We start from the raw sequence: 56,702 nt of genomic DNA, 5'->3' as shown, positions 1-56,702 counted from the left end.
GCTCACTCTTAAGGTGCTTGGAGGAGGTTAGATGCAAATCTGCTTGTCATAGACGGGCGGTCCATAGAGATTGCCGACGCCAACAGGGTGTACGAGCCATGAACACTTTCGCGAACATGAATGGCCCTTCGGCGGGTGCCGCTCCGGTCCTCGACATCGCTTCGTCCGCCACCATCTCGACCCTGCCGGTGTTCGGCCGCACGGGCGCCTGGCGCCCGGTCGGCATCGCGCTCGCCTTCGCGGAGGACGATTCGGACGCCTGCGGCGAGGATCGCTTCGACCTCCTGCTCGTCGATGCCGCCGATGCGGTGGTCTCCCGGCTCGGGCCGTTCTGCGAGGAGGAGGTGGTCGCCCTGTGGCGGGATTGCGCGGCCAAGTCCGGGCTGCCCCGGATGATCGTCAAGGAGGACGGGGCTTTGGCGGTGGTCTCGGCGCAGCTCGGCCCGGTGGCCCTCGGCCGCACCCGCATGCGCCGCCGGGTTGGCCTGCTCAACGGCCGTCGTCCGCGCTTCCTCGTGCGCCGCAAGACCGGCGCGCTGCCGGTGCGCCCACTGATCCACCGCGAGAGCGAGATCATCTCCGGCGCCCGCTGCTGAGGGCGAGGCCTCAGCCGGAGACGAGGTGGCGGATCAGCGCGTCCGCCGCGAGACCCAGGAACAGGATCAGGCCCGCATCCCGGTTGGAGCGGAACAGGCCGAGCGCTCCGCGCCCGTCGCGCGTGTCGAGCCGCAGCACCTGTCTCGCGAGATGTCCGGCGAACAGCCCCACCCCGACGAGTCCGGCGAGGCCGGTGCCGGCCAGGATCGCGGCCGCTCCGATCAGCGCGGCACTGGCCCCGTAGCAGAGACCGATCGCCCCCCGCATCCGGCGCCCGAAGAAGCGGGCCGAGGAGCGGATGCCCGCGATCTCGTCGTCCTCGATGTCCTGCACCGCGTAGATCGTGTCGTAACCGACCACCCACGCGATGGTGCCGCCGTAGAGCAGCAGGGCCGGCGCATCGAGGCGCCCGAACACCGCGACCCAGCCCATCAGCGCGCCCCACGCGAAGGCGAGGCCGAGAACCGCCTGTGGCACCGGCATCACCCGCTTCATGAAGGGGTAGATCGCCACCGGCACCAGCGACGCGATGCCGACCAGGATGGCGGTGCGGTTGAACTGCAGCAGCACCGCGAGGCCGACCAGCGCCTGCGCCACCAGGAACAGCGCGGCCTGTCGCGTCCGCACCTGTCCCGAGGGCAGGGGACGCGAGCGGGTGCGCTCCACCTGCGCGTCGAGGTCGCGGTCGGCGATGTCGTTGTAGGTCGAGCCCGCACCCCGCATGGCCACCGCGCCGATGAAGAACAGCGCGAGGTGGGCCGGGTCGGGATAGGCCGCGCCGGAGGCGATGGCGGCGAGGGCCGCGGACCACCAGCACGGCAGCAGCAACAGCCACCAGCCGATCGGCCGGTCGATCCGCGCCAGCCGCAGGTAGGGACGCACGGCGCGCGGGGCGCGGCGATCGACCCAGTGTCCCCGCACCGCATCGGCGACGCGGTGCTCGGCGTCCGGCGCAGTCACGCCGTCCACGAGCGGGATGCCGGGCGCGGTCTTGTCACGAGCTGGAGCGTCGGGTGACGAGTTCGCACCGGATCAGAGTGCGCCCTGGGGCATCTTCAGGCTGCCGGTGAGGCCCGGACCGCCGAGCAGGCCGCCGCCGCCGCCATTCTGCGCCTGGGCCTTGGCCTGCGCCTCCATCTTCGAGGCCTGGGCGGCGATGCCGCAGATCTTGGTGCGGATGCCCGAGACCTTGTTGTGATCGGCCTTGAAGCCCTCGGCGAAGGAATCCGGGATCGAGCACCATTCCTTGTTGGCGGCGATCCACTTCATGCCGGAGGTGCCGTTGGCCTGCAGCTTGCCGAACAGGGCGCAGGCCTCGGCCGGCGTCATCTTCTTCTTCGAGCCCGAGGCGGCGTTCGCCTTGGCGACGAGATCCTTGCGCTCCTGGAGCGTCTGCTGGATGGCGCCGCACTCGGCGTTCTGCGCGAAGGCCTGGCCGCTGAAGAGGCCCGCGCCGACGACGGCCAGGGCCGCGATGGTCTTGAACGACATGCCTTGAGATCCTTTCTCCCCCAATCCACGCCCCCGGCGGGTTCGAGCCCGGACCGGTTGCGGAATTGCCTGATTCGCGTCGGGATGCGCTCGAAGATCCCGCGCGACCCGTCCCTGTTGCCGTTTCGGCATAGGAATGTGGCGTCTTTCGAGCCGCAAACCCCGTGGCGCGATCGGGCGTGGATTCCCGGCGCAATGTTGCGGCGTGTTGCGCTTTCGCATCAGCCCGCCGCCAGGGCCGCATCCGCGTTGACAGGGCCCGAGCGGCACGCGACCACGCGCAGCATGGCCGCCTACGATTTCACCGCTCCCCGCCTCCACGTGGAGGCCGACCTCGTCGCGGGCGCGACGCTCCCCCTCGATCGAGCCCAGGCGAATTACCTCCTCAACGTGTTGCGGCGCGGCCCGGACGATCCCGTGCTGCTGTTCAACGGCCGCGACGGCGAGTGGCGGGCGGAGATCGCGCCGACCGGCCGCAAGAGCGCCGACCTGATCGTGCGGGAGCGCACACGCCGGCAGCCGCCCCGGCCCGACCTCCACTACCTGTTCGCTCCTCTCAAGACCGCGCGGCTGGATTACATGGCGCAGAAGGCCGTGGAGATGGGCGCGGGCACCCTGGTGCCCGTCTTCACCCGATACACGCAAGGCGAGCGGCTCAACGCCGACCGGATCCGGGCCAACGCCGTCGAGGCGGCCGAGCAATGCGGCATCCTCAGCCTGCCCGAACTGGCCGAGGCGGTGAAGCTCCCGGCGGCGCTGGCGGCGCTCAACCCGTTGCGCCTGCTGGTGTTCTGCGACGAGGACGCGGCCGTCTCCGACCCCGTCCTGGCCCTGCGGCAGGCGGCTGACCCGGCCTCGCCGCCCCCGCTCGCCGTGCTGGTCGGACCGGAGGGCGGCTTCGCGCCGGAGGAGCGCGCGCTGATCCTGGCGCGTCCCAACACCGTGGCCCTGTCGCTGGGCCCGCGCATCCTGCGGGCCGACACGGCGGCCGTTTCCGTGCTCGCCCTGGTCCAGGCGGTGCTGGGCGACGCACGCTGAGGCTGCGGGACGCCGCGTTGTTCGCGCCCGTCCGCTGGCCTATGGAGCAGGGTATCCCGACAGGGGCCACGCCGCTGCGGTCCGGTGCGCCTCTCCTCTGAACGACCTTCGATACGAGGCAGCGCATGGCGCGCGATACGTCCGACACGACGCCCCTGACCACGCGGGACGAACTCATCGCGTGGTTCGCCGAGGGCGAGAAGCCGCGCGAACGCTTCGCGATCGGCACCGAGCACGAGAAGGTGCCGTTCTACCGCGACGGGAACCGGCCGGTGCCCTATGCCGGCGAGACCGGCATCCGGGCGCTGCTCGAGGGCCTGGGGCGCGAGACCGGCTGGGAGGCCATCGAGGATGCGGGCCACCTCATCGGCCTCGCGGGTGCCGAGGGTGGGGCGATCTCCCTGGAGCCCGGCGGGCAGTTCGAGCTCTCGGGCGCGCCGCTGCCCGACGTGCACGCCACGGCGGCGGAGCTGCGCGCGCATCTCGAGGCCACGGCGCGGGTCGCCGATCCCCTCGGCATCGGTTTCCTCGATCTCGGCATGAGCCCGAAATGGACTCAGGGTGAAACGCCCGTGATGCCGAAGAGCCGCTACCGGATCATGGCGGGCTACATGCCCAAGGTCGGCAACCTCGGCCTCGACATGATGCTGCGCACCGCCACCGTCCAGGTGAATCTCGACTTCGCCTCGGAGGCCGACATGGTCGCCAAGATGCGCGTCGCCCTGGCGCTGCAGCCGGTGGCGACCGCCCTCTTCGCCAACTCGCCCTTCACCGACGGCCGCCCGAACGGCTTCCTCTCCCGACGCTCCGAGATCTGGCGGGATACGGACGCGCAGCGCACCGGCATGCTGCCCCGCGCCTTCGAGCCCGGCTTCGGTTACGAATCCTACGTCGACTGGTTGCTCGACATGCCGATGTATTTCGTGAAGCGCGGCGAGACCTATCACGACGTCTCCGGCGCCTCGTTCCGCGACCTGATGGCCGGGCGCCTCGCCGCCCTGCCGGGCGAGCGTGCCACGGTCTCGGACTGGGCCAACCACGCCTCGACCGCCTTCCCCGAAGTCCGGCTCAAGCGCTTCATCGAGATGCGCGGCGCCGATGTCGGCGGTCCGGCCATGATCGCCGCGCAGGCCGCCTTCTGGGTCGGGCTCCTCTACGACGAGACCGCCCTCGCCGCCGCCTGGGACATCGCCAAGGGCTGGAACGCCTGCGACCGCGAGAGCCTGCGCGCCACCGTGCCGCGCCTCGGCCTCGCCGCGCGCATCGCGGGGCGTCCCCTCGGCGCCGTCGCGGCCGAAGTGCTCGCCATCGCCCGCGCGGGGCTCTCAGCCCGCGCGCGCCGGGATGCGCAGGGGCGGGACGAGACCCGGTACCTTCAGCCCCTGGAGGCCATCGTGGCCGCCGGCCGCTCCCTCGCCGAGGAGCGCCTCGCCGATTACGAGGGCCCCTGGCAGCGCTCCGTGGAACCGGCTTTCACCGCCTGCGTGTTCTGAGGAGGCGACGCGGTCGCCGCATCGCCGTCCGGATGGCGCGGGAGGATAGCGTCGCGCGCGGCATCGTCGTCCCGGGCGGGGAGAACGCGCGGCCGCCCCGCGAATGTGCTTGAACGCACCCGGTTTCGAAGCTTGACTGTGGCGATTCTGGAACGGATCGCCAACTTTGCCGTTTCCAGGCTAACTTCACCCTGAGACGGAGAACGCTCGCATGTCGCGAATTTTGTCCCTCGCCCTCGCCGGCACCACCGCCATCGGTCTGTCGGCCGGCTCCTTCACCGCGGCGCAGGCCGCGCCGCTGCCGGCCCTGAATGCCGGACAGGTCGCCGGCGGTAACGCGAGCGTCGAGAACGTCCGTTATCGCGGCTACGGCGGTTACGGTCGCTACGGCGGCGGTTACGGCCGTGGCTATTACGGCGGCTATCGTCGCGGCCCCGGCGTCGGCGGCGCCCTCGCGGCCGGTGCGGCCCTCGGCATCATCGGCGGCGCCATCGCCGCCAGCCAGGCGCCCCGCTACGGCTACTACGACGGTGGCTACGCCGGTGTCGGCTACGGCGGCGGCTACGGCTACCGTGCCCCCGCCTACGGCTATTACAGCGCCCCCGCCTACGGATACGGTGCGCCGGCCTATGGCTATGGCTACCCGGCCTACGGTTACGGTTACTGAGTGCTCGACCTTCCGGGTGCCCTGGCACCCGGGCGGCCCTCGCGTGAATCCCGTTTCCGGCTGCCGCCGGGGGCGGGATTTTTCTGTCGAAGCCGGTCGTGTCCTGCTCTAGGTCTCCCGCGTGAGGGGCTGCGGGGCGAGGCGGGTGCATGAATACGGACGAGGCCGGCGGACCGACGCACCTCGATCTCAGCGGCCTGAAATGCCCGCTGCCGACCCTGCGCACCCGCAAGGCGCTGCGCCTCCTTCCGCCCGGCGGCGTGCTCACCGTGATCTGCACCGATCCCATGGCGGCCATCGACATTCCGAACCTCGTGCGCGAGGCCGGCGATGCGTTGCTGAGCCAGGAGCGGAGCGCGACGCACCTGTCCTTCACAATCCGCAAGGCCGTGGCCGAAATCCCGCAGGTCCCGCCTCATTGATGCGACAACCCGCTGCTAGGTCCCCCTCGTCTTGGCCGCTTCTCGGAAGGCGGTTCGCTGAGGGGAGAACAGCATGGCGCCGATCATCCGCGGCACCCGGATCGTGCACGATGGCTGGAGCCGGTTCCTCGTCGCCGAGGTGACGATGCCGGACGGGACCCGCCTCGCGCGCGAGATCGAGGATCACGGACGCGCCGTCGCGGTCCTTCCCTACGATCCGACCCGCAGGGTGGCGCTCCTCGTCGAGCAGTTCCGCACGCCGGCCTTCTATGCCGCCGGCATCGCCAGCATCCTCGAAGCACCGGCCGGCCTGCTCGACGAATCGGAGCCGGAGGAGGGCGCCCGCCGCGAGGCCTACGAGGAGACCGGGGTGCGCCTCGGCGCGCTCGAACCGGTCACCTGCGGCTGGAGCATGCCGGGAATCTCCACCGAGCAGATGGACCTGTACCTGGCCGCCTACGAAGCGTCCGACCGGACGGGCCGCGGCGGCGGCGTCGCCGGCGAGCACGAGGACATCACCGTCCACGAGATCCCGCTGGCCGAACTCGCCGCGCGCAGCGACCGGGGCGAACTGACGGACCTGAAGACCCTGGCGCTCGTGCTCACCCTGCGGCTGAGGCGGCCGGAGCTGTTCGCGGTCGGGTGAGGGACCGGCGCGTCATGCCGAATCCGGTCGCTCCCCTCGGGACGGCGGATTCGGGCTTCGCTCAGGCGCCGCGCGGGCTGAGCGAGACCGTCTCGGCTTCGAACGGGCGGAGCCGGTCTCAATAGGATTTCGGCGTGCGGTGCGCCGATGCGGCGGCCGGTTCGAGCTCCTTGCGCCGGCCGTTGCGAAGCGTCCGGATCCCGATCCCGAGCAGGCGCCACGAGCGCACGAAGTAGCGCCGGAACAGGCGTCGCGGCGCGTGCAGGAAGCGGAAGAACCATTCCAGCCCCGCCCGCTGCATGAAGACGGGCGCGCGTGGCACCAGGCCGGCCGCGACGTTGAGGGCCTCGCCGACGGCGAGCACCACGGGCGTCCCCAGGGCCATCCCCTGGCGGGTGACCCAGATCTCGGAATGCGGGGCCCCGACGCCGAGGACGAGCAGGGTGGTCCGGTGCGCGCGGATGGCCCCGGTGAGCCGCCGGCCATAGGCCTCGTCGTTCTCGAAGCCGTAGGGCGGCACGGTGACGGCGATGCCCGTGCGCTCGGCGCCCGCCGCCACGAGGCGCTCGGTCAGGTGCTCGCCGACGGCCGCCGTGGCGCAGATGAGATAGATCCGCCGACCGGCGGGCCAGGGCTCGGCGAAGGCGGCCGCCACGAGGTCGTGGCCGGTGACCCGCCGCGCGCCGCGCGCCCCGCGCAGGCGCGCGAGCCAGACCAGGGGCATTCCGTCGAGGGTGCGGGCGACCGCGCCCTCGTAGGCGTCCCGGAACGCCGCGTTCTCCGCCAGCGTCACGACGTGGTCTAGGTTGGCGGTGACGACGAGGCGCGGCCGCGTCGCGGGCTGGGCGGCGGCCACGCCGAGGATGTCGGCGGCGTTGCCCGGCGTGAAGGTGATGTCGAACAGGCGAACGGTCATGCTGTCCTCGCTCGCGGGTCGCCCACGGCCGTGATCGTCATCCGATGCCATTCCGATCTCATGACGATCCTGGTGCGAAGCGGTTTCGGTGCGGGTCGATCCTGTCGCCGGGAGCGGCTCGCACGATGGGGCGGGGCCTCGTCCACCTCGGGACGCGGCCGGGAGGCGGCCGCGATCCGAGGAGAATCGTGGCGATGCCGGCTACGCATCGACGGCGCGGAAGCTTCGCGCGCCCTTGACGGGAGCAGGCGGGGGGCGCCGGTCGTGGTGCCGGTCGCGGCGGGAGCCGCGCAGCAGGGCGAACCCGGCGCCGAGGCCGAGCCCGGCCAGAAGCGCGACGGGCAGGACGACCTTGGGCGAGGGCGGCCAGGTCCGCAGGCGCGGGGGGGTCGCCGACGAGATAACCCGCACGTTGGAGCTGTTCAGGCGCTCCTGCTCGTTGGTCTCGCGCGAGCGGCGCAGGAAGGGCTCGTAGACCGCGCGGCGGGATTCGAGCTCACGCTCGAGCTCGCGCAGGCCCACATTGGCGCGGTCGTTTCCGGCGGTCTCGGCCTTGGCCCGGTCGAGGCTGCGGCGAACCGCGGCCTCGCTCGCCACCGCGCGGTCGTAGTCCTTCTGCGAGGTGTCGATGATGCGCTCCTTCTCGCGCTGGATCAGGCGCTGGAGGTCGCGCTGCTGGGCATATTGCTCGGCCATGGCGGGGTGGCGGTCGCCGAGCCGCGTGGCGAGTTCGGCGGTGTTGCGCGAGAGCGTGGCGTATTGCTGACGCAGGTTCTGCATCTCCAGGGATTGCAGCATCTCGGGCAGGGCGGTGCCGGCCTCGCCGGTCCGCATGTGCCGGGCCTGGTCGAGGCGGGCCTTGGCCTCGGAGGTGCGCAGGTTGGCACCGACGAGCTGCTGGTTCAGGTCGCTCAGCTGCTGGTCGCTGAGAAGCCGGCCGCTCGTCGTCACGAGCTTGTTCGCCTCGCGGTACTGAAGGACCTTGCGCTCCGCCTCCTCGACGCCCTGGCGGAGGCTGGCGAGGCGGCCCGTGAGGGCGTCCGAGGCGCGCCGGGCCGCCTCGGTCCGGGCCCCCGCCTCCTCGGCGAAGTAGGCGTCGGCGATCGCGTTGGCGATCCGGGCGGATTTCTCGGGGTCCCAGGTCTGGACGTAGACGTCGATGACGAAGGTGCGCTCCGCCCGCCGCACGCCGAGCTTGAGCCGCAGGGTATCGAGGGCGATGTTGACGGGATCGCGGCTGCCCTGCGGCGTCTCCATGCCCAGCAGCGCCTTGAGGCGGACGACCAGCGGATTGGTCGAGGGGGGCAGGACGAATTCCTCGTCCCGCGTCAGGTCGAGGCGCTCGACCACCCGGCGCAGGACGTTGTCGGACTGGATCACCCGCGCCTGGCTCTCGGCGATCGACACGCCGCTATCGGCCTGCGGCTGGCGGTTGCTGAGGTCGTTGGCGATCACCGGAAGGTCCGCCGGATCGACCAGGATCTGCGTGTTGGCCGTGTAGGTCGGGCGGGCGAGGTTCAGCACCGCCACGGCGAGGATGACCGCGCCGAGGCCGCCGAGCACGATGTACCAGCCGCCGCGCCAGAGGCGCCGCAGGATCTCGCGCGCGTCGGGGCCGGTTGCGCGCGGCGTCTCCATGGTCACCGGCTCGCCACTGATCGGGCTTCCGAAGTCGAACATCTGTCCCGTCTCCTGACGTGTCCTTCGCCTTCAGCGATGGCCAAGCGCCCTCCTGAATGCACCTGTCCCATCCCGCCCGCATTCCGTGTCAGATCGGGACACGAAGTCATTGGAATGTTACCGGTTTCTTAATTGTCGCAGTCCTCGTGCCAAGGCGTCGTGCGGTTCTAAAGCTGCCGTGGGTGCGTGCCCCGGCCTCGGGATGATGCCGCCGGATCGCGGGGCGGCGCCACGCGGCGAATGGCGCAGGCCGATCTCGCGGCGGGGATGGGTCGGGGCGGCGTCCATCCCGTCAGCCCACGACCGCGTCCGGCGCATCCGCGTAGGCCGATGCACCCACACGCAGATACCGCGCGAAGCGCGCGGCATCGGCCGCCGCCAGTTCGTTCCAGCGCCGGACATTCGCCCGCGAGGCATCGGGCACGAGCGCGAAGGACGGGGCGAAGACCCAATCCCGGATCGCCGCCGCCGCGACCTCGGGCTCGCCCGGATCGATGAACAGGCCGGACGCGCCGAGCACTTCCGAGAAGACCGGTCCGTGGGGCGCGACGATCGGCAGGCCGCCGTGCTGGACCTCGAGCAGGGGCAGGCCGAGCCCTTCCGCCTTCGAGGTGGAGAGAAGGAGGTGGCAGCTTTCGGCGAGCCGGCGCAGGGCCGCGTCGTCGCGGTAGCCGTGCAGGGTCAGGAACGGGGGCGGGGCCGCGAGGAAATCGTGGCGTCCCCAGCCGACCCGGCCGACGACGTGCAATTCCGTGTTCACCCCGGCGGCGTTGAGGGCCGCCGCGATGGCGATGGCGGCCGGGTAGTCCTTGCGCGGCTCGATGGTGCCGATCGCCAGGAGGCGGAGCGGTTCGCCCGCCCTCGGCCCCGGGGCGGGGACCATGCCGGCCAAGCCGAACACGTCGCGGACCGCCGGGCGGAGCAGGGCGACCAGGGCCTCTGCCCGGCAGAAGGCGCGCACGGCGATCCCGGTGGTCCGGGAATTGACGAGGAAGCAGCGCCCGAACCGCAGCGCGACGGCAAAGCTCGGGGCCATGTAGAGCCGGCTCTTCCAGCTCAGGTCCTGCGGGCGGGTGAGCAGGAAGGTGTCGTGGATGTAGGCGATGCCGCGCCGGCCCAGCAGCAGCGTCGCGAGGGGGCCGGGCGGAAATCCGGGAAAGATCACGCGCGCGTGCCGATCGCGGAGCGCCCGCAGGGGGAGGCCGATCTGCTGGGCCAGGATCATCCGCGCGACGCCCGTCGCGCGGACCGGCACCACCGGGTGCGGCCGCAGCGTCCCGGCGCCGAACAGGTCGATCGCGATCCGCTCGATGCCGGTGACATGGCTGCGCAGGTGGGTGTGGTCGACGTAGATCCGATCCGGGGCCGTCGCCCGTGCGGGCGCGCTCGAGATCCGTTCCGCCGCGCCTCTCCCCGCGCCGAGGCCCGACCGCGCCCAGGCCCTCACGCGGACCCCCGCATAGAGTCCCCGGCGCAGCCAGAGCGGCAGGCCGCGCCCGAGCACGGCCTGCTTCAGCCGTCGCGCGGCGCGGATGGCCGGGCCGGAGGCGGCCGGCACGGTGCCGCTGCGGCCGGGGGCCCGATCCCGCGCCATGGCGAAGTGCGCGAGCATCGCGGGCGCGAAGCGGATGCGCCCGTGGCCGGCGTCGGCGGGCAGGATGCCCCGCGCCACCAGGACCGCTTCGAACCGCATCGCGGCCGCCGCGTGGCTGTTGCGGCCCTCGACGGCGAGGCGGCCGAGGGCGCCGAGGCGCCCGCGCGCGGGCGCGTCGGCGATCAGGGCCCGCAGGGCGGCTTCGAGGGCCTCGGGCTCCGGCTCGGTGAGGTGGCCGGACACGCCGTCGATCACCGCCGTGGTCAGGCCCGTCGACCGGTAGGCCACGGTCGGCGTGCCGCAGAGGGCCGCCTCCACGGGCGTCTGGCCCAGCGTCTCGTTGCGGCTCGCGGTGATGTAGATGTCGCAGGCGCCGTACCAGCGCGCCAGGCTGTCCTCGTCGCCGATCGGCCCCGCCGCCACGAGGTTCGGCAACCCGAACGCGGCCGGATCGTCGAGCCGTCCCACCGCGACGAAGCCGATGCCCGGCCCGGCGACCCGGCGCAGGATCGCGGCGAGTTCGGCCGCGCCCTTGCCCGGCGCGTCGGCGATGACGGCGGCGAACATCACCAGGACGTCGCCGGCCGGCAGGCCGAGTTCGCGGCGCAGGGCCGCACGGTCGCCCGGCCTGAACACCCCGGTGGGGAAGCCGAGGCCGATGCGATCGATGCGCGTGCCGGCCGGCGCGAGCCGGCGCGCGATGGTCTCGGTCCAGTCGGAATTGGCGAGCAGGAGCGGCGCCCGGGGGCCGGTGAGCCGCAAGCGCTTGTCCGCGAAGGCGGCCGCGATCCGGTTCGGTGCCAGTTGCGGGTAGGCGGTGGGGGAGGGGCAGCGCGCGTCGCAGCCCTCCGCGATGACCGTGCAATCGCCCGGAAAGGCACAGCGCCCGGTCAGCGGGAACAGGTCGTGCAGGATGGCGGCGACGGGGACGTGGCCTGCGAGCCGCTCCAGGATTCCGAGGCTCCGGGTGGCGCCATGGAGGTTTCCGGCCAGAACCAGATCGAACCCCCCCTCCCCGATGCGTGCCTCGGCCCGCGGGAAGCGCTCCGTCCATTCCGCCGCCGCCGGGGGCGACTCGTCCGCCAGCACGACGTCCGTGATGCGGTGGCCCGCCAGGGTCAGGGCCTCGGCCAACCGCCGGTGGCCGATGCCGGCACCCCCACCGTAGCCGCGGTCGGTCAGGACCGCGATGGACAGGCCGGGCGGCAGCGGCGCGATGCGATCCGCCAGGGCGCGCTGGAGGAGCACGGGCCGGCCGATGCGCGCGAGCCGGGCGCCGGTTCCGGCGAGGCGCGGCCACAACGCGGCGACCGGATGGATCGCGTCGCGGTCGAAACCACCGGCCCGCGCCACCAGGGCGCGCGACAGCAGCATCTCGCCGCCGGTGAAGGGCGCCAGCGGGCCCTCGGGGGCGGCCCCGTCGCTGAGCGGACCCTCCATCGCGGGGGCGTCGAGGCCCAGCGGCCGCGAGCCGAAGACCAGCCGCAGGCCGGCGACGATCTCGGCGCCGTCGAGGGCGGCCGCGAGGCACAGGGCCGCGATCGCATCCGGCGCCAGCATGTCGCCCGGCCGCAGCAGCAGCAGAGCATCGAAGGCCGGGTCGGACACCGCCTCGGCGAGGCGTGCCGCCGCCGCGCCGTCCCTCGGGACGACGTCGTGCCGCAGACCCGTATAGGCCTGACCCCGAACGGAGGCGCGGGTCGCGTCGAGCCCGGGCGTCTCCGGTTCGGCGAGGGTCAGGATGCGGACGCGGGGCCAGGGTCGGCCATCCGGCAAGGCATGGGCCTGCCAAGGCTGCGCCGGTCCGGCGCCGAAGGGCCAGTCGGCGATGCCGTGGGCGTCCGGGCCGAAGGCCGCGGCCTCCGGGGCCGGGTCCCTTCTCCCTGAGGCTGGCTCGAGCCGGTTCGTCACGCTGCGCCGATCATCTGCCGTTCCCGACCCTGCGCGGCACTTTCCGTGTCCGGGCGGGGCCAGCATGCCGCGCCAGGACTGAATCTTCCGTGAGTCGGTTGACGCGAATGCGCACCGCGCGGGCTCAACCGGAGCGCGAAGGCCGGAGGCTCGGCCTGTGCCTTCTCAATAGCCGAGGGCGAGACCGTCCTTGCGCGGGTCGGAACCGGCCGCGCGCATTCCGGTGGCGGGGTCGATCCAGATGATCTGCCCGCCGCCGATCGGGACGGGGGCCGGCACCGTGACGTGGCCGCGCGCGGCCAGGTCCTCGGCGAGGCCCGGCTGGAAGCCGCCCTCCAGCTCGATGCCGCCGCCATAGGCGAAGCTGCGCGGCGCATCCAGCGCCTCCTGCACGTCGAGGCCCCGGTCGATGATGCCGGTGAGGAGTTCCACGTGGCCCATGGCCTGGTAGTGCCCGCCCATGACGCCGAAGGGGGCGACCGCGGCGCCGTCGCGCATCAGCATGCCGGGGATGATGGTGTGCATCGGGCGCTTGCGCGGCCCGATGGTGTTGGGATGCCCCGGCTCGACCCGGAAGGAGAAGCCGCGATTGTGCAGGAGCACGCCGCTCTCCGGCGCGGTGATGCCGCTGCCGAACCCCTGGAAGATCGAGTTGATCAGCGAGATCGCGTTGCCGTCCCGGTCGACCACGCAGAGATAGACCGTGTCGGTGTGGCGGATCTCCGGCCACAGCACGGGCTCCTGCGCGCGCGCCATGTCGATGGCCCCGTGCGCCCGCGCCTGCCAGGCCTGCGAGAGCAGGTGTTCCACCGGCACCGCGTTCACGACCGGATCGGCGAAGAGGGCGTCCCGGTGGTGATAGGCCTGCTTGCAGGCCTCCGCGAAGAGGTGGACCCGGTCACGCTCCGAGAGCGCGCCGACATCGTATTGCGAGAGCACGTTCAGCATCATCAGGGCGGCGAGGCCCTGGCCGCTGGGCGGGCATTCGTAGACGTCGTAGCCGCGATAGCGCGTCGAGATCGGCGTCACGTATTCGGGCGCGGCCCCCGCGAAATCCTCCAGCGTGTGCAGGCCGCCGAGTTGCGCCAACCGGGAGACCATGTCCTCGGCCACCGGGCCCTCGTAGAAGCCCGGCGCGCCGCGCTCGGCGATGCGCCGCAGGGTGGCGGCGAGCTTGGGGTGGCGCATCGTCGTGCCGACCCGGGGTGCCTCGCCGTCGACGAGGTAGGCGGCGGCCGAGCCCGGATCGGCGCGCAGCTTGTCGCGGTTGCGGGCCCAGTCGTAGGCCACGCGCGGCTGCACCGGGTAGCCCTCCTCCGCGTAGCGGATGGCGGGTTGCAACAGGTCGCCGAGGCTGCGGGTGCCGTGGTCGGCGAGCAGCCGCGCCCAGGCCGCGACGGCGCCCGGCACGGTCACCGCATGCGGCGAGGTCGCCTCGATGGCAACACCGTTCTCCAGGTACCAGGCGTCCCGCGCGGCGGCCGGGCTGCGGCCCGAGCCGTTCAGGGTGACGGGCACCGCCGCGCCCTTCGGGGCGTAGAGCGCGAAGCAGTCGCCGCCGATGCCCGTCATGGCGGGCTCGACCACGCCCTGCACCGCCACCGCCGCGATGGCGGCATCGACCGCGTTGCCGCCGGAGCGCAGCACCTCGATGCCCGCGAGGGTCGCCAGGGGATGCGAGGTCGCGATGGCGGCGTTGGCGGCGTAGACGGGCGAGCGCCCCGGCTTCGAGAAGTCTCTCACGGCAGCGTGTCCTCGGAGGTTCAGGAGTGGTGGCCGCCCGCGACCCAGTGGCCGGGGGCGACCTCGACCAGGGCGCCCCAGGCATCCGGGTCGGCGGGGGGCATCAGGGCGGCGCCCGCGAGCCGGGCGCGCTCCGCGACGGGGTTCGGCACCGGCACGGCGGCGAGCAGGCGACGGGTATAGGGGTGGCGCGGATCGTCGTAGAGGGCGTCGGCCTCGGCCATCTCGACGATGCGGCCGTGCCAGAGCACGGCGACGCGCTGGCACAGGTAGCGCACCATGCGCAGGTCGTGGGAGATGAACAGGTACGAGATCCCGAGTTCGTCCTGCAGGTCCTGCAGCAGGTTCACGACCTGGGCCTGGATCGAGACGTCGAGGGCGGCGATCGGTTCGTCGGCGACGATGAAGCTGGGCTTCAGCGCGATCGCGCGGGCGATGCAGATGCGCTGGCGCTGGCCGCCCGAGAACTGGTGCGGGTAGCGCCGGGCGAAGCGCGGATCGAGCCCGACCCGGGCGAGCAGACCCTCGACCTCGTCGCGGCGCTCGAACCGCGCCATGCCGGGGCGATGCAGCCGGAACGGCTCGGCCACGTAGTCGCCGATGCTCATGCGCGGGTTCAGGGCGGCGTAGGGGTCCTGGAACACCATCTGGATGCGGGCGCGCATCCGGCGCATCTCCGGGCCGGTGAGCTTGGCCAGATCGGCGCCCTCGAAGGCGACGGTGCCGGCGCTCGGCGGATTCAGCATCGTCACCGCCCGGCCGATGGTGGATTTGCCGGACCCCGATTCGCCGACGAGGCCCAGGGTCTCGCCGGGCCGGATGTCGAAGCTGACATCCCGCACCGCCTTGAACACCGCGCCCTTCCCGCCCCACCACGTGCGCAGCGGGTAATGCTTGCTGAGGTTGCGCACCGAGAGCAGCGGATAGCGGTCGGCGGGTTCCGGTCTCATCGCGAAACACCCTCGGCCGCGAGCCGCGCCGGCAGGTCGTACCAGGCGGCGACGAGGTGGCCCGGCGCGGCCCCCGGCGCCTGGGCGAGGGGCGGCCGCTCGGCGAGGCAGCGCGGGGTGGCGTAGGCGTTGCGCACCGCGAAGGGGTCGCCCGGAGGCGGATGGCGCATGTCGGGCGGGGCGCCCTCGATCTGGTGCAGGCGCCGGCGCCCGGCCCGGCCCCGGCTGAGATCGGGCAGCGAGCGCAGAAGGCCGAGCGTGTAGGCGCTGCGCGGATCGCGGAAGACGTCGTCCACCGGGCCGCGTTCCAGGATGCGCCCGGCATACATCACCTGCACGGTGTCGGCGATGCCCGCCACCACCCCGAGGTCGTGGGTGATCCAGATGATCGCCATGCCGATCTCGCGCTTCAACTCCTGCACCAGACCGATGATCTCGGCCTGCACCGTGACGTCGAGGGCGGTGGTCGCCTCGTCCGCGATGAGGAGCTTCGGGCGGCAGGACAGGCCGATGGCGATCATCACGCGCTGGCGCTGCCCGCCGGAGAACTCGTGCGGGTACTGGTCGAGGCGCGCGGCCGCGTTCGGGATGCGCACGAGGTCGAGGAGGTCCTTGGCGCGGGCGCGGGCCGCGCGTCCGTCGAGGCCGAGATGGATGCGCAAGGGTTCGATGATCTGCGCAGCCACCGTCATGCCGGGGTTGAGCGAACTCATCGGGTCCTGGAACACGAAACCGATCTGCCCGCCCCGCACCTTCCGCAATGCGCGTTCCGGCAGGGCCAGGAGGTCGCGGCCCGCGAACAGGACCTCGCCGCCGGTGACGCGGCCGGGCGGGCGCGGGATCAGGCCGAGCATCGCCAGCACGTGCACGCTCTTGCCGGAGCCGGATTCGCCGACGATGCCGAGGGTCTCGCCTTCGCGGAGCGCGTAGGACACGCCGTTGACCGCGTGGACCGCGCCGACCTCGCTGTCGAAGGCGACGCCGAGGTCGCGCACGTCGAGCAGCGTCTTCGGAGAAGACTCCGTCATGGTCAGGTCCTCTGCCGGGGGTCGAGGGCGTCGCGCAGGCCGTCGCCGAGGAGGTTGAAGGCCAGGACCGCGAGGAAGATCGAGGCGCCGGGCCAGATCGCCATCCAGGGCGCCTGTTCGAGGAAGTTCTTGGCGACGTTCAGCATCGAGCCCCAGGACGGCTCGGGCGGCTGCTGCCCCAGGCCGAGGAAGGACAGGCTGGCCTCCGCGATGATCGCGGCCGCGATGGTCAGCGTCGCCTGGACCAGGATCGCCGGCACGATGTTGGGCAGGATGTGGCGCAGCGCGATCCGCCAGGGCGGGTTGCCGACGGCGCGGGCGGCCTCGATGAATTCCTCCGCCGCCACCGCCTGCACCTGCGCGCGGGTGAGGCGCACGAAGGTCGAGGTCGCCGAGAGGCCGATCGCCACCATGGCGTTGGTCAGGCTCGGGCCGAGGAAGGCCGCGAGCGCGATGGCGAGGATGAGGAACGGGATCGCCAGCAGCGCGTCGGTGAGGCGCATGATCAGCATGTCGAGGATGCCGCCGGCATAGCCCGCGATCAGCCCGAACGGCAGGCCGAGCGCCACCGCCAGCGCCACCGAGGTCAGGCCCGCCCCCAGCGAGGCGCGCGCCCCGAAGACGATGCGCGAGAGCACGTCGTGCCCGACCTCGTCGGTGCCGAAGGGATGCGCCCAGTCCGGGCTCGAGCGGATCGCGCCCCAGTCGGTGGCGATGGGGTCGTAGGGCGCGATCCAGTCGGCGAAGACCGCCATCAGGATCAGCGCCACCACGATGACGAGGCCGACTATGGCCGAGCGGCGCGCGGTGAGGCGGTTCCAGAACGCGCGGAACGGGCCGGGCTCGGCGCGCGGCGGCGTGGCGGGGGCGAGCCCCGTCGCGGGTGGAAGCCCGGTGCCGGCCCCGATGACGCCCGGCCGGGGGCTGCCGACGTGACTCACGCGCGCCTCAGTTTCGGGTTGACGAAGGCGGCGAGGAGATCGGCCGCGAGGTTGAGAAGGACGTAGGTGGTGGCCGTGCAGATCACGACGCCCTGCACCGTGGCGTAGTCGCGGTTGAACACCGCATCGACCATCAGCTTGCCGAAGCCCGGCACCGAGAACACCTGCTCGGTGAGCACGGCGCCCGAGAGCAACTGCCCGAATTCGAGGGCGCCGAGGGTGATGATGGGGATCGCGGCGTTGGGCAGCGCGTGGCGCAGGACGAGCCGCAACGGCGAGACGCCCTTGGCCCGCGCGGTGCGGACGTAGTCCGAGCCCAGCACGCCGAGCATCGCCGCGCGGGTGTGGCGCATCATCACCGCCGCGATGGCGTTGCCGAGCACGAAGGCCGGCATTGCCATGGAGCGCAGGTTCTCGGACAGGCTCTCGAAGGGCGAGACGTAGCCGGAGGCCGGCAGCCAGCCGAGATGCACCGAGAACAGCAGGATCATCAGGATGCCGAGCCAGAAATTCGGCACCGACAGGCCCCAGAGCGCGATCCCGTTGGCGAGGGTGTCAGCGGCGGTGCCGCGCTTGACCGCCGAGAGGATGCCCATCGGCACGCCGATGACGAGCGCCACCAGCATGGCGAGGCAGGCGAGTTCGAGGGTGACGGGCAGCTTCTCGACCACGAGGTCGAGGACCGGCTTCTGCAGGCGGATCGACTCGCCGAGATCGCCCCGCAGCACGCCGCCGGCCCAGAGGGCGTAGCGCACGGGCAGGGGCTGATCGAGGTGGTACTTCTGCCGGATGAAGGCGATGACCTCGGGGTCGCGCTCCTCCCCCGACAGGGCTGTGGCGGTGTCGCCTGGCAGCAATTGCTGCAGGGTGAAGATGATCATCGAGGCGATCACCAGGGTGGGGACCGCGAGCGCGAGGCGCTGGACGAGGAAGCGCAGCATCGGCCGGCCTCCCCCTTCAGTTCAGCTTGAGACCGTTGAAGCGCACGAGACCGTCGGGATAGGGCGTGAAGCCGGTGAGCTTCGTGGTGTAGGCCCAGAACAGCTTGCGGTGGAACAGGTAGATCAGCGGCCTGTCGGCCATCACCCGGTCGGCGAGGCGCTTCCAGGCCTGGGCGCGCTGGTTGGGGTCGACCGTGGCGCGCTCGGCGCCGAGCGCCGCGTCGGCCTCCGGGTCGCAGTAGCGGGCGTAGTTCAGCGGCGTCTTGCAGGCGAGGAAGCTGAAGGTGTTGCCGTCCGGGTCGGGCCGCCCGCTCCAGGAATAGAGGTAGGCCTCGAAGGTGCCCTTGTCGGCGGCATCCAGTGCCGTGGTGAAGTCGGTGGCCTGGAGCTTCACGTCGAAGCCGGCCTCGCGGGTCATCGCCTGGATCACCTGCCCCACCTGCGGCGCCTCGTTGTTGGCATAGACCGTGAGGTTGATCACCGGTTTCGTCACCCCGGCCTCCGCCAGCAGAGCCTTCGCCTTGGCCACGTCTCGCTTTCCGATCGGATACTCCTTCACGTAGGCCGGATGTTTGGGCGAGACCCACTGGTTGCCGGGCAGGAACTCGCCGCTGAAGACGACCTGGTTCAGGGCGTTGCGGTCGATGGCCAGATCGAAGGCGGCGCGCACGCGCGGGTCGGCGACCGCCGAGCCCGCCTTGTTGGGGTTGAAGACGATGGACTGGAAGCCGAGCTCGATGGTCGAGCCGACCTTCAGCTTCGGGTCGCGCGTCACCTGCGGCAGGTCGGTGGGGGTCAGCCGCTCCAGCAGGTCGAGCTGGCCGGCGCGCAGGTTGGTCAGCCGCACGGTGCCGTCGGGGATGGGCCGGAACTCGATGCGCTTGAGGTGGATCGCATCCTTGTTCCAGTAATCGTCGAAGCGCTCGAGCACGATCCGGTCCTGGGGCACCCGCTCGACGAACTTGAACGGGCCGGCGCAGACGGGCGCCGTGGAGAACTTGTCGCCCAGGCGCTCGGCGGCCTTCGGCGACACCATCATCCCGGCCCGGTCGGTGAACTGCGCCATCAGCGGCGCGAACGGCGTCTTGAGGACGATCTTGAAGGTCAGGTCGTCGACGACCTCGACCCGGTCGATCGGCGCGATCTCGCCGCGCCGCTGCGAGCCGGGAAGCTTCAGGTGCCGCTCGATGCTGTACTTGGCCGCAGCCGCGTCGAGCTTCTCGCCGTCGTGGAACAGCACGCCCGGCCGCAGGGTCATGGTGAGCGTCTTCTCATCCTCCGAGAGGCTCCAACTGGTGGCGAGCTGCGGCACCGGCTTCAGGTCGGGGCCGATATCCACGAGCTTGTCGCACATCGCGGCGAAGACCATGCGGCTGGTGAAGGTGCGCGCCAGGGTCGGGTCGAGGGCGTCCGGGTCCTCCATCAGGCCGAAGCGCAGGGTCTGGGCTTGCGCGGTCTGGGCGCGAACGGGCGACAGCGAGACGGCGCCGGCAACGAGGCCGGCAGCGAACAGACGCAGCATCGAGTGTCCTTCGGGTCGGGGACCTGTCCGGATCGGCGTCGCCGCGTGAGACGGGCGGCGGGTTCGATCCGGTCGGCACGTCCAAAAGTGCATACATTATCCGTGCCAGGGTGGGGCTTGGCAATGGCCGGGGTTGTCGGCAGATTTTCCTTGTGGTGGAGGTTGATGCTTGGTGCTGTCGGCCCACGACCCGTTGCCGAATTCGCGAGCGTCTGCTTCAGGGCTACTTCATTGATGTAGCCTCACGGCCGGGGCAGGTGGTTTGAAGACCGTTTGCTTCCCAGGGTGTTGCGGTCAGCGGGCACACCTGCGTATTCGCGCGGGATGTCTACAGTCGGGAGGAGAAAACTCGGCGCATGATCGGTTGTAGAATCTTCAGGCTGTCAGGATTTTCATATAATCGCTACCGACGCAATTGCGGTGCCTCGTCGCGAATTTGGTCGATGAGGAACAACTCGGCTCGCCGCCATGCCTCATCCGTATCGCCACGGAAGTTGAGGTCGCGGGAGTAGATGTCCTGGCCGGTGCGGGCATCCACTAGGCGCGCCCAGAGCTGCATGATTAGGGTGCTGCTCTTGTGGACAACGCCCACGAAGATCAAATCTGCCCCATGCGCTTGCGCAGACCTCAGCAGACAGGGGACTTCTTCGGAGGGACAATCCCGTCGCAGCCGATCGGCCGATAGAGCCGATGCCCGATACAGACCGAGCCGGGTCAGATCGGTCGCGAGATCCTGTGCTAAGCTCGACAGCCGCTTGGCATGTTGAGACGCTTGATCGGTCGGCTCACCCGATGTGTCGAGCAACTTGATCGGTAGCACCGCCAGCGGGGTCAGGGGAGTTTCCGCTCTGAAGATCCGTGTGCTGGCGAGCGCGGCAAGTAGAAGTCCGGCACCGACACTGGCGAGGCGCTTGCTCCACGGGAGGTGTCTTAACATAGCCATCTGCTTCATCGGGCTCCAGCGTTTTCGCATGCGGTGATGGCCTCTGGCGTCACAGGGAGGCCGCTACCTGCGCCTCGTAAAGCGCCTTAAACTCGGGGATGCCGAAGGTCGCGACGACAGTTTGGCTCTCATCGAGAAGCTCGTAGACTGCCCCGTCGATGTCGCGGTTGGTGAAGTAGACGATCACGTCCTGATCGCCGCCGCCCTCGGTATGGGACTCGCCGCCAGCCTGTCCCGCGACGTAGCTGCCGACCGCGCGGACCTCCTTCAGCGTCCCGTCGGGCCGGTAAATCCGCAACTCACCCTGCAGAACGAGCGTCCGATAGGCTGCGCCGTGCCGATGCAGGGCGATCCGCTCATTCGCCGCGAACTTGAAGAGGAGGTCGACGATCCGTGCTTCCTCGTCGATGTTCAGGATGTGATAGGCGGCGTGTTCGAAGCCTTCGACGGTTCGCCACGTGATGTTGCGGTCGTCGAATGGGAGCGTTGCCATGGCGTCCTCCTGTGGCGTTCCAGCCGTTCGCAGCGTCGGCGCTGCGCGTGAGCCGCACTCACGAAGATCGCCAGCGCCTGTCGGCAGCGCTTGACCTACGCCGGTGCCACCCCGCGCACTTGCCATTTGGTGCCAACGCCTCGACCCTTGTGGCGGGAGACACGCATGCTGGGACACGGTCTGACACGAGCACGGACGATGGGGCCGATAGCGGACGCGGTGTCGGCTGCCGGTGGTTCGCTGACCCGGGTGTTCGGCCGCGCCGAGATACCACTCACGCTCCTCGATGCGCCGGACCGGCTGATCCTGTTGCGCGACCAACTCCGGCTGATCGAGGCCGCGGTTCGCGAGATCGCCGACCCTTCACTGCCGGCACGGCTTTCGACCCGTACCAGCATCGCCAGCCTCGGGCCGATCGGCGTGCAGGTCCGTTCCGCCGCGACGCTCGGGGAAGCCCTCGCCCGAGTCGAAATCGTGACCCCGCTTCTGCTTCAGACCGCGACCTGGACGGGTGTGCGTCGGCAAGGAACCGATGCCTTCTACGGCTACGCCGTTGCTGAGCGGATCGCGAGCGGTCGTCAGGCGAACGAGATCCTGGCGCTCGGCTACCTGCTCGGCACGGTCCGTCATTTCCTTGGACCGACATGGCGTCCGAGCCGGGCAGTCGTGACCGGCGCACACCTGCCCGGACGCGCCGAAACCGAAGGGTTGTTAGGCTCGGATCTCGTCTTGGACTCGCGGGCCGGCCTGATTTTTCCGGCCTATTACCTCGATGCTCTGAACCCGAACCGCCACGACCCGATCGACGCGGGTGCGACTGAAAAAGACCCGATCGGCGACGACCTGCCAGCCTGCGTTGCACACCTCATCGAGCTTGGTTTGGACGAAGCCCGTCCCTCGATCGACGGGATCGCCCGCCGTCTTGGCATCTCCCGCCGAACCTTGCAGCGTCGGTTGGACGATGCCGGGACACGCTACGTCGACATTCAGCATCGCGTCCTGACTCGTCGCGCCAAGACTCTGCTCGCAGGAAACAAGCTCCCCATCGGACAGATCGCATTCGAGCTCGGCTATGCGGATGCCTCGCACTTCACCCGAGCGTTTCTGGAATGGACCGGCATCACCCCTAGCCGCTGGAGGCGAAACGTCTGCTCTGAAGTTAAGAGTTAGAGTTCGCTCCCCCACCCGACGCTGACCTCACGAGCACGTGCCGACCGTCAGATTTCCATCACCCGTAAATCCCACCCGCACATCTCACCACACCGACACCTGACCGTCGCGCCGAGGATCGCTGGCGCCGACATAGCCCTCGATGCCGGGGTCGCCCATGCGCCAGATGAACTGGCCGGCGCCGAAATCCTGGTAGCTGTCCTGGATCACGTCGACCCGGTGGCCGCGCGCGACGAGGCCCTGGAGCGTCGCCGCCGGCATCGCGGATTCGGCGTTGATCGCGAGCCCCTCGTTGAAGCGCCAGCGCGGCGCGTCGCAGGCCGCCTGCGGGTTCTGGCCGTGGTCGAGCATGCGCACCAGCGTCTGCACGTGGCCCTGCGGCTGCATGTTGCCGCCCATCACCCCGAAGCTCATCACCGGCGCGCCGTCCTTCGTCAGGAAGCCCGGGATGATGGTGTGGAACGGGCGCTTGCCGGGCGCCACCACGTTGGGGCTCTCCGCGTCGAGCACGAAGCCGTAGCCCCGGTTCTGGAGCGACAGGCCCCATTCGGGCACGACCACGCCGGAGCCGAAGCCCATGAAGTTCGACTGGATGAAACTCACCATCATGCCGGATTCGTCCGCCGTGGTGAGGTAGACCGTGCCGCCGCGCACGGGGTTGCCCGCGCCGAAGACCTGGGCGCGTCGCCGGTCGATCAGCTTGGCGCGGCCCGCGAGATAGGCCGGATCGAGCATCGCCTCCGGCGTCACCGCCATGCCGCGCGGATCGGCGACGTAGGCGTAGGTGTCGGCGAAGGCGAGCTTCATCGCCTCGATCTGCAGGTGCTGCGCCTCCGGGCCGTCGACGGGCAGCCCGGCGAGGTCGAAATGCTCCAGGATGCCGAGCGCGACCTGCGCCGCGATGCCCTGGCCGTTGGGCGGGATCTCGTGCAGCGTGTGGCCGCGGTAATCCTTGGCCGTCGGCGTCACCCATTCGGGGCGGAAGGCGGCCAGATCGGCCACCGTCATCGCGCCGCCATGGGCGGCGGCGTGCCGTGCCATGCTGTGCGCGATCTCGCCCTCGTAGAAGGCCCGGCCCCCGGTCTCGCCGATGGCCCGCAACGCCCGCGCGATCCCCGGCAGGGTGACGCGCTCGCCCACATGCGGCGCGCGGCCATGGGGCAGAAAGGTCTCGGCGAAGCCGGGCTGGCGGGTGAGCGCCTCCACCTGCGCGGCGGCAGCCCATTTCTGCTGGACCACCACCGGGGCGAGGTAGCCGCGCTCGGCGATCTCGATCGCGGGTTCGAGGAGGTCCGCGAAGGGCAGCCGGCCGAAGCGCTCGCTCAGGGCGACCCAGGCCGCGACCGCGCCGGGCACGGTCACCGAATCCCAGCCGCGCATGGGCGGGCGCTCGGCCTCCCCATACTTGCGGCGGAAGTAGTCTGGGTTCCAGGCCGCCGGCGCGCCGCCCGAGGCGTTGAGCCCGTGCAGTTGCCGGCCGTCCCAGAGGATGCAGAAGGCGTCCGAGCCGAGGCCGTTGCTGCAGGGTTCGGTGATGGTCTTGGCGGCCGCCGTGGCGATGGCCGCATCCACCGCGTTGCCGCCCCGCCAGATCATGCGGATGCCGGCCTGCGCGGCGAGCGCGTGCGAGGTGGAGACCATGTTGCGCCCGAAGATCGGCATCCGCACCATGGGATAGCCGGCGGTCCAGTCGAACGGCGTCATCGGATCGGGGCCTCGTGCGGCAGGGTTCGGCGATGATGCAGAAGAACGGCCGGGCCGCCAACCCGATGGGTGTCCGTGGCGCTCAGGGGATCACCCGCTCGGCCCGCAGGCGCGCGAACAGGTCGAAGAACGCCGCGTCGGTGGCCTGGTAGTCGAGGAAGCCGAGGCGCCGGCTCTTGCTCATGTCGGTGATGACCTCGATGGGCCGGCCGAGATCCGCGTCCGTGTGCCAGGCCGAGGCGAGGCGCCCGAGATCGGATTCCTGGAGCCCGTGCCGGGCGGCGAGTTCGGCCCAGAGCGGCTCGGCCCCCTCCAGCTGCCGCTCCAGGGGCAGGATGGTCCCGTCGAACGGGGCCGGCTCCAGGCCGAACCATTCGGCGATCCGGCCCCACATCCAGCTCCAGCGGAAGACGTCGCCGTTGACGATGTTGAAGGCCTCGTCGCGGGCCGCCGGCGTGGTGGCGGCCCAGGCGAGCTGACGCGCCAGGATGCGCGCGTCGGTCATGTCGGTGAGCCCGTTCCACTGCACGGCCGAGCCGGGGAAGCGGAAGGGCCGCCCGGTCTCGCGGCAGAGGCTGGCGTAGACGGCCAGCGTCACGCCCATGTTCATGGCGTTGCCGAGGGCGTAGCCGATGATGGTGTGGGGCCGGTGCACGCTCCAACCGAGGCCGTCCCGCGCGGCCGCCGCGAAGACCGCGTCCTCCTGGGCGTAGTAGAAGTTCTCGACGTCGAGGCGCCCTTGCGTCTCGCGGAACGGCGTCGCCGGCAGGGTGCCTTGTCCATAGGCTTCGAACGGACCGAGATAGTGCTTGAGCCCGGTGACCAGGGCGACGTGCTCCACGCCGCCGTTTGCCCGGAGCGCGTCGAGCAGGTTGCGTACCATCGCGCCGTTGACGCGGATGTTCTCGGCCTCCGTCGCCTGGCGCAGCCAGGTGGTGATGAAGACGTGGGTGGGGCGGATGTCCGCCAGGGCGTCCGCCAAGCCGTCCGGGTCGAGGAGATCGGCCGATACCGGCGTGACGCCGGGCAGGTCGGCGGGCGGCCGCCGGGCGAGGCCGGCGACCGACCAGCCCTCCGCGACGAGGTGCTGCGCCAGGGTGTTGCCGACGATGCCGCTGACGCCGGCGACGAGTGCGGTCCTGCTCATGATTGTCTCCATCTGGATCGGATCGGACCTATGAAGAGCGTGCCCGCCCGACCAGACGGCACCGTTTGGGTCATAGGTACGGACAGGTAACCGGCATGGAGCGGATTGGTGCGGAAGCGGATCGACGGGCGGATTGCGCGCCCGCGCCGGCCTGCTCCGACGCAGCCTGCCCGGCCTCTCGAAGACGACACCCGGCACGTGGCCGCCGGCGGTCGCGTATCGCCTGACCCCGCCGGGCGAGCGCTTCGTCGAGCTCGTGGAACGGCTCTCCGGCTGCGGTCGCGCCAACGCGGACGCCCTCGAACGCCGCCCGACCTTCCGGCGCCGAGCGCGGCTCGGCTAGTAGCCGCGGCCCCGGTCGACGCCGGTCGGAATCCGCCCCGTCCCGCGAAAGGACCGCACGGCTTCGGCGACGATCCCGGCCGCCGAGGCCCGGCTCGTCGGCGCGGCGATATGGGGCAGGATGGTGATGCCCGGATGGGACCAGAGGCGGTGCCCGGGCGGCAGTGGCTCGGTCTCGAACACGTCGAGGATGGCGTGCCCGAGCGCGCCGGCATCCAGCGCCTCGATCAGGTCGTCCTCGGCCAGGTGCGCGCCGCGCCCGAAATTGACCACGCCCGCGCCGCGCGGCAGGCGCGCGAAGGCGTCCCGGTTAAGGAGGCCGCGCGTCTCGGGCGTGAGGGGCAGCAGGTTGACGAGGATGTCGGTCCCGGCCAGCGCCCGCGCCAGGCCATCCGCGCCCGAGAACACCCGGATGCCGTCGACCGCCCCGCCGGTGCGGCTCCAGCCCTGAACCGTGAACCCGATCGCCCTGAGCAGGAGCGCCGCGGCGCGGCCCATCTCGCCCAATCCCAGGAGGGTGACGGTGCGCGCATGCGCCGGCCGCGTGTCGTGCGGCCGCCAGTCGCTCCGGCGCTGCTGGTCCGCATAGAGGTGCAGGTCGCGGTGCAGGTGGAGGGCCGCCGCGGCCACGGCCTCCGCCATGGCGCGGGCCAGGGCCGGATCGACCAGGCGAACCACGGGAACCGGCGGCAGCGTCCCGTCGAGGAGCAGGCGGTCCACGCCCGCCCAGAGGCTGTGGACCCAGAGCAGCCTCGGCATGCGCGCCAGGACACCGGGCGGCGGATTGGCGACGATGGCGATCTCGGCTCGCGCGAGGGCCTCGGGGTCGGCCGAGGTCGCGATCGCTTCCTCGGGCATGGCCCGGGCGAGGGCGTCGCGCCAGGCGACGTCCTCGGCGGGCTCCAGGCTCGTCACGAGCACGAGGGGCGCGGGCATCCGGGTCGACTCCGTGGGGATCGTCGTGGGGCGCGGCGCGATCACGGCGCGCGGGGCCGCATCCTTCGCACGAATGCCGGCCCCGGGCGACCGGGGGCCTCGTGATGGCCAGGCCGTACCTCAGGCGCCGAGGCGAAAGGCGGGCTCCAGCAGGCCGCGAAGGTCGAGATCGATCAGGACGGTGCGGCCATGCATCGGGTCGGCGGCGCGCTCCTCCCGCGTCATGCCCTCGTAGGCGCTGGTGACGAGGAGACGGTCGAGGCGGGGGCCGGCGAAGGTGGGGCAGGAGGGGCGCGTCATCGGCACGGGCACGGTGTGCAGGCGCGCACCCTCCGGGCTGTAGGCGTCGATGCAGGCGGCCCCCCAGCGCGCGCACCAGATCCGGCCCTCGGCATCGACGGCGGCCCCATCGAGACCGCCCGCGCCACCCCGGTGATCATAGAGCGTCGCGGGTTCCCCCGTCGGCAGCCCGGTGGCCGGATCGAGGGGTACGCGCTTGAGGAGGCCCGCATCCGTGTCGGCGAAATATCCGGTGCCGCCCTCGGGCGAGAAGCAGATCGCGTTCGGAATGGTCAGGCCGGCATAGAGGCGCGTCACGCGCGTTCCGGCGACGTGGTAGATCGCGCCCCGGCCGGCCTCGGCCTGCCGCCCCATGGTGCTGATCCAGAGGGCGCCGCAGGGATGGACCCGGCCATCGTTGGAACGGGTGCCGCCATCCTCGGCCTCCAACGGACAGAGGCGCGCGAGACCACCCTCCGCGATGCCGCGCAGGTAGAGGCCGTCCTCCGCGGCCAGCACCTGCCGGCTCTCGTCCACGGCGAACACGGCGCTCGCCAGGAACGGCAGATCGTGGCTCCGGACCCGGTTTGCCGTCAGCTCCGCCGTGAACAGCCGGCGCTCCAGGATGTCGACCCACCAGGCGGTCCCGGTGCGCGGATCGTAGCAGGGGCCCTCGCCGAGGTGGCAGCGCGGTGCGTCCAGGATCTGAACGGCCTTCGGCGGGGTCATGCGAGGCAAGGTCATGCAAGGTAAGATCATGCAGGATCGGTCCGGTGATCGTCCAGGGTGGTCTGCGCGTCGCCCGAGGTCTAGCGGCTCATGTTCCGGAACCGGCAGTAGCGGCCCGCATCCCGGTACCCGGCGGGACACCGCCGGACGCAGGCGCCGGCGGCGAACTTCAGCGGCGGCTGGCACGAATACCGATAGGCCTTGGCCACGCGCTGATGGGCGTGTGCCCCCTGCGCGGCCGAGGCCGGCTCGGGCAGGCCCAGCACGAGGCCACCGAGGATCGAGGCGGACAGGAGAGCGGTACGAAACGTCATGGCGATCATTGCGGAGTTCCTCGGAGGAAAGGAGCGGGCTCCCGTGAGCGTCGTCCCGTTCGACGAAGGGACCGACGGGGGATCATGCGGACAGCACGCGCGGACCCGTGTTCCACCCCGCGATTTGGAGTGCGTGATCGAAACGGGGTCCCAAGATGATTTCGAGATAAATCACCGATCCGCAGAGTAAAGAGATACGAACATCCGCGTATAGTTTTATTTTAATCCCGCTTTGGAGACAGAAGGTGATGCTTTGTGCGCGCCGGCACATGCGAGGCCGATCGATGCGCGAGCGTCGGGGGGCCAGGGTAGCCTCGGCACCGAGGGCCGATCGCCCGTTTCCTGCCTGATCCATGGCATAATCGAATAAAATTGAATACAGTGCAGATGAAACAGAGTGACAAGGACGACTTCTGTTTTAATCCATGACAAAGAGTTTATTTTGTCGACGGAACTTCGCATGCGGCAATGATTTACGAGAGCGCTGCGCCGCTCGAGAGCGCAAGATTGAAGGTCGACGATGACAAAGATTGCGCTCATCCTGGCATCGAGTGTGATGCTGGCAGGCTTCACGGTCGGTTCTGCGTCGTCCGCACCGCGGATGTCCCATCACGAGATGCATCGGGCCGATTCGTCCATCGGCTATTCGGGCAGCCACCGGGCCCGGAAATACCACACGCGCCACCATGCGCGTGATCATCACCGTGCCTGGCGGCGCCATCACATCCGCAACCGGGTGATGCACGGCGATCCGAACGCCCGCAATCCGTCCCTGCCGGGCTATGGCCAGCAGCGCGGCAGCACCTCGGGCGGCCCGCGCTACTGAGATCGCCTCCGCTCGATCGAAGCGGAGACCGTCTCGCTCAGCCCGCGTGGCGCCCGTGGCGTGCCTCCGCTTCCCGGCCGACACCTCCCGGCTTGGCCGTGCGGACTGAACACCCGCTCTCAACCGTCGATCCAGGCAGGGCTTGTTTGCCGGGGCGCCTCCCGCGTCCCGGACAGCCCGGGAGACCGGAATGATCCGCGGCCTGATCGATGCCCTCCGTCCGAACCTGCGCCGCCTCGCGGGCAGCCTCTCGCTCCTGACGCTCGGCGCCACCTCGGCGATGGCCGGGTCCGCCGCCCAGCCGGGGCAGACCATCGGCCTGCCGGCGGGGGCGCAGCTTCCCGTGGGGCTCTACTTCGTCAACACGTCGAGCTTCGGTGTCCGAGACACGCGCCCGCTGGATTCGGAATCGAACATCAACCTGCCGGCCTTCGTCTGGTCTACGCCCTGGGAGCTGTTCGGCGCACGCCTCAACCTCATCGCGATCCAGCCCGTGGTGGCGTCGAGCCCGCGCGGCACGCCCTATCAGAGCGGCATCGGCCAACCCCTGCTCGCGGGCCAGCTCGCCTGGGACCTCGGCAACAATGTCGGCGTGAGCTACCTGTTCGGTGGCTACCTGCCCATCGAGACGCGCTTCCTGACCCAGAACGCGTCCTTCAGCCACCGCTTCGCGGCGAGCTACACGGGGCAGGGCCTCAACCTCACCGCCAACCTGCTCTACGGGATCTTTATCGATCCGGTCTCGCCCCAGGGCGGCGTCTATCCGGACTACCTCAACCTCGACGTCACGGCGACGAAGAAGTTCGGCGCGTGGGAGATCGGGCCGGTGGCCTTCGCCTCGACCGACCTGCCGACCCGCTTCCCCGGATACCAGCGCCAGGGACAGATCGCCGTCGGCGGCCTGATCGGTTACAATTTCGGGCCCGTGAATTTGCAGGCCTACGTCACCCGGGACGTCGCGGAGCGCAATTACGGTGGCCGCGAGACGCGCGGGTGGCTCCGGGTGATCGTGCCGCTCTACAAGGAGAGCCGGAACGCCGCGGCCCCCTCCGTTCCGGTCGCCGGCCCCGCCCGGATCGCGCGCCGGTAGGCGTCGGCGCCCCGTCTCGGCGCACCCACGAGGGCGGACGGGTGCGGCCTCAGCCGCCGATCAGCACGGTCGGCATCCCGGTGACGATGACGCCGCCATGGGCGGTCATGTCGCCGATCCGTGCGGCGGGCTGGCCTCCGATCAGCACGGTCGCCGAGCCCTTCACGATGGAATCGATGGGCCCGACGCAGGTCGCGGTGTCGCCCACGCGCGCCGCCGGCATCTGCCCGATCAGCACCGTGGGGCAGCCGACGATGATCGGCCCGCCCACATGGGGCACCACGCCCGTCACCATCGGACAGGTGTGCATGTCGCTGATCCGCGCCGCCGGTGTGCCCATTCGATGATCCTCGCGGTGATCCGAGCCGGACGGCGCGACGCGCCGTCGATTCGCACTCAATCAGCTTTTCGCAAGCGATCCAAGCCGAGAGATCCAAGCCAAAGAAATCCAAGGCATTGTGATCCGCGCCGCGCGGTTCGGTGCCGCCCCGTTCGATCAGATCGACGAGGCGACGGCATCGAGACCCATGGACTTGGCGAGCACGCGGATCCGCGCCTTCTGGTCCTCCCGCAGCACGCCGAGCAGGGGGCGGGCCGCCCAGTAGATCCGCATCGAGAGGCCGCTGCCGAACGCGTCCTCCGCCTTCTGGCCGGCTTTCACGAGGGCCATCTGCTGGGCGCCGATCTCCTGGAGCAGGGCCTCCACCGGCGGCCAGTGCGGCGCCTGCTCCGGCGTCAGCCGCAGGGTGTTTCGGATGCGCCGGATCTCCTCCGGCGTCAGGACGCCCGCGAGGCGCGGGTCGGGCCGGGGTCGCAGGATGGGCGCGTGGGTGATGCGGGCCGGCGGCGGCGCGGCGAGGGCCGCCGGGGGCGGGTTCGCTTCCGGTTCGGCGCGAACCCGGACCTTGCGCGGCGGCTCCGGCAGCGGGGCCGGCAGGCTCGCGGCGGGTTCCGGCACGGGCGCCGGCGGGGGCGGGACGGGGTCCGGGAGCGCCGCCACGCGCGTCTTCGGATTCGACAGGGTGGGAACCGGCGGAGTCGGGACGGGGTCGGGGAGGCGGGCGCCCCCGGTCGAGGGCCGCGCGCTTTCGATCAGCAGCGCTTCCCTCGGGGCCACCGGTGCGGTGGGGGCAGGGGCCAGTCCGGCGACGATGGCCAGCGCGCCGAGCCCCACGGCCGCCGCGAAGGCCGCGACCAGCCCGACCGATGTGGCGATGCCTTTCCAGGAAATGGGACGCCCCATGTCAAACCTCCCGCCGACATCTCCGCATCGTCACCGAACCGGCTGGGCTCCCGCTCGCGCCGGGGCGTTGGAATCGTTCACGCCCGCCCCCATGCCCTTGACGGCACGGTAGCGGTCCAGCCTGAGCGAGATCATGGTCTCGAACTTGCCGTGGACCTGGGCGACCGACAAGCTCTTCGAGGCCCCCTCGCCGCCGGCGCCGTAGAAGATCGTCTTGTTGGCGGCGGCGGGCTTGGGCAGCAGTTCCGCCGCCACGGTCTCGGGCTTGCGCGCCATCTGGCCGATGAAGCGCTCGGCGCCGTCGGGGCCGAGGAAGTGGACGAGGTAGACTTCGCCCCCCGTGAGATTCCGGCCGATCCGCTGGGCGATCCGCAGGCTGTCGCGCTTCAGCATCTCTGCCGCCATCACCGCCGAGAGGTAGGCGTCGCGGCGCAGGTCGAGGATGGCGGTGCGCTCGGCGGCCGTGAGGTCGCGCTCGCGCATCATCCGGGCCTGCGCGTCGAGGCCGTGCTGCGGCCCGAACTCGCGCACGACCCCGAGCCAGGTCTTCTCGATGAACTGGAACAGGCCGGAGGCCGAGGAGGTCTGGGCCTGGACCTCGGTCTTGAAGCTCGATTCCTTGTCGGCGATCGCCATCAGGAGCACCGGGTCCATCGTGACCACGCGCGCCGCCCGCATGATCTTCTCGACGAGGTGCCGGCGGATCTGCATCGGCCCGAAGCTCAGGAGCTCGTCGGGGTTGCGCGGCCCCTTCGCCTCCAGCTCCCGCGCCAGGGAGGTGTAGGCCGCGAGTTCCGGCCGGTCGCGCCCGCTCGCCCGGGCTGCCGCCGCATTGCCGTCGAGCAGGGACTTGCCGAGGCCGCCCGACAGCCTGACGGCCGGAATCGAGACGGGCGCGGAGCCGGCGAGCCCGGAATCCGGCGCCCCGCCCGCGCGGGCGGGTGCGATCCGGATGGTCGAGGCCAGGGACGAGGACGGGTCCGCGTCGACGTCGGTGACGTCGTAGAGCTGGGCCGCCACGTCGGGCGTCACCAGGATGACCGGCCGGTCCTCGCCGAGCGAGAGGATCACCGTGGCCTGGGCCAGTTCCGCGTCCGGTTCGGGTGGCGCGGGCGCCATCAGCCAGCCGACGCCCGCCCCGACCAGCATGAAGCCGCCGATGGCCGCCACGGCCAGGATCGGGGTCCGCTCGATCTCGGGCAGGACGAACATCGACCGCAGGGTCTGCCACAGGGTCTCGCGATCCGCCGGCCGGGCCGGCAGGCGCTGCGTCCGCTCGGGAAGCGCCGTCGATCGCTCCGCCACGAAGGCCGCGATGCCGGCGGCCAGGGCCGCGTCCGCCGGGGCGGCGTCCGGCCCGGTCAGGCGCGCGGCGCCTTCCCGCAATCCGGCGGCGCCCGCGCCGTCGACGCCGAGCCTGCGCCGCAGGCGCCGCGCGCTCAAGGTCGGGTCGCGGTGCAGGGCATCGACGGCCTGGAACCAGAGGTCCAGCGGCGGTTGCGGCTTGGCGAAGGGGGTTCCCTGGCAGGGGAAGACCTTCAGTCCGCAACTCCGGCACGAGAAGGCCCGGTTGCGCGTCTCACGCCGGTATCCGGCCGCCTCGCCGCAGGCGCGGCAGGGCGCGTCCCCGAACCTAAGCCGCGCCAGGGCGTCGAGGCATTCCTCCTCCGAGAGCGGATTGGCCGGCAGCGGCGTCGCCATCGCTCACCCTCCCACCTTGAGGAAACGAACGGCGAGGCCGATCGACGAGCCCGGTTTCGCCGCCTCGTCGGCGATCTGTCGGGCGATCCCGTCCGTGCGCAGGCCGCGCTTGTCGTTCAGGAAGGCGAGGGCCGCCGGGCTCGTCACCGCGAGGAGGAGTTGCGCCCGGGGCGGCTTGCCCTCGGGAATCTGCAGGCGCAGGGCGAAGGTCGCCGCGCGTCCCTTGCGGGTGACGTGCGCCGCGAGGTTGTGCGCGCGCCCCTCGTCGTCCAGGAGCAACAGGGCGATCTCGGCATCCGCGGGCAGGTCGATCGTCCCCTTCAGTTCGTCGCCGCTGCGCAGCAGGTCGCGCTCGAGGGCGAGTTTCGGCGCGCGCGGCTGCTTCTGGAGCGCGAGGCCGGCGAGCAGATCGATCATGGGACATTGGGACGGGTTGATCTGGCGCAGCTGGATCTTGGCGTCGAAGCCGAACCGCGCGCGGAACGCCGCGTCGAAGGCCGCGAAGGGCGTCGGGGCCGACCCGTAGGCCTCGACGACGGCCTCCCGCCCGCCGACCGCGAGCGGGTTGAGATAGAAGCACGCGCCGCCCCGATAGCCACGGATGTAGCTGGCCACCTGCTCCATGCCGCCGGACTCCTTGCCGCCCGACCCGTCCGGCGGCGCGGTCGCCGGGCCCTGCGGCGGAACGGCGACGTCGTTGCTCCCCGGTGGCGTCGTGGGGATCGTGGTCGGCGGGACGGGCGGCGGAGCCGTGGTCTGCGGACCCGGGACCGGCGTCGCGACGGGTGGCATGGCCACGGGCGGCGGCACCGGCGGCGCGACCGGCGGCGCCGATTCGGGCGGGATCGGTGGCGGCGTGATGGAGGGCGGGGCCGGTCGCGAGGGCGGTCGCTGGAGCGGCGCAGGCTCGGTCGAGACCGGAGGCGGCTTGACCGTCGCGGGGGCCGGCTTCTCGTCGAGGACGACGTCGGGTGCGAAGACCGGTTTGCTGCCGGTGCCGAGGCTGGAAAAACCGTCGGTGAGCCAGGCGGCGAGCGCGGCCAGGGCGACGAGCAGACCCAGCACCGCGAGGATGATCGGCAGGGAGATCCGCCGGCGCCCGGCCGTTCTCGGCGCGACCCTGCGGGGGGCGGTCTGCGTCCGCGCCGTCGCGACGGGCGGCACCCACGCGGCGACGTCAGCCATGCTCTCCGGGCGCCGCGCGGGATCGGGATCGAGCATCGATTCGAGGAGGGGACGCAGGCGCGGATCGACCCCGGACAGGTCCGGGACCTTCGAGCGCTTCGCGATCACCTCCGCCGGCCCGCCGCCCATGTCGATCGCGCGGCCGAGGCTCGCCTGGGCCAGGACGAGGCCGAGGCTGTAGATGTCGGAGCGCGGCGTGATGGCGCCGCCCTGGAGCCCGAGCTGCTCGGGCGAGACGTGGCTGTATTTGCCCGCGAATCCGTCGCCGATCACGGTCTGGCCGCCCAGCGAGGAGCGCGCGATCCCGAAATCGATGATCTTGGCGCGGGCCGGGTCGCCGGCCGGCAGGATGACGTTGTCGGGCGAGACGTCGCGGTGGATGATGCCGGCGCAATGCGCCACGTGCAGGCCCGAGGCCAGGCGCCGCCGCAGGGTGTCGAGGGCGTCGAACGGCAACGGCCCGTGCCGGAACAGCTCCGGCAGCGCGATCCCCTCCACGAACTCCATCGCGAGGTAGGGCAGGTTGAGGGTCCGGTCGATGGAGAACACGAAGTACCGGACGATGGCTTCGTGGTGCAGGTTGTGGAGGGCGGAGGCCTCCTTCCGGAACAGGGCCAGGGCCGGGCCGCTGCCGGCGAATTCCGGGCGGATCGTCTTGATCGCGACCACGTCCCCCGTCTCGATCGCGTGCCCGCGATAGATCTCGCCCATGCCGCCGACCGCGATGAGGCTGTCGATCTCGTAGAGTTCGTTGAGGCGGGTGCCGGCGCCGATGCGCGGGCGCGGATCGACGACCGTGCTCTCGGTCATGGCTCGCCCCCGTCACGGATCGCCGCGGGAAGCACCACGGTCTCGCCGGAGGTCGTGACGACCCGGCCGGAGCGCATCACCACCACGGTGACGTTGTCGGTGGCGCCGCGCTCCAGGGTCAGGGCGATGAGCGCGTCGCAGGCGCCCTGCGGCGCCAGCCGCTCGCCGAGCGCCAGGATCTCCGCGTCCGTCACGTGCGCGGTGAGGCCGTCGCTGCAGATCACGAAGGTGTCCCCGCTGGCGAGAATGCCGTGCTCCAGTTCCAGCTCCGGTTCGGGCCGCGCCCCGAGCGCCCGCGTGATCACGTTGCGGCGGGGCCAGACCCGCGCCTCCTCGACCGTGAGGATGCCCTTCTCCACGAGGTCGCGCGCCTCCGTGTGGTCTCGGGAGAGCTGGGTCAGCGCGCCGTCCCGCAGGAGGTAGATGCGGCTGTCGCCGGACCAGACGCAGGCGAAGCGGTCGTCGAAGGTCAGCAGCACCGCGAGCGTCGAGCCGACGACGCCGCCGCGGGCGCGGCCGGCCGCGCAGAGCTTCGTATTGGCTCGGAGCACGCGATCCTCCAGGCGCGCCAGCAGGTCGGGCGCCGAGACCGCCGCGCCGATCGAGCCCAGGGCCTCGACCACGATGGCGCTGGCCAGCGCCCCCTCCTCGTGGCCGCCCATCCCGTCGGCGACCGCGAAGACGCCGAATTCCGGGGCGACGAAGTAGCGGTCCTCGTTCTCGCGCCGGACCTTGCCCATGTGGGTGGCGAAGCCGAACTCGACCTTGGCGGTGTTGCGCTTGCCGGCGTCGACGGGCAGCATCACGGCGTCTCCCCATCGAACCGGCCGGTGAGCATTCCGGCGAACATCTCCGCCGACGGCATTCCGAGGGTCGCCGCCACGTGCGGCGCGAAGCCCTCGCCCCCGGTCGTCCACCAGTAGGACATGCCGGAATGGACCCGGCCGCGATCGCCGGCGCGCAGCTGCGTCAGGATACGGGGGAAGGCCCCGGCATCGGCCGGCGCCACCAGCGTCCCGTCGCGCAGCCGCGTGGCCCCGGCCTGGGCGGGGTCGGGCTCCGCCGCGTCCGGCGCGGGAAGCCGGTCGGCCGCCTCCGCCACGTCCTCGAAGCGGGCGCCCTGCGCCAGGGCCGACAGCAGCACGGCCTCGGCCCGATCGAACCAGTCCGCGAAATCGTCGTATTCGGGCGGGGGCAGCGGGTCGCCGGCCTCGGTCCGGTGGAACAGGGTCAGGGGGAAGTACCGGCCGATGCCGTCGACCGAGGGCATGAAAGCGCCGAGCACCGGCTCGCCGCAGATCCGCGCGCCGAGCCAGAACCGCCAGATCGGCGCGCGCAGGAACGCGTCCTGCCACGCCTGGCCGAGGGCCATCCGGCTCGACGAGAGGCCCGCCTGCATCCAGTACTCCCAGGTCTTCAGGAACCCGCGCGAGGTGCCGACCGCGATGAAATCGCGCTTGGCCGGCAGCTTGCCGTAGAGGCCTGAAGGCACGGGGTCAGTTCCCATTCGGACAGCGGAACTCGCGCAGGGCCGCCAGTGCGAGCGGGTTCTGGGCGGTTGCGGCGGTGAAGCGGTAGGAGAGTTCGCGGCCGCCGGGCGTGAGCGTGACGACGACGGCGTCGCCCTGCTTCAGCACGGAGCCGGAATCGACGAGGCGGAACAGCGACCAGGTGCCGGTCTTCTCGGCCAGCACTGTGGCGGGTGTGGCGCCGCCGAAGAAGCCGCCGGGAGATCCCTCGATCACCAGCGCGGTGCGGGCCGGGCTGGCGGGGCCCGGCCATTGCACCGTCGAGGGCGTGTTCACCCCCTGCTGCGTGACCACGACGCTTCCGTTGGCATCGAGGCGGGCCTTCGCCGCATCGCCCGACAGCGTCAGGGGGGTCACCGCGAAGGTCACCTGGGGCATGTTCCCGCCGGTCGAGAAGAAGGCGTCGCGGATCTCGGCGGCCCGCTGGAATTCGCGCAGGACCGAGACGGACAGCGTCCGGGCGACCTGATCCTCCGGCCGCCAGGCCCATTGCGGACGCGACCGGTCGGTCCGCGCGGCGAGGTTCTGCGCGAAGAACTGGTCGAAGACGCCGTTCGGCGCGAAGAGCCTGGCGAAGTCCGCCGCCGGGATCTCGCGTTCGCTCGTGCGGACGAACGGGTAGCGGTTCGCCGCGATCTGCTGGCACTCGCGCACGACCTGGTCGGTGAGCGCCTGGTTGATCTGTGCGACGGCCGCACTCGTGGCGCTGCCCTCGAACTCGTTGGCCACCTGCCGCACCATGGGCTCGAACGGCGCCGGGAAGCGCGCCGCGAGGGCGCGCAGGGCGCGCGTCTGCGCCACGAGGCTGGCATTGGCCTGATCGGCCTGGTTCGGGTTCGTCGCCTCGATGGCGGCGTTCTTGATCTCGTTCAGGATCTGGATGAGGCTGTCGATCGTGCGCCGGCCCGGTTCGCCCTCCAGCAGGAGGTGGAACGGGCGGAACGCCGCCTCGATGTTGGCGCCCGGCGCCTCGTTCGCCGGCCCCGCGAACCGGTCGCCCGCGCCGGCCGCGCCCGGCATCGCCAGGGTGCCGAGGGTCGAGGCCGCCGCGCCCGCGCGGTTCTGCACCTCCTGCACCACCGCGCCCAGTGCCGCGGCCTTCAGCTTGGCGATGCGCGGATCGCCCCCGTCCGCGCCGGCGGCCTTTCCGGGCCGCTCGCGGGTGAGGCGCGTCTCGTCTCGCAGGGATTCGAGGAGCTGGCGCATCGGCGAGGTCGGCGCGGCGATGGCTTGGAGCGCCACGTAGCGCGGCTTGTCGGCGGCGAGTGAGCGCAGCTTCAACCGGGACAGGGCCTGGTTCCAGGCCGGCTGGAAATCGCGCGCGTAGAGTTTCAGGAGGTCCGCGAACAGCGAGCCGTACTGGGCGGTGTAGGATTGCTGACGCCCCGATTCCCCGAGCACCCAGCGGTCGCGCTCCGCCACCTCGGCGACATCGCCGAAGCGGTCGATGAAGGCCTGGAAGAAGCCGTCATAGGTGAAGAAGAACGGCACCCGCAGGGTGTCGAGGCCGGCGCCCCCCGCCGCCTCGAAGACGAGGTTCGCGTCCGGGCCGGCCGCGCGCAGCACGGTCCAGTCCCGCGCGGTCGCCGCGCGCGACTGGGACTTCAGGAGTTCGTAGGCCCGCTCGGCGACCGAGAGGCGCGCCAGCGCCCGCTGGCTGTCCTCCACCAGGGCCTGGTTGATCGAGACGAGCGGCGGGGTGCCGTCGTCGAGGTCGAGCATGGCGGTGAGGTGGTCTTCCAGAAGCTGGCGCCCGCGCGCGAAGCCCGCGCCCGGGTAGAGGTTCTCGGCCCAGTCCCGGCGCATCCAGGCGACGACGAGGTCGCGGTCGAGGGGCGCGTCGGGGCGCCCGCCGAGCATCAGGTAGACCTTCAGCCCTTCGTAGATGAAGCTGGTATTGGCCCGGTTGGCCTCCAGCTGCTCCTCCAGCCGGAAGATCAGGCGCGGGCGGAACAGACGTTCCAGCCCGGCCCGGTAGCTGGTCTCGGCCGCCGAGCCGAGGCGCGGCCGCTGGCTCAGGCCGAAGGTCGCCAGGATCGGCTCGCCCTCGTCCCGGCTGGAATACCCCGCCGGCATGTAGCGCAGGGTGTTGAGGAGCGGCAGGACCTTGGAGAAGTTGCGGTCCGAGACGGTGGGCTCGCGCAGGATCTCGGTGGCCTCGCCGCGATACTTGGCCAGCAGCGTGTTGCTCAAGGTCACGAGCTGCTCGTTGCGCAGGTAGCTCGTCCACCACAGCCCGACCATCACCGCCGAAGCCAGGGCGAGGCCCCCGAAGGCGGCGAGCCGCAGGAGGTTGGCGCGTCGCATCGCCGCGTGGTTGGTGGTGACCCAGCCCGCCTCGCCGATCACCACCTTGCGCAGCAGGTCGCCGAGGAAGAAGCTCCGGCCGCGCCCCGAATAGGCCGCCGCCTCGACCTCCTGCGCGCCGAAGCTGCGCGACATCGCGCCGATGAGCTGGTCGATCGGGGTGCCTTCCTGCGTCCCCGAGGTGAAGTAGAACCCCCGCAGGGTGGCGTTGAGGTGGAAGCGGCTCGGCTCGAACACGCGGTTCAGGAAGTCGACCACCTTCGTGCGCGCCGCCGACATCTGGCTCGGAAAACCGAACAGCACCACCCGCGAGGTCGGTGCCTGCTCGTCTTGAAGGCGGTCCGGCAGCCAGGTGTTCAGGCGCTCCACCAGGGCGTCGAACTCGGCCGGCACCTCCCCGATCATGTTCCGGGTCTTGTCGTCGGTCTGGAAGGTGTGGCCCCAGACCATCTGCCGGTCGGTGTCGGAGAGATGCCCGAAGAACTCCATGAAGCCGGCCACGAGGTCGGCCTTGGTGAAGAGCGCGTAGACCGGAAAATCCACCTTCAGCCGGTCGTGAAGCTCGATCAGGCGCTTGCGGATCGCGTCGGCATGGGCCTCGATCATCTCGGGCGTGCCCGTCAGCAGGTCCTCCAGGCTGATCGCCACGATCACGCCGTTGATCGGTTGCTTGGGCCGGTTCACCCGCAGCAGGTCGAGGAACGAGAGCCAGCTCGCCTTGTCGCCCTTCGGATCGGAATCCTGCGTGGTGTAGCGCCCGGCCGTGTCGATGAGCACGGCCTCCTCGGTGAACCACCAGTCGCAGTACCGGGTGCCGCCGAGCCCCGCCACCGCCGCCGGCGTGCGGCCCCGGCTGAGGGGGAACTTCAGCCCCGAATTGACCAGGGCGGTGGTCTTGCCCGCCCCCGGCGGTCCGATGATGATGTACCAGGGCAGGTCGTAGAGCGCGTTGCCCTTGGCGCCGTGCGCCTTGCGCAGGGTCGCCAGCGCGTCCGCCATGCCCTCCTTCAGGGTCTCGCTGTCGTCGGCCGTCTCGTCCGCCTCGCTCAACCCCTCGCGGAGCGCGCGCACGGCGCGTCTCCGGCGATACAGGTCCCAGCCGACCGCTCCGCAGGCCGCCAGCAGAACGAGCGTGCAGAGCGCGACCCGAACCCAGACGGCCTCCAGCGGACGGATGTCCCCGACCGCGATCAGGGGGCCCGCCCAGCAGATCAGGGCCATCAGCGCGAGGGCGCCGAGGATCGTCACGCCGATGCGGAGCCAGATCCAGCGGCTCATCGGGCGGTCCCCTTCGTGCGATCTCCCTTCACGGAGAGCGGGATGCCGGTCGGAGACCCGTGTCCATGCCTTCGCATCATGGCCTAGCGGCTCCGCGTCACGATGATCTCGACGCGCCGGTTCCGGGCGCGCCCCTCGACGGTCTGGTTCGGGGCGATCGGCACGTCCGCCCCCTTGCCCTCGACCTCGACCCGGTCGGGCTTCGACAGGCCGGCCTTGACGAGGCGCGACACGGCCTTGGCCCGCTCCAGCGAGAGCTGGAAGTTCGAGGGGAAGCGCACGGTGCGGATCGGCGCGCTGTCGGTATGGCCGACGATGCGCACGGTGCCGGGCTCCTTCTCCAGCAATCCGGCGACGCGCTGGAGCATGGCCTGGAAGGCGGGCTTCACCGTGGCGTCGCCGGGCGCGAACAGCGCGGAGGCGAGGCGGATCACCACCTGGCCGCCGTTCTCGACCACGGTGAGGGACTGGTCGGCGATGTCGGCGCGGAGCGCGGTCTGGAGCTGGCCCGCCTGGCTCGCGGGCGGGGGCGGCGGGGGAGGCGGCGGCGGGGGCGCGTGGATCCGGCGCTGGATTCCGATCTCGGTGGCGGGATGGACGGTGACCAGCGCGGTCGCGGCGGCATCGGCGCTTCCCGCGAGCAGCATCCGCAGCAGGAGGTAGAAGCCGAGCAGCAGGGCGCCGACGACGGCGCCCACGACCCAGAGCGGCAGGCGGTAATGGAAGACTTCCGTGGCGATGGCCTGCCCCTGCCAGCGGGGCGAGACCTCGCGCTCCGTCGGCCGGGTGCGGCGCAGGAGCTCGTAAAGGTTGCGCTGGATCTGCTGGAGCGTGGCGGCGCCGCCCGCCGAGGTCCGGTGCATGCCCTGGAAGCCGATGGCGAGGCAGGCATGCAGCAATTCGAGCAGGTCGTAATTGCCGACCGGATCGACCTTGGCCTGGTCGAGTTCCGTGAAGAAGCGGACGCCGCCGGTGCGCTCGCCGAAGAAGCGGCTCAGCATGCTGTGCTGCGTCCAGACGTGGCGCTCCTCCGCGGGGATGTTCTGGACGATGTCGTCGGCGGTGGCGCAGACGATGTACTTGGCCGAGCGCGCCCGCTCGGGCGACACGCCGGCCAGGCGGGTCTCGGCCTCGAAGGATTCGATGCTCGCGGCGACCTGCTCCATCAGGTTGGCGAAGGAGGCCCGCGAGAGCTGCACCCGCAGGCGCCCGAGCAGCAGCAGCAGCGGCCCGGCCGCCTTGAGGTAGGGGTTGGAATTGGGCGCGACGACCACGTCGCGCTTCATCACCAGGGCCCGCTCGCGCTCGCCCGGGGGCGGCCCGAGGGGCGGCGGGGACGCCTGCCGGGCGTGGTCGAAATCCGAGGTCGCCCAGTCGTCGGAGTCCGCCGTCCGGGGATCGGGCGCCCGGGGATTGGACGCCTGTGGGGCCGGACGGGGGCGTGGCGGATAGGCGTCCGGCTCGGGCTGGGGCCGCAGCCGGCCGCCGGGATCCGGCAGGATGATCGTGCGGTCGTTGCGGCCGAACGGATCGCTCATCGGGCGGCCTCCGTCTCAGGAGCGCTCATCGGCGACCCTCCTGCACGGCCCAGAGTTCCAGTTCGAGCTGCGGCCAGTCCCCGGCGAAGTGCATGCCGATGGAGCTCGCCACGCTGAACTCGGGCCAGAGCGGCGACTGGCGATCCAGCAGGAAGTAGACGTGGTCGGTGATCGCCCGGATCTGCGGGGGCGGGGTCGGCAGGTGCACGAGGGTCACGCCCGGCAGGTGGGCATGGACGATCTCGTTCATCTTGGTGTTGGGCCCGATCTTGAACAGGTTCGGGAACTGCGCCTGGATCTCGCCCAGCGGCCGCAGGGCGGCGACCTCCAGCACCAGGCTGGCGTTCCGGAACAGGTTGCGGTCGCGGATCATCGACACGAAGGCGTTGGGCGCCCGCTCGATGATCTCCAGCCGGATCGCGCGCCGCCCGGTCTGCGCGCTCAGGAAATCCTGGATGTCGCGCACCACGGGCGTGAACACGGCCTCCAGGTCGTCGTGGTCGTAGGCCGGGTAGGTCCGTGCGCGCCGATCGGCGGTGGTGAAGGTGGCGAGTTCCCCCGCGATCCGCAGGAATTCCTCGTAGAGCCGCTCGGGATGGACGAAGCGGGACTGCCGGAAGTGCTGAAGCACCGGGATGTGCCGGTTCAGGAGCTGCAGGATGAAGTAATCCGCGCTCTGCAGGCCGCCGCCCGCGGTCGGATCGGCGGCGTAGCGGGCGAGTTCCTCCAGCTTGTTCTCGACCCAACCGATGACCCGGTCGATCCAGCCCTGGACCACCGGATGCGTCGCGCAGGTGAGCACCGGCGGCGCGAACTTCTCGTCGAAGACGATGTTGCGGTCGCGCACCTCGACGATGCGTCCGATGGGGAGGCTGACATAGCCGGGCTTGGCGGTCTTGCGCAGCTCGAAGGCGAGGCGCGGAAAGGCGACGTCGATCTCCTCCTCGATCCGCAGCGCCGAGGTGGCGTCGATGAGGCGCTCCGTGCCGGGGACGTAGCGGCTGGCGTTCTCGGCGTCGGCGGGCTCGACTTCCCGGGTGTTCGGCGCGCCGATCGGCATCGAGAGCCAGACCAGCATCTTGCCGGCGCTCTCCGGCACGTCGATCGGCGCCGGTAGCGGCGAGTCGCCGGGGATGTCGAAGGGGGTCCCGTCCGGCATCACGCCGGTGGCGCGGCGCACCGAGAACTTGCTCTGCTGCGCGAGGTCGCGATCGATCTCCAGGCTGGAGAAGCCCCACGGATAGGGGGTGACGTGCCGGACGCGGGCCTCGATCAATCCTTCGACATAACGGTCACTCTGCTGGAGATGATGCGGCCGCAGGAACAAGCCTTCGGACCAGACGACCTTGCTCTTCCAGGACATCCCTGACCGCTCTCCCGCCCGTGTCGTCCCGGAGTCGATGCCGCGTCCGGAAGCTGTCCAGGACGGTCGCGGCGCGGCCGCGCGCCCGCCCCGAATTCATATCGGCTTTTTTTGGTATGGCCAACGGTCTACCAGGGGCGATCCACGACTCCGACGCCGGATTTGCGCCCCGCCCGCCCCGCCCCGCCGGATCGCTCAGCGCCCCCGGTCGTAGCAATCGGCGAAGAAGATCAGGAACGCGTCGACCATCCCGTCCTCGTGCTGGGACGCGAGGGCATCCCAGCGCGTCGCGTAGAGGTCCCACAGGCGCGCCTTGCGCGAGCCGAGCAGGCCCGCGAGGCCCCGGTCGCCCTCGTCCGATTCCGCGATCGTATCCGGGTCGAGATCGTCGAGCAGCAGCCGCAATGCATTCTGCATGGCCGAGTAGGTCTTGATCTGGTGGGTCTTCAGATCGCGAAACCCGGTTTCCAGCGCGCGGCGCGCGTCGAGGTAGCCCGAGGTCGGGCGCCCCAGCATGATCCGGAGGGCGTCCTCGACCGTCGGCGCGAATTTCAGCGGATTGTTGTCGAGCGCCTGGATCGAGGTCTGGCTCGTGGCCCGCGCGGCGCGCTTGGTCTCCGCCCGCGCGGCGAGCAACTGCTTCAGGTTCTCGGCCGCGAGGCGGACGAGGATGCCGGCCTCCTCGGCCAGATCGCCCGGATCGCGCCAGCCCACGAGTTCGGGCGCGATCCCGGCGCCCTTCGCGAAGCGCGCCACCCATTCCTCGTTCCCCGATGCGCCGCGTGGCGGCTGGGGGGCGGGTGGAGGAGGAGAGACGTCCTCGGTGATCGGCGGCCGGACGGACGCGGCCGGCGCGGCCGCCGGTGCGCCCCACGCCTCGGCACCGGCCTGCCAGGCATTCGCGACGGGCGGCGAAGACGCCTGTCCCTGTCCCCAGGGCGTCTCGTCGGGCGGGGGTCGGCGCGGGTTCGGCATCGGCGGCGGCGCCGGAGGCGCGACGGGGGGCGGACTCGGCGCCCAGTCCATGTCCTGAGCGTGCCTGTCCTGGGCGGGCCTGTCCTGAGCGGGCATGCCTTGAGCACGAAAGACGTCCTGAGCCGGAACGCCATCTTGGGGCGGAGCCCGGTCGTGCCCCGGATCGAGCGCCCGGCGCGGGCTCGGCGCCCCGATCGGCGGCAGCGCCTGGGCGACGTCCACGGCCCAGTCCACGAAGTCCGGCTGGACCGGGCGCCCGGTTCCGCGCGGCCTGAGATCCCGGCTCGGGATCGGCGGCGGCGCCTCCGACGAGCCGCCCCAGTAATCGCCACTCGCCGCGCCGGGACCGGGATCGGGGCGCTCGGCGACCGCGTCCTGCGCGCCGTCGATCTCGGCGACGATGAGGTATTGGCCGATCTGGATGCGGTCCCCGTCCTTGAGGCGGTGCGGGCCCTGGATGCGCTGCGGATTGCGGTTCAGGTAGACCCCGTTGCGCGAGACGTCGTGCAACCAGTAGGCCCCGTCCTGATGCCGGACCTCCGCATGCTTGCCCGAGATCACGCGCTCGGTGTCCGGCAGCGTCCAGTCGAGGTACTGGTCGCGCCCGATGTCGATGCCGCGCCGGCCCGTGACGGAGACCGAGAGCGGACCGCCATCGGGGAGGAAGGTGTGGTTCTCGATGGTCAGGCGCAGCGCCATGGTCAGGCCTCCGCCTTCATCAGGCGCAGGCCGGCATCGACGCAGAGCTGCAGCCGGCTGGCCCGCTCCCGCGCCGTCACGGTGGCGAGGGCGACGAGGATGCCGGTGCGCACGGCCTTCGGCGTCATCTCCGGCGTCGCCATCACGGCGCCCTGGCCCGGGGCCACGTTGCCGCCGGACCAGGCCGCCGCGAGGGCGACCCAGGTGGTGGCGAGCCGCCGGTCCGAGCCCATGCCCAGGCGCAACGCCTCGCGTCGGCGTTGATCCTCCGGATCACGGACCCAATCCTCGGCGGCGAGCAGCATCGCGTCCTCCTGCCCGGCGCCGATCCGGCCCAGGAGACGCACGCTCTGTGCCGCCCACCAGACCGCCTCGCGCCGTCCGAGCGCGTAGGCGAGGAAGGTCACGGCATCCTCGGGCGTGCCGCTGTTGCGCAGCGCCTCCAGGAAGGTCATCGGAGCTTCGGCGGTCGGCGCGGCACGGATGTCGTCGCAGGCGCTCGGGAAGGTGTCGAACACCTCCTGGGCAGTCGAGAAGCGCTGGCGGGCCATCGTGCGCTCAGTTGATCTTGATGAGGGGCGCTTGCTGCTCGATGAGGGCCGTGCCCTGCACCTTGATCTCACCCGCCTCGATCTTGATCGATGATGGGCTCATGGTGATCTTGCTCGCACCCACTTCGATCACGATCTGCGTCCCGGCCTTGATGTGGATCTTCTCGGCGATGTCGACGTTCCAGTCGCCGCTCTCGACCTTCAGCTTCTCGTCGCCGTTCTTCAGCGTCGTGGAGCGCGACGGCTTGCCCTGCGGCGTCTCGAAGGTGACGCCGATCTCGCGCGTCTCCGCGTGCCGCACCACCGCCTCGAGGTCCTTCTCGGCCCGCAGCGCGATGGTCTCCGAGGATTTCTTGTCGTCGAAGGTCAGCTTGTTGTAGCCGCCGTGCCCCTTGGTCGAATCGGTCTTCACGCCCGAGACGGTCTTCTCGTCCGGAAGCTTGAAGGGATAGGGGTAATCCTTGTTGTAGACCGTGCCGACCACCAGCGGCTGGTCGGGGTCGCCCTCCAGGAACTCGACGACGACCTCCTGCCCCACGCGCGGGATGACCTGCCAGCCCCAGGACTTGCCGGACCATTGCTGGGCGACGCGGACGGGGCGGGAGATCCGGTCCTTGTCCCGGTTCCAGTGGAACTGCACGAAGATCCGGCCCTCCTCGTCGACGTCGATCTCCTCGCTTTCCTTGCCCTTGCGCGTGACCACGAGCGCGGTCTGCGGCCCGTGGACGAGGGGGCGCGGGGTCACGATCGGAGCGCGGAACGGGCGATCCACGGGCTGGAACTCGTAGGTTCCGGAATAGACGTCCCCGCCGCCGCTGCCGCCGGAGCGGTAGGCCTCGGTCTCGATCCGGTGGGTGGCCCGCACCACGAGGTACTCGCCGTTGTCCGAGGGGTGGTTCTGCAGGGTCGCCAGGGCGCCGGGAAAGAGGCTGGCGGCGTCGCCCGAGGCGTATTTGCGCTTGTCCTGGGCCTGCTCCGCCTCCAGGCGGACCTTGGTCCGACGCTGGCCTAGGTCCCGCTCGGTGTAGCGGCCCGGGTAATCGTAGGATTCGAGCGTGCCCTTCTCGTAGCGCGCGCTGCCCTGCTGCTCCGCCTTCAGGTTGGCGGTCGGCTTCATGTAGTCGAAGTCGTTGGTCCCGAACTTTCCCGTGCGGAACCGGCGCTCGGCGCGCCAGCCCGAGACGTGCTCGCGGTCGTGGCGATCGGCGCCCGACAGCGGCACGAAGGGCAGCATGCCACCCCCCGCCTTCATCGGCTTGTGGCAGGATCGGGAATCGCAGAGCATCAACTGGTGGCGCTGCGCGTCGTGCTCGAAATGCGTGTAGACGCCCCATTCCTCCAGGAGACGCGAGACGAAGGCGAGATCGGACTCGCGGTACTGCACGCAATACGCGATCTTCTCGTAGTCGCCGCGGCTGGCCTTGATCTGGAAGTCCTTGAAGCCGCTCTCCTGGAACACCTCCTCGACGATGTCGAAGACGGACTTCTCCTTGAAGATCCGGCAGGTGGCCTTGCGCCCGAGGAGCCAGAACCAGGGCCGGAGCACGAGGCGGTAGGCGTTGAGGTTCTGCTGGACGCCGGACCAGTCGGCATCCACCAGGATGCCATTGAAGTAACGCGTCACGTTCCCGTAGGATTTGAGCTTCACGTGGCAATTCTTGCCGATCAGCTTGTCGAAATCGATGTCTTGGCGCTTGGAGATGGCTTCGACGTGGTATTCGAAAAGTTCGCTGAGACCTTCGGAGCCATCGAATCGTGTCAAGACGAGGACGTTGCTGCCGAGCGGTGTCACCAGCTCGGCCGTGCGGTCCTTCTGATCGAACTCAATTCCGCCTCCGACATTCGGGCCGTCGCTCAAAACGAAATCCTTTATACAAGTCTGTTTTCAAGGATTGACGGCATCACGCGAGAATGGCAACTCTCGCGCGACGCGGGAGGGCGGGTTATGACATCGTTCCGGTTATTACTGAAGACTGTGTCAGCACTCTTTCTCATGAGTAGTGTCGCGGTGGCCGACCCCGCTTATCGAGCATCAGACATCGTCAACCATTTCTCGCGAAAGCCGGGATTGGGCGCGACCCGCTCCCTCTGCATCGGGACCGAGAGCGAGTGCTCCAAAGAAATACCAGATCGGACCAAGGCTGTCGACAGCTTCGATCTACGGGTCCAGTTCGAGTACAACTCGGCCACCCTGACGAGCCTCGCCCGCGCCAACCTGGATGAGTTCGCCAAGGCGCTCAGCGATCCCGGGTTGCCCACCGGCTCGTTCCTGGTCGAGGGCCACACCGACGGCACCGGCAGCGACGCCTACAATCTCGACCTCTCGATGCGGCGCGCGGCCGCCGTCGTCGAATACCTCACCGCCAAGGGGGTCTCGACCGACCGTCTGCTCGCCAAGGGCTACGGCAAGCAGCGCCCCATCGACAAGGACCCGATGTCGAGCGCGAACCGGCGCGTCGAGACGCGCCTCAGGACCGAGTAGGCGGGCGGCGTTCGCGGCGGCAGATTCGATCCGGGAAACAGGATCGATCCGGGACAGGATGGGCGCGCGATGGCGGCACTCGACGTGGCGCGGATGAGTGAGCCGGTTTCGGCCGACGCGCCCTGTGGCCCGGACCTCGATCTCGAGGAGAACCCGGAATACCTCCAATGCGTCGCCTTCGTCGAAGGCCTGCTGCCGCTCGCCTACCTGACGCGCGACGAGGAGGGGCGCCCGCAGATCTTCGACCGGACGTCGATCGACATCCCGGCGGCGCTGAAACGCCTGTCCGACCTCCTCGCGGAGACGCGGGACCTCCGGCTCCTCACCCTCTACGGGCGGCTCTGCGCCCTGAACCGCGATCTCGGCGGCCTGTCGGACACCCTGACCCTGTGCGCGAACCTGCTGCAGGGCGCCTGGGCCGAGGTGCATCCGCGTGGGGACGGGGCGGATTACAGCTTCCGCAGCGCCGTCCTCCAGGCCTTCGACGACATGCCGACGGTGGTCCTGCCGGTTCAGTACACGCCGCTCTGCGAGAGCCGGCGCTACGGGCCGATCAGCTTCCGGACCGTCATGGTCGCCCAGGGCGAGGTCCCGGCGCGCGAAGGCGAGACGGCCGTGGATCGCGGTGCGATCGAGCGGACGCTCGGCGACGCCGACATCGACGCGGTCCGCACGGTGGCCGACCAGTTCGCCGCGATCGAGCGCGCCGCGCAGGCGATCCGGGAGGTGTGCGTGGCCCAGGCGGGCTACGATCAGGCCGTCTCCCTCGCCCGGCTGAGCGCCCTCGCGGGGCGGGCGCTCGCCCTCCTCAATCCGATCATCCAGGCCCGCACCGGCGCGGTCGCGACTCCCCCGGACTTGGGCGCCAACGCGCCGGCGGCGGACGTCCACGCCCCCGCGGCGGCGCTGCCGGGGACCGGACGCGTGGCGGGCGTGCGGGACGCCTCGGCCGCCCTGGAGGTCGCCTCCGCCTACCTGCGCCGCTCGGAGCCCTCGAGTCCCGCCGAGGTGCTCACGCGCCAGGCCCAGATGCTGGTGGGCAAGTCCTTCCTCGAAGTGATGACCATCCTGGTCCCGGAGCATGCGGGCGCGGCGGTCATCGCGATCGGTGCCGGCGGGCCGCTGCGCCTGTCGTTCGAGCAGCTCGACGCGGTTCCGCGCGCCGACACCCCTGATTCGGGCGCGGAATCCGAGGGGGATGCGCCGGCCGATTCGGCGCCCGAGCCGCCGCTTTTCCGGGCCGAGACGCGGGCCGAGGCCCTGGCGCTCCTGACGGAGGTCGGTCAATTCTATCGCCGGGCCGAGCCGTCGAGCCCGATCCCGCTCCTGCTGGACCGCGCCTCTGGGCTGATCGAGCGCGATTTCCTGAGTATCCTCAAGGACGTATTGCCGGACTTGGTGGCCAGCCGGGCCGAAACATGAGGCGTGGATTTTCCAGCCGATCTTCTCTCTGGGTCTTGCTTTGAAAACTGAAATCTGTTGGACTGGTTTTGGTTCTATCGATGTGTTCGTTTGAATTCCGATGGCGCTGATATCTCCGAATGCTGGTCGGGGTGTGGTCAGCCTGTCATTTTACTGTAGCGGGGCGAGATGTCGGATTCTGGCCAGAAGTTCATCAAGCGCAACCGGGCTCCGCGGGTCCACATCACCTACGAAGACCCCTATGACGCCGAGAAGAACATCGAGCTTCCCTTCGTCATGGGCGTGCTGGCGGACCTGTCCGGAAATGCCTCGGCGGTCGAGAAGGTCGATGTCGCGGATCGGAAGCTGACCGAATTCGATATGGACAATTTCGATCAGCGCATGGGCGCGATCGCGCCCGGAGCCGCCTTCACCGTAAGGGACAAGCTCTCGGGCGGGGACAACGAGAAGCTGCCGGTGCATCTGTCCTTCAAGAAAATGGACGATTTCAGCCCGGCGGCGATCGCCCGGCAGGTTCCGCCCCTGGCCAAGTTGCTGGAGGCGCGCGAGCAGCTCGCGAACCTGCTTCGCTACATGGACGGCAAGGTGGCGGCGAGCGACCAGATCAAGGCGCTTCTGAAGGACCCCGCCCTGATGGCGGCGCTCCAGGAGAAGCTCGCCGCCCCGGGCAAGGACGGCGAGACGCCCGGCACGCCCGCCTGATCCGCGCGCTCGGGTCTGGGGCCCGGGCGGGCGACTGAGCCCGCAACGTCACGAACCGCGCCGCCCGCGCGCCATCCGGATCAGGCGACCGGATCGGCCGGGGGGCGACGCAGCATCAGGGACCAACCTCGATCCCGACCTTACCGGCGGTGTTGTGAGAGACGACGATGGCATCTGGAACGAACGAGTTGGGTGGTCAGGCCGCGTCGCCGCAGGGCGGAACGGTCGAGGCGGATGAATTCTCGAGCCTCCTCAAGCAGAGCTTCAAGCCGCGCACCGAACGGGCCGCGACCGAGGTCGAGAACGCCGTCGGAACGCTCGTCCGGCAGGCGCTGTCCGACACCAGCCTGATCAAGGACGACGTCCTCGACACGATCGAGGAGATGATCGCCCGGATCGACGAGAAGCTGACCTTGCAGGTCAACGAGATCCTGCACGCGCCGGAATTCCAGAAGATCGAGAGCGCGTGGCGTGGGCTCAACTACCTCGTCTTCAACTCGGAAACCGATTCGAGCTTGAAGATCAAGGTGATGAACATCTCCAAGAACGAGCTCTCCCGGAACCTGAAGATGTACCCGGGCGCCCGCTGGGATCAGAGCCCGCTCTTCAAGAAGGTCTACGAGTCCGAGTTCGGGCAGCTCGGCGGCGAACCGTTCGGTTGCCTGGTGGCGGATTACCACTTCAGCCACCTCCCGACCGACGTGCAGCTTCTGCGCGATCTGAGCAAGATCGCGGGCGCCGCCCACGCGCCGTTCTTCGCCGGGGCCGACCCGACGCTGCTCGGAATGGACAGCTACACCGAACTCGCCAATCCGCGCGATCTCGGCAAGATCTTCGACACGCCGGATTACGGACCCTGGAAGTCCCTGCGCGACTCGCCCGATTCCCGCTATCTCGGCCTGTGCATGCCCCGCGTCCTGTCGCGCCTGCCCTACGGCGCCAAGACCGAGCCCGTCGAGGAGTTCGCCTTCGAGGAGACGACGGACGGCCATGCTGGCGAGAGCTACGCCTGGATGAACGCCGCCTACGCGATGGCGGTGAACATCAACCGCGCCTACAAGGAATGCGGCTGGACGGTTCGGATCCGCGGCGTCCAATCCGGCGGTGAGGTCGTCAACCTGCCGAACCACACCTTCCCGACCGACGATGGCGGCGTCGACCTCAAGTGTCCGACCGAGATCGCCATCAGCGACCGGCGCGAGGCGGAACTGGCCAAGGCCGGCCTGATCCCGCTGATCCACCGCAAGAATTCCGACAAGGCCGCCTTCATCGGCGCGCAGTCGGTCTACAAGCCGAAGACGTTCTTCGGCGAGAAGGGCGTCGAGGCCACGGCGTCGGACAACCTGTCCTCCCGTCTGCCCTACATGTTCGCGGTCTCGCGCTTCGCGCACTACCTGAAGTGCATGGTTCGCGACAAGATCGGGTCGACGAAAGAGAAAGACCAGCTCACGAAGTGGCTCCAGGAGTGGATCAACCAGTACGTCGACGGTGATCCCGTGAACTCGAGCGAGCAGACCAAGGCGCGCAAGCCGCTGGCCGACGCGCGGGTCGACATCTTCGAGAACGAGGAGAATCCCGGATACTACTCCGCGCGCTTCTACCTTCGTCCGCATTACCAACTCGAAGGCATGGATATCGGCATGAGCCTCGTCTCGCGCCTGCCCGCGCCGGCCCAATAATCCGGGTCGCCCGATCGATCCCTGTCAGGATTCACCCATGCGGAGACATCCCGTGCTCCGCATCGTCTTGAGCGTGTGACCACGAAGCGGCCAACAAACGGAGGGGACGGTTATGGCAGTCGACATGTTTCTGAAGCTGGACGGGATCAAGGGCGAATCCCAGGACGGCAAGCACAAGGAGGAGATCGACGTCCTCGCCTGGTCCTGGGGCATGTCGCAATCCGGCAGCGGTCACGTCGGCTCCGGCTCCGGCGCCGGCAAGGTCTCGGTCCAGGACGTCAGCGTCACGAAGTACATCGACAAGGCGAGCCCGCCGCTCGCCTCGCATTGCTGCAGCGGCAAGCATATTCCCAAGGGAACGCTCTACGTCCGCAAGGCCGGCGACAAGCCGGTGGAGTACGTCAAGATCGAGATGGAAGATCTCATCGTGACGCACGTCTCGGTGGGCGGTTCGGGCGGCGAGGACCGGCTGACCGAGAACGTCACCCTGAACTTCGCCAAGTTCAAGTACGTCTACACGACCCAGGCGAAGGACGGCAGCGCCGGTCCGGAAGTCGAGGCGACCTGGAACATCGCCAAGAACGAGAAGTAGTCGGCCGCGCCGCGGATCGCCTCGGCGATCGGGCCGGCGATGGCAGCCTAACCAGCGGCGGGTTCGCGCCGGCCTCGGGCCGGACCGCCCGCCGCATCCTGCCGTTGCCGACCTGCGCGGCCCTCGTACACCTTGCGTTCGGGACCTTCGAGGCCGCGTGATGACTCGCAAAGGCAGCGCAAAGCGCGTCCGGATTCCCTTCGTCGAGGCCTTCCGCAGCGCCCACGGACAGCGCGACGCCCGCGAGGCGATCAACGAGCGCGACGAGGCGGGGGAGCGCATCATTCCCGGCCGGCGCGCCGTCGCGCGCTCGGCCATGAGCGCCGCCGACCTGCAGCGGGCCGTGGCCCGCGATCTGGAAGACCTCATGAACACTGTGAACTTCGCGGCCTCCACCGACATCTCGGATTTTCCGGCCGTGGCGACGTCGATCCTCAATTACGGCTTCACCGACATCTCGCGCCGCTCGATCGACGAGCAGACGGTCAGCGAGATCGGCGCCGAGATCGAGACGGCGCTCACCCTCTTCGAGCCGCGCCTCGCCGCCGGCTCCGTCGCCGCTTGGCGGGACCGCGACGTCGATCCGGCCGAGCTCAAGCTGCGCTTCGTGGTCCGCGCCGAGATCGATTGCGATCCCCTGAACCTGCCGGTCGAGTTCATCGCCGACCTCGAGCAGGACACCGGCAAGATCTCGATCCGCTACCGGTGAGCGCCGCATGACCAGCCCCGCGCCCGCCGCGCAGCGATCGACCCGGGACGATGCGGCGCCATGAATCGCGAGTTCCTCGACCTGTACAATCGCGAGCTCGGCGTGCTCCAGGAGCAGGCGCGGGAGTTCTCGGAGGAATATCCCGGCATCGCGGACCGCCTGGGTGGCCTGGTGGACGACCGGGCCGATCCGATGATCGCGGGCCTGCTCGAAGGGGCCGCCTTCCTGGCCGCGCGCGTGCAGCTGAAGATCAAGCACGAGTTTCCCGAGTTCTCGCAGAACCTGCTCGAACAGCTCGTGCCGAACTACCTCGCGCCGACGCCCTCCGTGATGCTCGCGCGCGTGAAGCCGACCTTCGGGGACCCGGCCCTGCGCGACGGACCGCGGATCGCGCGCGGCGCGAACCTGGACGCGACCTATCGCGAGCGTGAGCGCAGGGTGGCCTGTCGCTTCAGGCTCTGCGCCGACCTGCGGCTCTGGCCCTTCGAGATCACGGCGGCGGAGTATCTCGCCCATGCGGGGCCGATCCAGGCGCTGGGGGTCGGGGGCGCGGCGGTCGCCGGCCTGCGGCTGACGCTGACCCATCGCACGACCGCGCGTCCGGAGGACGAGCCCCCGGCGCAGAAGGGGGGCGAGGCGCCGGAAACCTGGTTCGCGGGTTGCGCCGTCGACGAATTGCCGATCCATCTCATCGGACCGGAGGCCGACGCGGCGGCGCTCTACGAGCAGCTCTTCGCCAATTGCACCGGCGTCTATCTCCGTTACCTCGATGCCTTCGGCGATCCCGTGCTCGTCTCACTCGGCCGGGAGACCCTGCTGCCGGTGGGGTTCGAGGCCGAGGAGCGGCTGTTCCCGAAGGACAACCGCCTCTTCGACGGGTTCGACCTCCTGCGCGAATACTTCACCTTCCCGCGCAAGTTCCTGGGCTTTCGGCTGACCCGGCTCGCCCGGGTGCTGGCGCGCGTCCAGGCACGCTCGCTCGATCTCATCGTCACCTTCGACGAGGCCAACGGACGCCTCGCGGCGACCGTGACGCCCGAGGCCTTCGCGCTCTATGCCGCCCCGGCCATCAACCTGTTCGAGATGACGCTGGACCGGGTCCCGGTCCAGGCGCGCCAGCACGAGTACCACCTCGTGCCGGATCGCAGCCGGCCCCTGGATTTCGAGCCGCATCGGGTGCTCCAGGTCTACGCGCACCATCCGGGCCGGCCGGAAAAGGCCCTGGTGCGGCCGCTCTACGCCGCCGAGGGCGAGGCGGCTCCGACCGGTCTGGCCTACACCCTGCGCCGGCTCCCGCGCCGCCGGACGAGCCGGGAGCGCAGCGATTACGGCGCGGCCTCCGACTATACGGGCACCGACGTCTTCCTCTCGCTGATCGAGCCGGCGGGCATCGACGCGGAGAGCGACGTCGCCGAGGTCAGCGTGCGCGCCCTCTGCTCGAACCGCCACCTGCCCGAACACCTGCCGGTGGGTGAGACCGGCGCCGATTTCCGTTTCACCGAGGACGGCGCCCTCGCGGTCGTCTGCGTCGCCGGGCCGACGCGCCCGCGCGAGCCCGTGGTGGCGCAACTGCGCAGCCGGACGCAGAGCACCCACACGGGCGCCGTCGCCTGGCGCCTGATCAGCCTGCTGCGGCTCAACCCCCTCGGCCTCGTGGAGCGCGGCAGCGGGCGGGGCGGCGAGGCCCTGCGCGAGGTCCTGACCCTGTTCGCCGACCTCTCGGACAGCGCCATCGAGCGGCGCATCCGGGGCCTGCGCGGCGTCGACAGCCGGCCCGTGATCCGCCGCCTGCGCCAGCGCACCGGGACGGGCGCGGCCCGCGGCACCGAGGTCACGGTCGTCCTCGACGACAAGGCCTTCGAGGGCACCGGCACCTTCCTGCTCGGGGCCATCCTCGAACGCTTCCTGGCCGATTACGCCTCGCTCAACCACTTCACCCAGACGGTGATCCGAACCACCGAGCGCGGCGAGATCATGCGCTGGCCGCCCCGCGTCGGCGCGCGGAGGCTGATGTGACCGATCGGCCGGACATCCGCGCGATGACCCTTCGCCAGGGGATCAGGCAAGCCCCCTGGGCCTTCGACCTGCTCGCGGCCCTGCGGCGGATCGAGCGCAGCCACCCCGACAAGCCCAGGATCGGCGACAGCGCCGCCCGGCGCGACGATTACGTGGCCCTGGGCGAGGATCCCTACCTCGCCTTTCCGGCGGCCACCATCGCCCGCGCCGACGAGGACCGGCAGGGGCGTCTGCGCCTCTTCGTGCAGTTCCTCGGCCTGCTCGGGCCGCAGGGGCCGCTGCCGCTCTCGACCACGGACGAGGCCTATGGCTGGACCCTGGCCCGCGACGACGCCTTCCCGCGCTTCCTCGACATCCTGAACCACCGGTTCCTGCAGCTCTTCTACCGGGCCTGGGCCGATGCGCGGCCGATCGCCCAGAACGAGATCCCAGAGGCGGACCGCTTCGCCGCCTATATCGGCTCGGCCATCGGCCTCGGCTCGCCCGCTCTGACGGCGCGCGATTCGGTTCCGGACGCGGCCAAGCTCGCCTATGCGGGGCTCCTGGCGCCGGCGGCCCGCTCCGCGTCGCGCCTGTGCAACGTGCTCTCCGGGCTCCTCGGGGTCGAGGTCGAGGTCGAGGAATTCGTCGGCAGCCACCTCGAATTCGAGGCCGCCGACCGCAGCCGGCTCGGCCTCGCCAACGCCCGCCTCGGCGCGGACCTGCTCCTCGGATCGAGCGTGTTCAGCGTCGACGACAAGATCCGCCTGCGGATCGTCGCCGCCGACCTCACCGGCTACGAGCGGCTGCTGCCCGGGGGCGAACAGTGCCGGCCGCTGGCGGACCTGATCTTCCTCTATCTCGGCGACGAACTCGACTGCGACGTCGAGCTGGCGCTGCCCGTGACCGCCGTCGAACCCTTGAGCCTCGGGCGCTTCGGCCGCCTCGGCTACACGAGCTGGATGGGGGCCTGCGTGCCGGACAGCGCCGACCTCGTCCGCCGCGACGCCCGCTTCCATCCCGCCGAGCGCGCCGCCCGGCCGCCGGCCCCGCACGCTGGATATCCACAGGCATGAGCGAGATCAGTCTCGAGACCGTCACGGGCAAGCTCAACCGGGTCGGCTACGACGCCTTCATCCAGGCCCTGCGCCAGGCCAAGGGGGCGGGCAACCGCAATGTCGAGCCGGCCCATTGGCTGCTCCACCTGCTCAGGCGGGAGGGCACCGACCTCGCCCTGACGGTGGACCGCTACGGGCTCGACGCGGCCCGGCTCTCGGCCGACCTCGCCCGCTCCGTCGACGGCCTGCGGCGGAATGAGACGGAGATGCCGGGCATCTCGAACGTCATCATCGACCTCCTCGACCGGGGCTGGCACTACGCGACCCTGTTCTTCGGCGAGACCCAGATCCGCTCCGGACACGTCCTCGTCGGCGCCCTGAAATCGAGCGAGTTGCGGCGCGCCCTCGTGGCGCTCTCGGGCGAGTTCGGCAAGATCCCGATCGATGCCCTGGCGGGCGAGCACCGCACGGTCTGGGCCAAGTCCGAGGAGGAGAACCTCCGGCCGATGGACGGGTCCGGCGCGATCGCGGCCGGGACGCCGGGGGCCGCCGCGGCCGCCACCGGCCAGACGGCTCTGGGCCGCTTCTCGCAGGACCTGACCGCGAAGGCGGCCTCGGGCGAGATGGACCCGATCCGGGGCCGCGACGAGGAGATCCGCCAGCTCATCGACGTGCTGATGCGCCGGCGGCAGAACAATCCCATCCTCACCGGCGAGGCGGGCGTCGGCAAGACGGCGGTGGTGGAGGGCTTCGCCCAGGCCATCGCGGCCGGGGCCGTGCCGCCGGCGCTCCAAGGTGTCCGGCTCTGCGCCCTCGATATCGGGCTGATGCAGGCGGGCGCCTCCATGAAGGGCGAGTTCGAGCAGCGCCTGCGCTCGGTGATCGACGAGGTCCAGTCCTCGCCGACCCCCGTGATCCTGTTCATCGACGAGGCCCATACGCTGATCGGCGCCGGCGGGCAGGCGGGCACCGGGGATGCGGCCAACCTGCTCAAGCCGGCGCTGGCGCGCGGGACGCTGAAGACCATCGCGGCGACGACCTGGGCCGAGTACCGCCAGCACATCGAGAAGGACCCGGCCCTGACCCGCCGGTTCCAGCCGATCCAGGTCGGCGAACCCGGCGTGGCGCAGTGCTGCGACATGCTGCGCGGGCTGCTCGGGCCCATGGAGGCGCATCACGGCGTGCGCATCTCGGACGCGGCGATCGTGGCCGCCGTCCAGCTCTCGCACCGCTACATCCCGGCCCGCCAGCTCCCCGACAAGGCGGTGAGCCTGCTCGACACCGCCAGCGCCCGGGTCTCGATCAGCCAGACGGCGATTCCCGCCGCGATC

At 70.7% G+C, this 56,702-nt stretch carries 49 protein-coding genes (1 of these 49 cut by a window edge); 19 read left to right on the top strand and 30 right to left on the bottom strand.

Annotated features, from left to right (window positions below):
- The first annotated feature begins 98 nt into the window (after window positions 1–98).
- Window positions 99–596: a DUF6101 family protein gene (locus MKK54_RS06725; RefSeq protein WP_244010015.1), complete on the top strand. Its 498-nt coding sequence runs from the start codon at window positions 99–101 to the stop codon at window positions 594–596.
- A 10-nt stretch (window positions 597–606) separates the two neighbouring features.
- Here the strand turns inward: MKK54_RS06725 and ubiA are convergent, their stop codons facing one another.
- Both ubiA and MKK54_RS06715 read right to left on the bottom strand, forming a co-directional pair.
- Window positions 607–1,566 carry a 4-hydroxybenzoate octaprenyltransferase gene (gene ubiA / locus MKK54_RS06720; protein ID WP_244010014.1) on the bottom strand — a complete coding sequence of 320 codons (960 nt, stop codon included), beginning with the start codon at window positions 1,564–1,566 and terminating at the stop codon, window positions 607–609.
- A 63-nt stretch (window positions 1,567–1,629) separates the two neighbouring features.
- Window positions 1,630–2,088 (bottom strand): hypothetical protein, encoded by a 459-nt coding sequence (locus MKK54_RS06715; protein WP_244010013.1) that lies wholly within the window; start codon window positions 2,086–2,088, stop codon window positions 1,630–1,632.
- A 285-nt stretch (window positions 2,089–2,373) separates the two neighbouring features.
- Between MKK54_RS06715 and MKK54_RS06710 the strand changes: the two genes are divergently transcribed.
- The 5 genes from MKK54_RS06710 to MKK54_RS06690 all read left to right on the top strand — a co-directional run bounded on the left by MKK54_RS06710 (window position 2,374) and on the right by MKK54_RS06690 (window position 6,354).
- Window positions 2,374–3,126, top strand: a complete 753-nt coding sequence (locus MKK54_RS06710) for a 16S rRNA (uracil(1498)-N(3))-methyltransferase (RefSeq protein ID WP_244010012.1) — start codon at window positions 2,374–2,376, stop codon at window positions 3,124–3,126.
- Window positions 3,127–3,251: 125 nt separating this feature from the next.
- The gene (locus tag MKK54_RS06705) at window positions 3,252–4,619 is read left to right on the top strand and encodes a glutamate--cysteine ligase (RefSeq protein ID WP_244010011.1); all 1,368 of its coding nucleotides are present in this window, start codon (window positions 3,252–3,254) and stop codon (window positions 4,617–4,619) included.
- 211 nt (window positions 4,620–4,830) lie between these two features.
- The gene (locus MKK54_RS06700; RefSeq protein WP_244010010.1) at window positions 4,831–5,286 is read left to right on the top strand and encodes a hypothetical protein; all 456 of its coding nucleotides are present in this window, start codon (window positions 4,831–4,833) and stop codon (window positions 5,284–5,286) included.
- Between the two features lie 149 nt (window positions 5,287–5,435).
- Complete coding sequence (locus MKK54_RS06695; protein WP_244010009.1) at window positions 5,436–5,708, top strand: sulfurtransferase TusA family protein; 273 nt, start codon at window positions 5,436–5,438, stop codon at window positions 5,706–5,708.
- A 73-nt stretch (window positions 5,709–5,781) separates the two neighbouring features.
- Entirely contained in the window at window positions 5,782–6,354 is a 573-nt protein-coding gene (locus MKK54_RS06690) for an NUDIX domain-containing protein (RefSeq protein WP_244010008.1), read from the top strand.
- A 118-nt stretch (window positions 6,355–6,472) separates the two neighbouring features.
- On the opposite strand, the gene MKK54_RS06685 is transcribed toward MKK54_RS06690, so the two are convergent.
- From MKK54_RS06685 to MKK54_RS06635, 11 genes are all read right to left on the bottom strand, one after another.
- Window positions 6,473–7,270, bottom strand: a complete 798-nt coding sequence (locus MKK54_RS06685; RefSeq protein ID WP_244010007.1) for a WecB/TagA/CpsF family glycosyltransferase — start codon at window positions 7,268–7,270, stop codon at window positions 6,473–6,475.
- 201 nt (window positions 7,271–7,471) lie between these two features.
- The gene (locus MKK54_RS06680) at window positions 7,472–8,950 is read right to left on the bottom strand and encodes a GumC family protein (RefSeq protein WP_244010006.1); all 1,479 of its coding nucleotides are present in this window, start codon (window positions 8,948–8,950) and stop codon (window positions 7,472–7,474) included.
- Between the two features lie 292 nt (window positions 8,951–9,242).
- The gene (locus tag MKK54_RS24640; protein WP_244010005.1) at window positions 9,243–12,455 is read right to left on the bottom strand and encodes a glycosyltransferase; all 3,213 of its coding nucleotides are present in this window, start codon (window positions 12,453–12,455) and stop codon (window positions 9,243–9,245) included.
- A 165-nt stretch (window positions 12,456–12,620) separates the two neighbouring features.
- Window positions 12,621–14,198, bottom strand: coding sequence for a gamma-glutamyltransferase (ggt, locus tag MKK54_RS06670; protein WP_244010004.1), 1,578 nt, complete (start codon window positions 14,196–14,198; stop codon window positions 12,621–12,623).
- Window positions 14,199–14,218: 20 nt separating this feature from the next.
- A complete protein-coding gene (locus tag MKK54_RS06665) occupies window positions 14,219–15,148 on the bottom strand; it encodes an ABC transporter ATP-binding protein (protein WP_244010003.1) in 930 nt (309 codons plus the stop codon).
- Complete coding sequence (locus MKK54_RS06660) at window positions 15,145–16,176, bottom strand: ABC transporter ATP-binding protein (protein WP_244010002.1); 1,032 nt, start codon at window positions 16,174–16,176, stop codon at window positions 15,145–15,147. The genes MKK54_RS06665 and MKK54_RS06660 overlap by 4 nt, the downstream gene beginning before the upstream one ends.
- A 2-nt stretch (window positions 16,177–16,178) precedes the next feature.
- The gene (locus MKK54_RS06655; protein WP_409564140.1) at window positions 16,179–17,084 is read right to left on the bottom strand and encodes an ABC transporter permease; all 906 of its coding nucleotides are present in this window, start codon (window positions 17,082–17,084) and stop codon (window positions 16,179–16,181) included.
- Between the two features lie 29 nt (window positions 17,085–17,113).
- Complete coding sequence (locus MKK54_RS06650; RefSeq protein WP_244010001.1) at window positions 17,114–18,058, bottom strand: ABC transporter permease; 945 nt, start codon at window positions 18,056–18,058, stop codon at window positions 17,114–17,116.
- Between the two features lie 16 nt (window positions 18,059–18,074).
- On the bottom strand, window positions 18,075–19,580 hold the full coding sequence (locus MKK54_RS06645; RefSeq protein WP_244010000.1) for an ABC transporter substrate-binding protein: 1,506 nt from the start codon (window positions 19,578–19,580) through the stop codon (window positions 18,075–18,077).
- Window positions 19,581–19,983: 403 nt separating this feature from the next.
- Window positions 19,984–20,532, bottom strand: coding sequence for a DUF2380 domain-containing protein (locus MKK54_RS06640; protein ID WP_244009999.1), 549 nt, complete (start codon window positions 20,530–20,532; stop codon window positions 19,984–19,986).
- 40 nt (window positions 20,533–20,572) lie between these two features.
- A complete protein-coding gene (locus MKK54_RS06635; protein WP_244009998.1) occupies window positions 20,573–21,016 on the bottom strand; it encodes a cupin domain-containing protein in 444 nt (147 codons plus the stop codon).
- Window positions 21,017–21,181: 165 nt separating this feature from the next.
- Between MKK54_RS06635 and MKK54_RS06630 the strand changes: the two genes are divergently transcribed.
- The gene (locus tag MKK54_RS06630; protein WP_244009997.1) at window positions 21,182–22,186 is read left to right on the top strand and encodes an AraC family transcriptional regulator; all 1,005 of its coding nucleotides are present in this window, start codon (window positions 21,182–21,184) and stop codon (window positions 22,184–22,186) included.
- Window positions 22,187–22,270: 84 nt separating this feature from the next.
- Here MKK54_RS06630 and MKK54_RS06625 read toward each other — a convergent pair whose 3' ends face one another.
- Both MKK54_RS06625 and MKK54_RS06620 read right to left on the bottom strand, forming a co-directional pair.
- Entirely contained in the window at window positions 22,271–23,890 is a 1,620-nt protein-coding gene (locus tag MKK54_RS06625) for a gamma-glutamyltransferase family protein (RefSeq protein WP_244009996.1), read from the bottom strand.
- 82 nt (window positions 23,891–23,972) lie between these two features.
- Window positions 23,973–25,037: an SDR family oxidoreductase gene (locus MKK54_RS06620; RefSeq protein ID WP_244009995.1), complete on the bottom strand. Its 1,065-nt coding sequence runs from the start codon at window positions 25,035–25,037 to the stop codon at window positions 23,973–23,975.
- 133 nt (window positions 25,038–25,170) lie between these two features.
- Between MKK54_RS06620 and MKK54_RS06615 the strand changes: the two genes are divergently transcribed.
- Entirely contained in the window at window positions 25,171–25,380 is a 210-nt protein-coding gene (locus MKK54_RS06615) for a hypothetical protein (protein ID WP_244009994.1), read from the top strand.
- On the opposite strand, the gene MKK54_RS06610 is transcribed toward MKK54_RS06615, so the two are convergent.
- The 3 genes from MKK54_RS06610 to MKK54_RS06600 form a co-directional block, all read right to left on the bottom strand.
- Window positions 25,377–26,315: a 2-hydroxyacid dehydrogenase gene (locus tag MKK54_RS06610; RefSeq protein WP_244009993.1), complete on the bottom strand. Its 939-nt coding sequence runs from the start codon at window positions 26,313–26,315 to the stop codon at window positions 25,377–25,379. The two genes, MKK54_RS06615 and MKK54_RS06610, sit on opposite strands and share 4 nt — an antisense overlap.
- A 120-nt stretch (window positions 26,316–26,435) precedes the next feature.
- Entirely contained in the window at window positions 26,436–27,323 is an 888-nt protein-coding gene (locus tag MKK54_RS06605) for an SMP-30/gluconolactonase/LRE family protein (protein ID WP_244009992.1), read from the bottom strand.
- Between the two features lie 80 nt (window positions 27,324–27,403).
- Window positions 27,404–27,637, bottom strand: a complete 234-nt coding sequence (locus MKK54_RS06600) for a hypothetical protein (RefSeq protein WP_244009991.1) — start codon at window positions 27,635–27,637, stop codon at window positions 27,404–27,406.
- Between the two features lie 520 nt (window positions 27,638–28,157).
- On the opposite strand from MKK54_RS06600, the gene MKK54_RS06595 reads away from it, so the two are divergent.
- Window positions 28,158–28,463 carry a hypothetical protein gene (locus tag MKK54_RS06595; RefSeq protein ID WP_244009990.1) on the top strand — a complete coding sequence of 102 codons (306 nt, stop codon included), beginning with the start codon at window positions 28,158–28,160 and terminating at the stop codon, window positions 28,461–28,463.
- Between the two features lie 190 nt (window positions 28,464–28,653).
- Window positions 28,654–29,553, top strand: a complete 900-nt coding sequence (locus MKK54_RS06590; protein WP_409564139.1) for a transporter — start codon at window positions 28,654–28,656, stop codon at window positions 29,551–29,553.
- A 49-nt stretch (window positions 29,554–29,602) separates the two neighbouring features.
- Here the strand turns inward: MKK54_RS06590 and MKK54_RS24495 are convergent, their stop codons facing one another.
- The 12 genes from MKK54_RS24495 to MKK54_RS06525 form a co-directional block, all read right to left on the bottom strand.
- On the bottom strand, window positions 29,603–29,893 hold the full coding sequence (locus tag MKK54_RS24495; RefSeq protein WP_279597209.1) for a PAAR domain-containing protein: 291 nt from the start codon (window positions 29,891–29,893) through the stop codon (window positions 29,603–29,605).
- 156 nt (window positions 29,894–30,049) lie between these two features.
- A complete protein-coding gene (locus MKK54_RS06580) occupies window positions 30,050–30,796 on the bottom strand; it encodes a hypothetical protein (protein WP_244009989.1) in 747 nt (248 codons plus the stop codon).
- Window positions 30,797–30,826: 30 nt separating this feature from the next.
- On the bottom strand, window positions 30,827–32,497 hold the full coding sequence (locus MKK54_RS24725) for a transposase (protein ID WP_409564138.1): 1,671 nt from the start codon (window positions 32,495–32,497) through the stop codon (window positions 30,827–30,829).
- Window positions 32,498–32,500: 3 nt separating this feature from the next.
- Window positions 32,501–34,492: a serine/threonine-protein kinase gene (locus MKK54_RS06565; RefSeq protein ID WP_244009988.1), complete on the bottom strand. Its 1,992-nt coding sequence runs from the start codon at window positions 34,490–34,492 to the stop codon at window positions 32,501–32,503.
- Window positions 34,489–35,295: a PP2C family protein-serine/threonine phosphatase gene (locus tag MKK54_RS06560; protein ID WP_244009987.1), complete on the bottom strand. Its 807-nt coding sequence runs from the start codon at window positions 35,293–35,295 to the stop codon at window positions 34,489–34,491. Before MKK54_RS06560 ends, MKK54_RS06565 begins: the two co-directional genes overlap by 4 nt.
- A complete protein-coding gene (gene tagF / locus MKK54_RS06555) occupies window positions 35,295–35,984 on the bottom strand; it encodes a type VI secretion system-associated protein TagF (RefSeq protein WP_244009986.1) in 690 nt (229 codons plus the stop codon). The genes MKK54_RS06560 and tagF overlap by 1 nt, the downstream gene beginning before the upstream one ends.
- Before the next feature lie 4 nt (window positions 35,985–35,988).
- Complete coding sequence (gene tssM / locus MKK54_RS06550; RefSeq protein ID WP_244009985.1) at window positions 35,989–39,606, bottom strand: type VI secretion system membrane subunit TssM; 3,618 nt, start codon at window positions 39,604–39,606, stop codon at window positions 35,989–35,991.
- An 83-nt stretch (window positions 39,607–39,689) separates the two neighbouring features.
- Entirely contained in the window at window positions 39,690–41,144 is a 1,455-nt protein-coding gene (tssL, locus tag MKK54_RS06545; protein WP_244009984.1) for a type VI secretion system protein TssL, long form, read from the bottom strand.
- A 25-nt stretch (window positions 41,145–41,169) separates the two neighbouring features.
- Entirely contained in the window at window positions 41,170–42,507 is a 1,338-nt protein-coding gene (gene tssK, locus MKK54_RS06540; protein WP_244009983.1) for a type VI secretion system baseplate subunit TssK, read from the bottom strand.
- 195 nt (window positions 42,508–42,702) lie between these two features.
- Complete coding sequence (tagH, locus tag MKK54_RS06535) at window positions 42,703–44,181, bottom strand: type VI secretion system-associated FHA domain protein TagH (protein WP_244009982.1); 1,479 nt, start codon at window positions 44,179–44,181, stop codon at window positions 42,703–42,705.
- A 2-nt stretch (window positions 44,182–44,183) separates the two neighbouring features.
- Entirely contained in the window at window positions 44,184–44,732 is a 549-nt protein-coding gene (locus MKK54_RS06530) for a DUF6931 family protein (RefSeq protein ID WP_244009981.1), read from the bottom strand.
- 7 nt (window positions 44,733–44,739) lie between these two features.
- The gene (locus tag MKK54_RS06525) at window positions 44,740–46,590 is read right to left on the bottom strand and encodes a type VI secretion system Vgr family protein (RefSeq protein ID WP_244009980.1); all 1,851 of its coding nucleotides are present in this window, start codon (window positions 46,588–46,590) and stop codon (window positions 44,740–44,742) included.
- A gap of 135 nt (window positions 46,591–46,725) precedes the next feature.
- On the opposite strand from MKK54_RS06525, the gene MKK54_RS06520 reads away from it, so the two are divergent.
- The 9 genes from MKK54_RS06520 to tssH all read left to right on the top strand — a co-directional run.
- A complete protein-coding gene (locus MKK54_RS06520) occupies window positions 46,726–47,214 on the top strand; it encodes an OmpA family protein (protein WP_244009979.1) in 489 nt (162 codons plus the stop codon).
- A gap of 69 nt (window positions 47,215–47,283) precedes the next feature.
- On the top strand, window positions 47,284–48,636 hold the full coding sequence (locus MKK54_RS06515) for an ImpA family type VI secretion system protein (protein ID WP_244009978.1): 1,353 nt from the start codon (window positions 47,284–47,286) through the stop codon (window positions 48,634–48,636).
- Window positions 48,637–48,804: 168 nt separating this feature from the next.
- Window positions 48,805–49,338: a type VI secretion system contractile sheath small subunit gene (gene tssB, locus MKK54_RS06510; RefSeq protein ID WP_244009977.1), complete on the top strand. Its 534-nt coding sequence runs from the start codon at window positions 48,805–48,807 to the stop codon at window positions 49,336–49,338.
- Window positions 49,339–49,505: 167 nt separating this feature from the next.
- Window positions 49,506–51,017 (top strand): type VI secretion system contractile sheath large subunit, encoded by a 1,512-nt coding sequence (gene tssC, locus MKK54_RS06505; RefSeq protein ID WP_244009976.1) that lies wholly within the window; start codon window positions 49,506–49,508, stop codon window positions 51,015–51,017.
- Between the two features lie 112 nt (window positions 51,018–51,129).
- On the top strand, window positions 51,130–51,609 hold the full coding sequence (locus tag MKK54_RS06500; protein ID WP_244009975.1) for an Hcp family type VI secretion system effector: 480 nt from the start codon (window positions 51,130–51,132) through the stop codon (window positions 51,607–51,609).
- A gap of 160 nt (window positions 51,610–51,769) precedes the next feature.
- Window positions 51,770–52,318 carry a type VI secretion system baseplate subunit TssE gene (tssE, locus tag MKK54_RS06495; RefSeq protein WP_244010141.1) on the top strand — a complete coding sequence of 183 codons (549 nt, stop codon included), beginning with the start codon at window positions 51,770–51,772 and terminating at the stop codon, window positions 52,316–52,318.
- 60 nt (window positions 52,319–52,378) lie between these two features.
- The gene (tssF, locus tag MKK54_RS06490; RefSeq protein ID WP_244009974.1) at window positions 52,379–54,334 is read left to right on the top strand and encodes a type VI secretion system baseplate subunit TssF; all 1,956 of its coding nucleotides are present in this window, start codon (window positions 52,379–52,381) and stop codon (window positions 54,332–54,334) included.
- Window positions 54,335–54,357: 23 nt separating this feature from the next.
- Window positions 54,358–55,389 carry a type VI secretion system baseplate subunit TssG gene (gene tssG / locus MKK54_RS06485; protein WP_244009973.1) on the top strand — a complete coding sequence of 344 codons (1,032 nt, stop codon included), beginning with the start codon at window positions 54,358–54,360 and terminating at the stop codon, window positions 55,387–55,389.
- Window positions 55,386–56,702, top strand: partial view of a type VI secretion system ATPase TssH gene (gene tssH, locus MKK54_RS06480; RefSeq protein ID WP_244009972.1) — the beginning only. The gene runs 1,488 nt beyond the window's last position; the window shows 1,317 of its 2,805 coding nt (coding positions 1–1,317); it begins with the start codon at window positions 55,386–55,388; its stop codon lies beyond the right edge, outside the window. Before tssG ends, tssH begins: the two co-directional genes overlap by 4 nt.

Origin of the sequence: Methylobacterium sp. J-068 (genome assembly GCF_022829445.1) — a bacterium.
Lineage (GTDB): Bacteria > Pseudomonadota > Alphaproteobacteria > Rhizobiales > Beijerinckiaceae > Methylobacterium.
This window is presented reverse-complemented; position numbering and strand designations above follow the sequence as displayed.

Excerpts from the sequence above, each read along its gene's own strand:
- MKK54_RS06725 (WP_244010015.1), top strand. The coding sequence starts at position 99 with ATGAACACTTTCGCGAACATGAATGGCCCTTCGGCGGGTGCCGCTCCG.
- MKK54_RS06630 (WP_244009997.1), top strand. The coding sequence starts at position 21,182 with ATGCTGGGACACGGTCTGACACGAGCACGGACGATGGGGCCGATAGCG.
- MKK54_RS06590 (WP_409564139.1), top strand. The coding sequence starts at position 28,654 with ATGATCCGCGGCCTGATCGATGCCCTCCGTCCGAACCTGCGCCGCCTC.
- MKK54_RS06605 (WP_244009992.1), bottom strand. The coding sequence starts at position 27,323 with ATGACCCCGCCGAAGGCCGTTCAGATCCTGGACGCACCGCGCTGCCAC.
- MKK54_RS06610 (WP_244009993.1), bottom strand. The coding sequence starts at position 26,315 with ATGCCCGCGCCCCTCGTGCTCGTGACGAGCCTGGAGCCCGCCGAGGAC.
- tssB (WP_244009977.1), top strand. The coding sequence starts at position 48,805 with ATGTCGGATTCTGGCCAGAAGTTCATCAAGCGCAACCGGGCTCCGCGG.
- MKK54_RS06695 (WP_244010009.1), top strand. The coding sequence starts at position 5,436 with ATGAATACGGACGAGGCCGGCGGACCGACGCACCTCGATCTCAGCGGC.
- MKK54_RS06600 (WP_244009991.1), bottom strand. The coding sequence starts at position 27,637 with ATGACGTTTCGTACCGCTCTCCTGTCCGCCTCGATCCTCGGTGGCCTC.
- MKK54_RS06680 (WP_244010006.1), bottom strand. The coding sequence starts at position 8,950 with ATGTTCGACTTCGGAAGCCCGATCAGTGGCGAGCCGGTGACCATGGAG.
- tagH (WP_244009982.1), bottom strand. The coding sequence starts at position 44,181 with ATGGCGCTGCGCCTGACCATCGAGAACCACACCTTCCTCCCCGATGGC.
- MKK54_RS06500 (WP_244009975.1), top strand. The coding sequence starts at position 51,130 with ATGGCAGTCGACATGTTTCTGAAGCTGGACGGGATCAAGGGCGAATCC.
- MKK54_RS06565 (WP_244009988.1), bottom strand. The coding sequence starts at position 34,492 with ATGACCGAGAGCACGGTCGTCGATCCGCGCCCGCGCATCGGCGCCGGC.
- tssC (WP_244009976.1), top strand. The coding sequence starts at position 49,506 with ATGGCATCTGGAACGAACGAGTTGGGTGGTCAGGCCGCGTCGCCGCAG.
- MKK54_RS06635 (WP_244009998.1), bottom strand. The coding sequence starts at position 21,016 with ATGGCAACGCTCCCATTCGACGACCGCAACATCACGTGGCGAACCGTC.
- MKK54_RS06650 (WP_244010001.1), bottom strand. The coding sequence starts at position 18,058 with ATGCTGCGCTTCCTCGTCCAGCGCCTCGCGCTCGCGGTCCCCACCCTG.
- MKK54_RS06625 (WP_244009996.1), bottom strand. The coding sequence starts at position 23,890 with ATGACGCCGTTCGACTGGACCGCCGGCTATCCCATGGTGCGGATGCCG.
- MKK54_RS06710 (WP_244010012.1), top strand. The coding sequence starts at position 2,374 with ATGGCCGCCTACGATTTCACCGCTCCCCGCCTCCACGTGGAGGCCGAC.
- MKK54_RS06645 (WP_244010000.1), bottom strand. The coding sequence starts at position 19,580 with ATGCTGCGTCTGTTCGCTGCCGGCCTCGTTGCCGGCGCCGTCTCGCTG.
- MKK54_RS06620 (WP_244009995.1), bottom strand. The coding sequence starts at position 25,037 with ATGAGCAGGACCGCACTCGTCGCCGGCGTCAGCGGCATCGTCGGCAAC.
- MKK54_RS06690 (WP_244010008.1), top strand. The coding sequence starts at position 5,782 with ATGGCGCCGATCATCCGCGGCACCCGGATCGTGCACGATGGCTGGAGC.
- MKK54_RS24495 (WP_279597209.1), bottom strand. The coding sequence starts at position 29,893 with ATGGGCACACCGGCGGCGCGGATCAGCGACATGCACACCTGTCCGATG.
- MKK54_RS06580 (WP_244009989.1), bottom strand. The coding sequence starts at position 30,796 with ATGGGGCGTCCCATTTCCTGGAAAGGCATCGCCACATCGGTCGGGCTG.
- tssL (WP_244009984.1), bottom strand. The coding sequence starts at position 41,144 with ATGAGCGATCCGTTCGGCCGCAACGACCGCACGATCATCCTGCCGGAT.
- MKK54_RS06530 (WP_244009981.1), bottom strand. The coding sequence starts at position 44,732 with ATGGCCCGCCAGCGCTTCTCGACTGCCCAGGAGGTGTTCGACACCTTC.
- MKK54_RS06715 (WP_244010013.1), bottom strand. The coding sequence starts at position 2,088 with ATGTCGTTCAAGACCATCGCGGCCCTGGCCGTCGTCGGCGCGGGCCTC.
- MKK54_RS06665 (WP_244010003.1), bottom strand. The coding sequence starts at position 15,148 with ATGAGACCGGAACCCGCCGACCGCTATCCGCTGCTCTCGGTGCGCAAC.
- MKK54_RS06520 (WP_244009979.1), top strand. The coding sequence starts at position 46,726 with ATGAGTAGTGTCGCGGTGGCCGACCCCGCTTATCGAGCATCAGACATC.
- MKK54_RS06560 (WP_244009987.1), bottom strand. The coding sequence starts at position 35,295 with ATGCTGCCCGTCGACGCCGGCAAGCGCAACACCGCCAAGGTCGAGTTC.
- MKK54_RS06700 (WP_244010010.1), top strand. The coding sequence starts at position 4,831 with ATGTCGCGAATTTTGTCCCTCGCCCTCGCCGGCACCACCGCCATCGGT.
- MKK54_RS06660 (WP_244010002.1), bottom strand. The coding sequence starts at position 16,176 with ATGACGGAGTCTTCTCCGAAGACGCTGCTCGACGTGCGCGACCTCGGC.
- tssE (WP_244010141.1), top strand. The coding sequence starts at position 51,770 with ATGACTCGCAAAGGCAGCGCAAAGCGCGTCCGGATTCCCTTCGTCGAG.
- MKK54_RS06595 (WP_244009990.1), top strand. The coding sequence starts at position 28,158 with ATGACAAAGATTGCGCTCATCCTGGCATCGAGTGTGATGCTGGCAGGC.
- MKK54_RS06640 (WP_244009999.1), bottom strand. The coding sequence starts at position 20,532 with ATGAAGCAGATGGCTATGTTAAGACACCTCCCGTGGAGCAAGCGCCTC.
- MKK54_RS24725 (WP_409564138.1), bottom strand. The coding sequence starts at position 32,497 with ATGGCGACGCCGCTGCCGGCCAATCCGCTCTCGGAGGAGGAATGCCTC.
- tssG (WP_244009973.1), top strand. The coding sequence starts at position 54,358 with ATGACCCTTCGCCAGGGGATCAGGCAAGCCCCCTGGGCCTTCGACCTG.
- MKK54_RS06705 (WP_244010011.1), top strand. The coding sequence starts at position 3,252 with ATGGCGCGCGATACGTCCGACACGACGCCCCTGACCACGCGGGACGAA.
- MKK54_RS06685 (WP_244010007.1), bottom strand. The coding sequence starts at position 7,270 with ATGACCGTTCGCCTGTTCGACATCACCTTCACGCCGGGCAACGCCGCC.
- tssM (WP_244009985.1), bottom strand. The coding sequence starts at position 39,606 with ATGAGCCGCTGGATCTGGCTCCGCATCGGCGTGACGATCCTCGGCGCC.
- tssF (WP_244009974.1), top strand. The coding sequence starts at position 52,379 with ATGAATCGCGAGTTCCTCGACCTGTACAATCGCGAGCTCGGCGTGCTC.
- MKK54_RS06515 (WP_244009978.1), top strand. The coding sequence starts at position 47,284 with ATGGCGGCACTCGACGTGGCGCGGATGAGTGAGCCGGTTTCGGCCGAC.
- tssK (WP_244009983.1), bottom strand. The coding sequence starts at position 42,507 with ATGTCCTGGAAGAGCAAGGTCGTCTGGTCCGAAGGCTTGTTCCTGCGG.